53 protein-coding genes (1 of these 53 running past the window's edge) are annotated in these 56,405 nt (G+C 72.9%); 20 read left to right on the forward strand and 33 right to left on the reverse strand.

Features of this window, described 5'->3' with window-relative positions:
• Nucleotides 1–494: 494 nt before the first annotated feature.
• Nucleotides 495–1,493, forward strand: a complete 999-nt coding sequence (trpS, locus tag AMK27_RS16260; RefSeq protein WP_073907743.1) for a tryptophan--tRNA ligase — start codon at nt 495–497, stop codon at nt 1,491–1,493.
• Here trpS and AMK27_RS16265 read toward each other — a convergent pair.
• Nucleotides 1,460–2,482, reverse strand: coding sequence for a GlxA family transcriptional regulator (locus tag AMK27_RS16265; protein WP_073907747.1), 1,023 nt, complete (start codon nt 2,480–2,482; stop codon nt 1,460–1,462). The two genes, trpS and AMK27_RS16265, sit on opposite strands and share 34 nt — an antisense overlap.
• Before the next feature lie 75 nt (nt 2,483–2,557).
• On the opposite strand from AMK27_RS16265, the gene AMK27_RS16270 reads away from it, so the two are divergent.
• Entirely contained in the window at nt 2,558–3,154 is a 597-nt protein-coding gene (locus AMK27_RS16270) for a cysteine hydrolase family protein (RefSeq protein ID WP_073907750.1), read from the forward strand.
• A gap of 9 nt (nt 3,155–3,163) precedes the next feature.
• Here the strand turns inward: AMK27_RS16270 and proC are convergent, their stop codons facing one another.
• The 5 genes from proC to AMK27_RS16295 all read right to left on the reverse strand — a co-directional run bounded on the left by proC (nt 3,164) and on the right by AMK27_RS16295 (nt 6,700).
• A complete protein-coding gene (gene proC / locus AMK27_RS16275; protein WP_073907753.1) occupies nt 3,164–3,973 on the reverse strand; it encodes a pyrroline-5-carboxylate reductase in 810 nt (269 codons plus the stop codon).
• Nucleotides 3,974–4,058: 85 nt separating this feature from the next.
• Nucleotides 4,059–4,796, reverse strand: a complete 738-nt coding sequence (locus tag AMK27_RS16280; RefSeq protein WP_073907756.1) for an ABC transporter permease — start codon at nt 4,794–4,796, stop codon at nt 4,059–4,061.
• On the reverse strand, nt 4,793–5,644 hold the full coding sequence (locus AMK27_RS16285) for an ABC transporter ATP-binding protein (protein ID WP_073907759.1): 852 nt from the start codon (nt 5,642–5,644) through the stop codon (nt 4,793–4,795). The genes AMK27_RS16280 and AMK27_RS16285 overlap by 4 nt, the downstream gene beginning before the upstream one ends.
• Nucleotides 5,645–5,831: 187 nt before the next feature.
• The gene (locus tag AMK27_RS16290) at nt 5,832–6,374 is read right to left on the reverse strand and encodes a hypothetical protein (protein WP_073907763.1); all 543 of its coding nucleotides are present in this window, start codon (nt 6,372–6,374) and stop codon (nt 5,832–5,834) included.
• A 35-nt stretch (nt 6,375–6,409) separates the two neighbouring features.
• A complete protein-coding gene (locus tag AMK27_RS16295; RefSeq protein WP_073907766.1) occupies nt 6,410–6,700 on the reverse strand; it encodes an SH3 domain-containing protein in 291 nt (96 codons plus the stop codon).
• Between the two features lie 157 nt (nt 6,701–6,857).
• Here AMK27_RS16295 and AMK27_RS16300 point away from each other — a divergent pair, with 157 nt between their 5' ends.
• Nucleotides 6,858–9,065, forward strand: coding sequence for a protein kinase domain-containing protein (locus tag AMK27_RS16300; protein WP_073907769.1), 2,208 nt, complete (start codon nt 6,858–6,860; stop codon nt 9,063–9,065).
• 163 nt (nt 9,066–9,228) lie between these two features.
• On the opposite strand, the gene ilvD is transcribed toward AMK27_RS16300, so the two are convergent.
• The 4 genes from ilvD to AMK27_RS16320 form a co-directional block, all read right to left on the reverse strand.
• Nucleotides 9,229–11,082: a dihydroxy-acid dehydratase gene (ilvD, locus tag AMK27_RS16305; protein ID WP_073907772.1), complete on the reverse strand. Its 1,854-nt coding sequence runs from the start codon at nt 11,080–11,082 to the stop codon at nt 9,229–9,231.
• A 288-nt stretch (nt 11,083–11,370) separates the two neighbouring features.
• Entirely contained in the window at nt 11,371–11,982 is a 612-nt protein-coding gene (locus tag AMK27_RS16310; RefSeq protein ID WP_073907775.1) for a TetR/AcrR family transcriptional regulator, read from the reverse strand.
• Nucleotides 11,979–12,815, reverse strand: a complete 837-nt coding sequence (locus AMK27_RS16315) for a sugar phosphate isomerase/epimerase family protein (protein ID WP_073907778.1) — start codon at nt 12,813–12,815, stop codon at nt 11,979–11,981. The genes AMK27_RS16310 and AMK27_RS16315 overlap by 4 nt, the downstream gene beginning before the upstream one ends.
• 235 nt (nt 12,816–13,050) lie before the next feature.
• On the reverse strand, nt 13,051–13,983 hold the full coding sequence (locus tag AMK27_RS16320; RefSeq protein WP_073907781.1) for a Ppx/GppA phosphatase family protein: 933 nt from the start codon (nt 13,981–13,983) through the stop codon (nt 13,051–13,053).
• A 41-nt stretch (nt 13,984–14,024) separates the two neighbouring features.
• On the opposite strand from AMK27_RS16320, the gene AMK27_RS16325 reads away from it, so the two are divergent.
• On the forward strand, nt 14,025–14,852 hold the full coding sequence (locus AMK27_RS16325) for a hypothetical protein (RefSeq protein WP_073907784.1): 828 nt from the start codon (nt 14,025–14,027) through the stop codon (nt 14,850–14,852).
• A gap of 165 nt (nt 14,853–15,017) precedes the next feature.
• Here the strand turns inward: AMK27_RS16325 and AMK27_RS16330 are convergent, their stop codons facing one another.
• Nucleotides 15,018–16,820 carry a BACON domain-containing protein gene (locus tag AMK27_RS16330; protein WP_073907787.1) on the reverse strand — a complete coding sequence of 601 codons (1,803 nt, stop codon included), beginning with the start codon at nt 16,818–16,820 and terminating at the stop codon, nt 15,018–15,020.
• A gap of 160 nt (nt 16,821–16,980) precedes the next feature.
• Between AMK27_RS16330 and radA the strand changes: the two genes are divergently transcribed.
• Nucleotides 16,981–18,384: a DNA repair protein RadA gene (radA, locus tag AMK27_RS16335; RefSeq protein WP_073907790.1), complete on the forward strand. Its 1,404-nt coding sequence runs from the start codon at nt 16,981–16,983 to the stop codon at nt 18,382–18,384.
• Nucleotides 18,385–18,662: 278 nt separating this feature from the next.
• A complete protein-coding gene (gene disA, locus AMK27_RS16340) occupies nt 18,663–19,787 on the forward strand; it encodes a DNA integrity scanning diadenylate cyclase DisA (protein ID WP_073907793.1) in 1,125 nt (374 codons plus the stop codon).
• 242 nt (nt 19,788–20,029) lie between these two features.
• On the opposite strand, the gene AMK27_RS16345 is transcribed toward disA, so the two are convergent.
• Entirely contained in the window at nt 20,030–20,905 is an 876-nt protein-coding gene (locus AMK27_RS16345; protein WP_073907796.1) for a hypothetical protein, read from the reverse strand.
• Nucleotides 20,906–21,152: 247 nt separating this feature from the next.
• On the opposite strand from AMK27_RS16345, the gene AMK27_RS16350 reads away from it, so the two are divergent.
• The 6 genes from AMK27_RS16350 (at nt 21,153) to cseC (ending at nt 26,504) form a co-directional block, all read left to right on the forward strand.
• Nucleotides 21,153–21,824: a phosphatase PAP2 family protein gene (locus AMK27_RS16350; RefSeq protein ID WP_073907801.1), complete on the forward strand. Its 672-nt coding sequence runs from the start codon at nt 21,153–21,155 to the stop codon at nt 21,822–21,824.
• Nucleotides 21,825–21,857: 33 nt separating this feature from the next.
• The gene (locus AMK27_RS16355) at nt 21,858–22,856 is read left to right on the forward strand and encodes an A/G-specific adenine glycosylase (RefSeq protein WP_241847521.1); all 999 of its coding nucleotides are present in this window, start codon (nt 21,858–21,860) and stop codon (nt 22,854–22,856) included.
• Between the two features lie 156 nt (nt 22,857–23,012).
• Entirely contained in the window at nt 23,013–23,585 is a 573-nt protein-coding gene (locus AMK27_RS16360; protein WP_073907804.1) for a SigE family RNA polymerase sigma factor, read from the forward strand.
• Nucleotides 23,573–24,355: a hypothetical protein gene (locus AMK27_RS16365; RefSeq protein WP_073907807.1), complete on the forward strand. Its 783-nt coding sequence runs from the start codon at nt 23,573–23,575 to the stop codon at nt 24,353–24,355. The genes AMK27_RS16360 and AMK27_RS16365 overlap by 13 nt, the downstream gene beginning before the upstream one ends.
• 83 nt (nt 24,356–24,438) lie before the next feature.
• Nucleotides 24,439–25,143, forward strand: a complete 705-nt coding sequence (cseB, locus tag AMK27_RS16370) for a two-component system response regulator CseB (protein WP_073907810.1) — start codon at nt 24,439–24,441, stop codon at nt 25,141–25,143.
• Between the two features lie 44 nt (nt 25,144–25,187).
• Entirely contained in the window at nt 25,188–26,504 is a 1,317-nt protein-coding gene (cseC, locus tag AMK27_RS16375; protein WP_073907813.1) for a two-component system sensor histidine kinase CseC, read from the forward strand.
• 209 nt (nt 26,505–26,713) lie between these two features.
• Here cseC and AMK27_RS16380 read toward each other — a convergent pair whose 3' ends face one another.
• A complete protein-coding gene (locus AMK27_RS16380; protein ID WP_073907816.1) occupies nt 26,714–28,297 on the reverse strand; it encodes an MDR family MFS transporter in 1,584 nt (527 codons plus the stop codon).
• A 101-nt stretch (nt 28,298–28,398) separates the two neighbouring features.
• Between AMK27_RS16380 and AMK27_RS16385 the strand changes: the two genes are divergently transcribed.
• Nucleotides 28,399–28,956, forward strand: coding sequence for a TetR/AcrR family transcriptional regulator (locus AMK27_RS16385; RefSeq protein ID WP_073907819.1), 558 nt, complete (start codon nt 28,399–28,401; stop codon nt 28,954–28,956).
• A 37-nt stretch (nt 28,957–28,993) separates the two neighbouring features.
• Here the strand turns inward: AMK27_RS16385 and AMK27_RS16390 are convergent, their stop codons facing one another.
• Nucleotides 28,994–29,698, reverse strand: a complete 705-nt coding sequence (locus tag AMK27_RS16390) for a M23 family metallopeptidase (RefSeq protein WP_073907822.1) — start codon at nt 29,696–29,698, stop codon at nt 28,994–28,996.
• A 630-nt stretch (nt 29,699–30,328) separates the two neighbouring features.
• Between AMK27_RS16390 and AMK27_RS16395 the strand changes: the two genes are divergently transcribed.
• Complete coding sequence (locus tag AMK27_RS16395) at nt 30,329–30,730, forward strand: trypco2 family protein (RefSeq protein WP_073907825.1); 402 nt, start codon at nt 30,329–30,331, stop codon at nt 30,728–30,730.
• A 2-nt stretch (nt 30,731–30,732) separates the two neighbouring features.
• Nucleotides 30,733–33,582, forward strand: coding sequence for an NACHT domain-containing protein (locus AMK27_RS16400; RefSeq protein ID WP_073907828.1), 2,850 nt, complete (start codon nt 30,733–30,735; stop codon nt 33,580–33,582).
• 76 nt (nt 33,583–33,658) lie between these two features.
• Here the strand turns inward: AMK27_RS16400 and AMK27_RS16405 are convergent, their stop codons facing one another.
• A complete protein-coding gene (locus AMK27_RS16405; protein ID WP_030324202.1) occupies nt 33,659–36,181 on the reverse strand; it encodes an ATP-dependent Clp protease ATP-binding subunit in 2,523 nt (840 codons plus the stop codon).
• A gap of 494 nt (nt 36,182–36,675) precedes the next feature.
• On the opposite strand from AMK27_RS16405, the gene AMK27_RS16415 reads away from it, so the two are divergent.
• Complete coding sequence (locus AMK27_RS16415; RefSeq protein ID WP_073907831.1) at nt 36,676–37,266, forward strand: SCO3374 family protein; 591 nt, start codon at nt 36,676–36,678, stop codon at nt 37,264–37,266.
• On the opposite strand, the gene AMK27_RS16420 is transcribed toward AMK27_RS16415, so the two are convergent.
• The 10 genes from AMK27_RS16420 to AMK27_RS16465 form a co-directional block, all read right to left on the reverse strand.
• A complete protein-coding gene (locus AMK27_RS16420) occupies nt 37,245–37,580 on the reverse strand; it encodes a histone-like nucleoid-structuring protein Lsr2 (protein ID WP_030324199.1) in 336 nt (111 codons plus the stop codon). The genes AMK27_RS16415 and AMK27_RS16420 overlap by 22 nt on opposite strands.
• A 177-nt stretch (nt 37,581–37,757) precedes the next feature.
• Nucleotides 37,758–38,303, reverse strand: a complete 546-nt coding sequence (locus tag AMK27_RS16425) for an amino-acid N-acetyltransferase (protein ID WP_073907834.1) — start codon at nt 38,301–38,303, stop codon at nt 37,758–37,760.
• A gap of 29 nt (nt 38,304–38,332) precedes the next feature.
• The gene (locus tag AMK27_RS16430) at nt 38,333–38,782 is read right to left on the reverse strand and encodes a BlaI/MecI/CopY family transcriptional regulator (RefSeq protein ID WP_073907837.1); all 450 of its coding nucleotides are present in this window, start codon (nt 38,780–38,782) and stop codon (nt 38,333–38,335) included.
• Nucleotides 38,783–38,903: 121 nt separating this feature from the next.
• Nucleotides 38,904–39,077: a hypothetical protein gene (locus AMK27_RS43045; RefSeq protein WP_198955885.1), complete on the reverse strand. Its 174-nt coding sequence runs from the start codon at nt 39,075–39,077 to the stop codon at nt 38,904–38,906.
• A gap of 14 nt (nt 39,078–39,091) precedes the next feature.
• The gene (locus tag AMK27_RS16435) at nt 39,092–39,673 is read right to left on the reverse strand and encodes a hypothetical protein (RefSeq protein ID WP_198955901.1); all 582 of its coding nucleotides are present in this window, start codon (nt 39,671–39,673) and stop codon (nt 39,092–39,094) included.
• Between the two features lie 223 nt (nt 39,674–39,896).
• Nucleotides 39,897–40,703: a type III pantothenate kinase gene (locus AMK27_RS16445; protein ID WP_073907843.1), complete on the reverse strand. Its 807-nt coding sequence runs from the start codon at nt 40,701–40,703 to the stop codon at nt 39,897–39,899.
• Nucleotides 40,703–41,728, reverse strand: a complete 1,026-nt coding sequence (nadC, locus tag AMK27_RS16450) for a carboxylating nicotinate-nucleotide diphosphorylase (RefSeq protein WP_073907846.1) — start codon at nt 41,726–41,728, stop codon at nt 40,703–40,705. Before nadC ends, AMK27_RS16445 begins: the two co-directional genes overlap by 1 nt.
• Complete coding sequence (locus AMK27_RS16455) at nt 41,729–43,423, reverse strand: L-aspartate oxidase (RefSeq protein WP_073907849.1); 1,695 nt, start codon at nt 43,421–43,423, stop codon at nt 41,729–41,731.
• Entirely contained in the window at nt 43,420–44,502 is a 1,083-nt protein-coding gene (panC, locus tag AMK27_RS16460) for a pantoate--beta-alanine ligase (protein ID WP_198955886.1), read from the reverse strand. Before panC ends, AMK27_RS16455 begins: the two co-directional genes overlap by 4 nt.
• Nucleotides 44,499–45,464: a Rossmann-like and DUF2520 domain-containing protein gene (locus AMK27_RS16465; RefSeq protein WP_073907852.1), complete on the reverse strand. Its 966-nt coding sequence runs from the start codon at nt 45,462–45,464 to the stop codon at nt 44,499–44,501. The genes panC and AMK27_RS16465 overlap by 4 nt, the downstream gene beginning before the upstream one ends.
• A gap of 125 nt (nt 45,465–45,589) precedes the next feature.
• Here AMK27_RS16465 and AMK27_RS16470 point away from each other — a divergent pair, with 125 nt between their 5' ends.
• Nucleotides 45,590–46,756, forward strand: a complete 1,167-nt coding sequence (locus tag AMK27_RS16470) for a threonine aldolase family protein (protein WP_073907855.1) — start codon at nt 45,590–45,592, stop codon at nt 46,754–46,756.
• 97 nt (nt 46,757–46,853) lie between these two features.
• Here the strand turns inward: AMK27_RS16470 and AMK27_RS16475 are convergent, their stop codons facing one another.
• The gene (locus tag AMK27_RS16475) at nt 46,854–47,060 is read right to left on the reverse strand and encodes a hypothetical protein (RefSeq protein ID WP_073907858.1); all 207 of its coding nucleotides are present in this window, start codon (nt 47,058–47,060) and stop codon (nt 46,854–46,856) included.
• Nucleotides 47,061–47,207: 147 nt separating this feature from the next.
• Here AMK27_RS16475 and AMK27_RS16480 point away from each other — a divergent pair, with 147 nt between their 5' ends.
• The gene (locus AMK27_RS16480) at nt 47,208–48,296 is read left to right on the forward strand and encodes a DUF5937 family protein (protein WP_073907861.1); all 1,089 of its coding nucleotides are present in this window, start codon (nt 47,208–47,210) and stop codon (nt 48,294–48,296) included.
• Nucleotides 48,297–48,410: 114 nt separating this feature from the next.
• Here AMK27_RS16480 and AMK27_RS16485 read toward each other — a convergent pair whose 3' ends face one another.
• Genes AMK27_RS16485 through AMK27_RS16495 form a run of 3 tightly spaced genes read right to left on the reverse strand, consistent with a single transcriptional unit; the run spans nt 48,411 to nt 50,945 of the window.
• The gene (locus tag AMK27_RS16485) at nt 48,411–49,022 is read right to left on the reverse strand and encodes an AAA family ATPase (protein WP_073907864.1); all 612 of its coding nucleotides are present in this window, start codon (nt 49,020–49,022) and stop codon (nt 48,411–48,413) included.
• Nucleotides 49,023–49,040: 18 nt separating this feature from the next.
• Nucleotides 49,041–49,718, reverse strand: a complete 678-nt coding sequence (locus AMK27_RS16490) for a response regulator transcription factor (RefSeq protein ID WP_073907867.1) — start codon at nt 49,716–49,718, stop codon at nt 49,041–49,043.
• An 18-nt stretch (nt 49,719–49,736) separates the two neighbouring features.
• Nucleotides 49,737–50,945, reverse strand: a complete 1,209-nt coding sequence (locus tag AMK27_RS16495; protein ID WP_073907870.1) for a sensor histidine kinase — start codon at nt 50,943–50,945, stop codon at nt 49,737–49,739.
• Nucleotides 50,946–51,041: 96 nt separating this feature from the next.
• Here AMK27_RS16495 and AMK27_RS41230 point away from each other — a divergent pair, with 96 nt between their 5' ends.
• Together AMK27_RS41230 and AMK27_RS16510 are read left to right on the forward strand one after the other, a co-directional pair.
• Nucleotides 51,042–52,298, forward strand: coding sequence for an SAM-dependent methyltransferase (locus tag AMK27_RS41230; protein ID WP_107425595.1), 1,257 nt, complete (start codon nt 51,042–51,044; stop codon nt 52,296–52,298).
• Nucleotides 52,299–52,302: 4 nt separating this feature from the next.
• Nucleotides 52,303–53,445 carry an NADH-quinone oxidoreductase subunit D gene (locus tag AMK27_RS16510; RefSeq protein WP_073907874.1) on the forward strand — a complete coding sequence of 381 codons (1,143 nt, stop codon included), beginning with the start codon at nt 52,303–52,305 and terminating at the stop codon, nt 53,443–53,445.
• Between the two features lie 31 nt (nt 53,446–53,476).
• Here AMK27_RS16510 and AMK27_RS16515 read toward each other — a convergent pair whose 3' ends face one another.
• From AMK27_RS16515 to AMK27_RS16530, 4 genes are all read right to left on the reverse strand, one after another.
• The gene (locus AMK27_RS16515; protein ID WP_073907877.1) at nt 53,477–53,965 is read right to left on the reverse strand and encodes a GNAT family N-acetyltransferase; all 489 of its coding nucleotides are present in this window, start codon (nt 53,963–53,965) and stop codon (nt 53,477–53,479) included.
• Nucleotides 53,962–55,068, reverse strand: a complete 1,107-nt coding sequence (locus tag AMK27_RS16520; RefSeq protein WP_073907880.1) for a hypothetical protein — start codon at nt 55,066–55,068, stop codon at nt 53,962–53,964. Before AMK27_RS16520 ends, AMK27_RS16515 begins: the two co-directional genes overlap by 4 nt.
• 130 nt (nt 55,069–55,198) lie before the next feature.
• Nucleotides 55,199–56,206, reverse strand: coding sequence for an ABC transporter substrate-binding protein (locus AMK27_RS16525; RefSeq protein ID WP_073907883.1), 1,008 nt, complete (start codon nt 56,204–56,206; stop codon nt 55,199–55,201).
• A 6-nt stretch (nt 56,207–56,212) separates the two neighbouring features.
• Nucleotides 56,213–56,405: the 3' end of an ABC transporter permease gene (locus AMK27_RS16530; RefSeq protein WP_073907886.1), read on the reverse strand. 509 nt of this gene lie beyond the right edge of the window; the window shows 193 of its 702 coding nt (coding positions 510–702); its start codon lies off the right edge, out of view — the gene reads right to left on this strand; it ends in the stop codon at nt 56,213–56,215.

A 56,405-nucleotide genomic window follows, 5' to 3' on the forward strand; every position in this document is an offset into this window, starting at 1 on the left:
GTTTCCGACTCTATCAGATCCTTTCGGCGTCTGATTCCCAGTCAGCGGGATTTGTCTTTCCGGCTGTTGGGCCGTTCCGACGAGTGAGACTTTAGCGGATTCCCTGCCTCCGACGCTAATCGGGGGCTGCGTTCGGGTTTCGAACGCGGATTCCTCATTTCGCAAAAGCGCACGGAAAGCAGAACGGCACGGCAAAGCACCATCAGCTTCTGTGGATCTTGCGGGATGGCTGTCCGGGGCCGACCGGGGTCGGTGCTCACGTCGGACAACTCGGAGAACCTTACGGATCCGTCAATCCCGTGTCAACCCCGGTCCTCGGGCGTACGCTCTGCGCATGACTACGCGTGCGCACACCACCCAGTGGTGGGCCGCCTGACGGCGGCCCACCACTCGCGCATGCAGCAAGCGGCCGCCGATCCGGCGGCCGTTCGCGTATCCCCCTCCGGGAGCCGGCCGTCGGGTCGGCGCTCAGGAGAAGAGGGAGAACGAACGCGATGACGAGGATCTTCAGCGGGGTCAAGCCGACCGGGCATCTGACGCTGGGCAACTACCTCGGGGCCGTACGGCAGTGGGTCGAGGTCGACCAGTACAAGGCGGAGGCGCTGTTCAGCGTCGTCGATCTGCACGCGCTGACCGTGGAGCACGATCCGGCGCGGGTGCGGAGGCTCAGCCGTCAGGCGGCCACGCTCCTGCTCGCGGCGGGGCTCGATCCGAAGCGGTGCACCTTGTTCGTACAGAGTCATGTGGACGAGCACGCGCTGCTGTCGTACCTGCTCGAGTGCACCGCCACGGACGGCGAGCTGCGGCGGATGATCCAGTACAAGGAGAAGAGCGTCCAGGCGCGGGCCGCCGGTGAGGGCGTGCGGCTGTCGCTGCTGACGTATCCGGTGCTGATGGCGGCGGACATCCTGGCCTACGGGACCGACGAGGTGCCGGTGGGTGAGGACCAGACGCAGCACGTGGAGCTCACCCGGGACCTGGCGGTGCGGTTCAACCAGCGGTACGGCCACACGTTCACGGTGCCGCGGGCGACGCGGCCGGCGGTGGCGGCGCGGGTCATGGACCTTCAGGACCCCACGTCGAAGATGGGGAAGTCGCACGCGAACGGGGCCGGGATCGTCTATCTGCTCGACGACGCGGAGACCGTGCGGCGGAAGATCATGCGGGCCGTGACCGACAGCGGGCGGGACGTGGAGTACGACCGGGAGGGCAGGCCGGGGGTCGCGAACCTCCTCGATCTGCTGGCCGCCTCGACGGGTGGGAACCCCGAGGCGCTGGCCGGTGTATATGAAACGTACGGATCGTTGAAGAAGGACACGGCGGACGCGGTCGTCGAGCTGCTGAGGCCCCTGCGGGAGCGGCATGCCGAGCTCGCGGCGGACCCCGGCCATGTGGATCAGGTGCTACGGGACGGGGCCGTGCGGGCCCGGGAGACGGCGCGGCCCGTGGTGGATCGGGCCTATCGGGCGATCGGGTTGTTGCCCGCCGGGTGACGGAACGCGTTGCGATAGTCGCGCGGGCTGGTGGCGAGGTGCGAGGCGAAGTGCTGGCGCATCGTGACCTCGCTGCCGAAGCCCGCGCGGCGGGCCACCTCGGGGAGGGGATGGTCGGTGAGTTCGAGGAGTTTCTGGGCGGCGGCGACGCGCTGGGTGATGAGCCAGTGCAGGGGGGTGGTTCCGGTGGTGGCCTGGAAGTGGCGGGCGAAGGAGCGGGGTGACATGCCGGCGCGGGCGGCCAGGCTCGCGACGGTGTGGGGCTCGTCGAGGTGGGCGAGGGCGTGGGCGCGGATGTCGGCGAGGGCGTCGGCGTCGCGGTCCGCGCGGGGGGTGGGGTGCTCGATGAACTGGGCCTGGGTGCCGGTGCGGAAGGGGGCGGTGACCATCGCGCGGGCGATGGCGGCGGCTGCCTCGGCTCCGTGGGCGGTGCGGACGAGATGGAGGCAGAGGTCGATGCCGGCGGCGGTGCCGGCGGAGGTCCAGACGCCGGTGTCCTCGACGAAGAGGGCGTCGGGTTCGACCTGGATCGCGGGGTGGCGTTCGGCGAGCGTCGTGGCCAGGTGCCAGTGGGTGACGGCGCGGCGGCCGTCGAGGAGTCCGGCGCGGGCGAGGACGAACGCGCCGGCGCAGAGCGAAGCGACCGGGGTGCCCGCGGTGTGGGCGCGGCGGAGGGCGTCGAGCACCGGGGTCGGGACGTCGGTGTCGGGGTCCTCGATGCCGGGGACCAGGACGAGGTCGGTAGGGGTGAGGTCGTCGAGCCAGTCGAGCGGGCGGTCGGGGGTGAGGGAGAGACCGCCGCGCAGGGGGATGGGGGTGGCCGGGTCGGTGGCCGGCCTGCGGAGTTCGAAGGGCGGGACGCCGCGGAGGGTGCGGTCGCTGCCCCAGACCTCGGTGATGACGGAGACGTCGAAGGCGCGGATGCCCGGGAAGGAGAGGAGGGCGATGCGCTGGGGGCGGGGCGCGGAGGGCTGCGGCACGGACGGCATGGGTGGCAGTAAATCATCGATCGCTGTCATTCAACCCTCTGGGAGAGGGGTGCGGGCGACGGCAGGATCGTGGGCATGGAGATCGCGGAGAACGCAGCGCTGGTTGTCATCGACGTACAGAAGGGCTTCGAGGAGGAGTTCTGGGGGAAGCGGAACAACCCGGCCGCCGAGGGGAACATCGCGGCACTGATCGACCTGTGGCAGGAGACGGGGCGGCCGGTCGCGTTCGTGCGGCACGACTCGGTGGAGGGTTCGCGGTCGCCGCTGCGGGTGGGGTACGAGGGGAACGCGTTCAAGGACTTCGTCGAGGAGCGGCGCGGGAAGGGCGGTGGCCCTGAGCTGCTGGTGACGAAGACCGTGAACTCGGCCTTCTACGGGCAGCCGTCGCTGGACGGGTGGCTCACCGGGCTCGACGTGGTGCAGATCGTGATCGTCGGGATCCAGACGAACATGTGCAACGAGACCACCGCGCGGATGGGCGGGAACCTCGGGTACGAGGTGGTGTTCCCGCTGGACGCGATGCACACGTTCGATCTGGAGGGGCCGTTCGGCTGGTCGCGGAGCGCGGACGAGCTGTCGCAGGCGACGGCCGTGTCCCTGCACGGGGGGCGGTTCGCCACGGTGGTGACGACGGAGGAGGTCGTGAAGGGGGCGTCCGTCGGGGTCCGGTGACCCCGGGGGTCAGCTGTTGCCGGAGGCGAGTTCGCGGCTGCGGTCGCGGGCGGCTTCGAGGGCGGCGATGAGGGCCGCGCGGACGCCGTGGTTCTCCAGCTCGCGGATGGCGCTGATGGTGGTGCCGGCCGGGGAGGTGACGGCCTCGCGGAGCTTGACGGGGTGTTCGCCGCTGTCGCGGAGCATCACGGCGGCGCCGATGGCGGCCTGGACGATCAGGTCGTGGGCCTGGGCGCGGGGCAGGCCGAGGAGGATGCCGGCGTCGGTCATGGCCTCGACGAGGAAGTAGAAGTAGGCCGGGCCGGAACCGGAGAGGGCGGTGGCCGCGTCCTGCTGGGACTCGGGGACGCGGAGGGTCTTGCCGACGCCGCCGAAGATCTCCTCGGTGTGGGCGAGGTGCGCGGGGGTGGCGTGGCTGCCGGCGGAGATGACGGACATGCCTTCGTCGACCAGGACGGGGGTGTTGGGCATGACGCGGACGACCGGGGTGCCGGTGGTGAGGCGCTCCTCGATGAAGGAGGTGGGGATGCCGGCGGCGGCGCTGATGACGAGGCGGTCGGCGGTGACGTGGGGGGCCAGCTCGTCGAGCAGCCGGCCCATGTCCTGGGGCTTGACGGCCAGGATGAGGGTGTCGGCGCGCTTGGCGGCCTCGGCGTTGGTGACGGTCTCGACGCCGTAGCGGGCGCGGAGTTCCTCGGCGCGTTCGGAGCGGCGGGCGGTGACCAGGAGGTTCGCGGGGCGCCAGCCGGCGCGGATCATGCCGCTGAGGAGCGCTTCACCGATCTTGCCGGTGCCGAGGACTGCGACGGTCTGGGTCATGGCTCTGTTCACCTCGCCGGAGGGGGGTACGTGTGGTCATCCTTTCACCGGCGGGCCGGGTGGTGTGCGGGTGTCCGAGGGGCGGTCACGCGGTGCGACGGCGGAGGGTGGCGGCGCCGAGGCCGAGGACGAGGACGGCGCAGCCCGCGACGACGAGGGCGTCGCGGACGAAGTCGCCGGTGACGTCGGGGTGCCGGAGGACCTGGTTCATGCCGTCGACGGCGTACGACATGGGCAGGACGTCGGAGATCGCTTCTAGGGCGGGGGCCATGCGGTCGCGTGGAGTGAAGAGTCCGCAGAGGAGCAGCTGGGGGAAGATCACGGCCGGCATGAACTGGACGGCCTGGAACTCGGAGGCGGCGAAGGCGGAGACGAAGAGGCCGAGGGCGGTGCCGAGGAGGGCGTCGAGGAGGGCGACCAGGAGGAGGAGCCAGGGGGAGCCGATGACGTCGAGGCCGAGGAACCGGACGGCGAGGCCGGTGGCGAGGGCCGACTGGACGACGGCGAGGAGGCCGAAGGCGAGGGCGTAGCCGGCGATGAGGTCGGCCTTGCCGAGGGGCATGGCGAGGAGGCGTTCGAGGGTGCCGGAGGTGCGTTCGCGGAGGGTCGCGATGGAGGTCACCAGGAACATCGTGATGAGCGGGAAGATGCCGAGGAGTGAGGCGCCGATGTTGTCGAAGGTGCCCGGGCTTCCGTCGAAGACGAACCGCAGCAGGAAGAGCATCACGCAGGGGACGAGGAGCATCAGGGCGATCGAGCGCGGGTCGTGGCGGAGCTGACGCAGGACGCGGGCGGCGGTGGCGAGGGTGCGGGCGGGGCTCATGACCGGGGCTCCTCGTGGGCGGCTCGGGCGGCTGCGGCGTCGACGAGGCGGAGGAAGGCCTCTTCGACGGTGGCGGTGTCGTTGCGGTGGCGGAGGGCCTCGGGGGTGTCGTCGGCGAGGATCTCGCCCTCGCGCATGAGGAGGAGGCGGTGGCAGCGTTCGGCCTCGTCCATCACGTGGGAGGAGACGAGGAGGGTGGTGCCGCGGTCGGCGGCGATCTGGTGGAAGAGGTTCCACAGGTCGCGGCGGAGGACGGGGTCGAGGCCGACGGTGGGTTCGTCGAGGACGAGGAGTTCCGGGGTGCCGAGGAGGGCGACCGCGAGGGAGACGCGGCTGCGCTGGCCGCCGGAGAGGCGGCCGGCGAGGGAGTCGGCGTGCGAGGAGAGGTCGACGTCGTCGATGGCCCGGTCGACGGTGGCGCGGCGTTCCTGGCGGTGGGCGCGGCCGGGGAAGAGGACGGCGGCGAAGTAGTCGAGGTTCTGCCGGACGGTGAGGTCGTCGTAGACGGAGGGGGCCTGGGTGACGTAGCCGATGCGGGAGCGGAGGGTGGGGTCGCCGGCGGGGTGGCCGAGGACCCGCAGGGTGCCGCCGACGTGGGCCTGGGTGCCGACGATCGCGCGCATCAGGGTGGTCTTGCCGCAGCCCGAGGGGCCGAGGAGGCCGGTGATGCGGCCGGCGTGGACGGTGAAGTCGAGGCCGTGCAGGACGGTGCGGTCGCCTCGGACGGTGGTGAGTCCCTGTGCGGCGATGGCCGCGGCGGGCGGTTCGGCCGGGGGTGGCACGGGGGTGGTGGTGTCGGGCCTGGCCGCGGCCTGGTCGGCGGCCTCACCCACCGGGTAATTCATCATGCGATGAATAGTCCTCCCGGTGGTCCCGGCCGTCAAGCACCCGAAGGCGGGCTCCGGCGGTCGGTCGCGACCGGCCGGGAGGGCAGGACGAAGCCCCCGCGCCCGGCCCCCGGCAGGCATGACGAAGCCCCCGCGAGAAGGGATCTCGCGGGGGCTGTCGCCGACCGGCTGCGCCTGAGTGGGCCGCCTACTTGCGCTTGGGCTTCTTGCGGGCGGCCGGGTTGCCCGTACGGGTGCCGCGGCGCTTCTCGTACTGGGCAAGGGCCGTGTCGTACTCGGCGCGGCGGAGCCGCTCGCCCGGCGCCTCGACGAAGCAGCGGACGCAGTAGGCGAGGAGGGAGCCGATGAAGCCGATCGCCTTGAGGCTGCGCAGCGACTCCTCGCGGGCCGGGTCGGTGGGCCTGCGGCCGAAGCCCTCCCAGGTCTTGCGGAAGGCGATGGCGCTGCAGACCGCGAACATGAGGACGACCAGCATGTTGACGATGCCGCCGACAGCCGCGATCTCCAGGCCCTCGTAGGCGAAGCGCAGCACGAAGCAGGCCGCGACGGCGGCGGCCAGCGAGCCGACGGCCAGACCGACGCGGCGCAGCGTGTAGGCGCCGCTGTGGTCGACCCAGGTCGTGCCGAAGAAACGGATCTCTTCGGGCTGGGGCCCGGCAGGAGTCCTCCCGCCGGTCGGGCCGCCGGCCGGGCCGCCGGTGGTGCTGGGGGTCTGCTCTTCGTCGCTCACACTGTCGATTATCACCGGGGCGACGGAGGAGGGCCTCAGGCGCAGCGCGGTGCGACGAACCCGTCGCTGCCCGTGCGGACGTAGGCGTCGGAGATGTACTCGCCGGGCGCGATGTTGTCCCAGATCTTCGTGGTGCCGTACGGGCCGCTGATCCACTCGCCGTACTTCTGGCAGGAGATCGCCACAGTGGCGCCGAGCGGCAGTGCCCGGACGATCGGGTACTGGGTGCTCGGGCCCGAGCGCACGTTCACCCGGTAGCCGGGCGCGACCGTGTAGCGGGCGGCCGTGGCCGCCGTCGTCATCGTCTTGTTCTCGTCCGTGTCCATGGTGTTCTCCCCCTTGGCGCAAAAGCGCTCCGCCGAGTTTCACTCTCCGCGACGCGCAGGCTAGCAAGCCCCGCCGACTTCGTGGGGGCCATGGACTAGGCTCCGTCGGGTTCGCGCGGGTGCGCGCGAGTGACGGGGAACCACACGGGGGTGGGCGATGCCGCCGTTGCGCAATACCGGTGCCGACCGGAATGCGGAGCAGCCCGAGTACGCGGGCGACTACCGCCTCCAGGCATGTCTGGGCGCCGGCGGCATGGGCGTCGTGCACCTCGCCGCCTCCGCCTCCGGGCTGCGGCTCGCGGTCAAGGTCGTGCACGCACGGTATGCGGAGGACCCCGAGTTCAGGGCGCGTTTCCGCCAGGAGGTCGCGGCCGCCCGCCGGGTCAGCGGGGCCTTCACCGCGCCGGTCGTCGACGCCGACCCCGATGCCGTACGCCCCTGGATGGCCACCCTCTACGTCCCCGGGCCCACCCTCGCCGACCAGGTGAAGCGGAACGGCCCGCTGGCCCCGGCCGAGCTGCGCCGGCTCACCGCCGGGCTCGCCGAGGCCCTGCGCGACATCCACCGCGCGGGTGTCGTCCACCGCGACCTCAAGCCCAGCAACGTCCTGCTCACCGACACCGGCCCCAAGGTCATCGACTTCGGCATCTCGCGGCCGGTCGACAGCGATCTGCACACCGAGACGGGCAAGCTCATCGGCTCGCCGCCGTTCATGGCGCCCGAGCAGTTCCAGCGGCCGCGCGAGGTCGGCGCCGCAGCGGACGTCTTCGCGCTCGGCTCGGTCCTCGTCCACGCGGCCACCGGGCACGGCCCGTTCGACTCCGACAGCCCGTACATCGTGGCGTACCAGGTCGTCCACGACGAGCCCGATCTGTCGGGAGTACCGGCGGAGCTGGCGCCGCTCGTCGCGCGCTGCCTCGCCAAGGAGCCCGGCGAGCGCCCGACCCCGGACCAGATCATGTCGGCGCTGCTGCCTCCCTCGTACGCGGCGGAGGCCTTCATACCGGCGCAGCGGCGCCGGCCCGCGCTGCCGCACGGCGGGGAGCGTGCCCACGGCGAGCCCGGCCCCGCGCCCGCGTGGGACGCGGACACGCCCGTACGGGCGCCCGCGCCGGTCCCGCCCCGCCGCGGGCCGCGCCTCGGCCGGGTGCGGCTCAGGCCGCGCCTCACGCTCGCCGTGGCCGCCGCGCTCGCGCTCACCGGGGCCGGTGTGTACGCGGCCATGAGCTCCCCGGCCGGCGGCGGATCCGAGCCCCCCTCCCGCCCCGACGAGGTGGCCACCGCCTTCACCGGCTGGCACACCACCCTCCAGATGCACGGCCCCACCGCCGCGCCCGCGTGCACCCACGGCGGCGGCGCGCTGTACTGCGCGGCCCGCGGTGTCGGCCTCGCCCGGCTCGACCCCGTCACGGGGAAGGTCGTCTGGTCGCGCACCGGGCCCGTCGAGGCGGAGTCGCCGGTCGCCCCCTTCCTCCTCGGGGACGGCCTGGTCGGCGCGGCCGCCCCCGCCGACCCGCTGCGGGCCCACGCGGCCGCCGACGGCACCCCGGGCTGGACCGCCGGACCGTCGAAGCCCCCCGAGCTGTACGCGCCGGCCGGCTCCGCCGTCGTCCTGACCGACGGCCGGGGCGGGGTGCGGGCCGTCGGCAGCGTCGACGGGAAGGAGCTGTGGAGGCACGGACTGAAGGGCTTCACGACCCCGCGCCCGGGACCGTACGACGCCCCGTCCGGTCTGCTCACCGTCTCCGAGACCTCGGCCGACGGGACGCACACGCGCGTGGCCGCGATCGACCCCAGGACCGGCGAGCAGGCCTGGCAGCGGAACATGGCGGGCGACCTCGACCCGCTCGGTCGCACCGGCGACGGCGCGCTGATCCTCGCCGGCCGGTACCAGGCGTCGCTGTTCGACCGGCTGGTCGTCCTCGACCCCGGCGGCGGCCACGGAAGCGGCTCCGGCGGCTCGGTGCGCGAGCTGCCCCTGCCCCACCGGCTCGACGTCCGGGGTGTCGCCGTGCGGGGCACGGTCGTCCACCTCCTCGAAGCGGACGGGCACCTCACCGCCTTCGACACCGCGGCCCCCAAGGGGCGGGTGCTGTGGGAGCTGGAGACGGGCGCGGGGAACGTGTCCACGCCGGTCATGGGCCCCGGCGACCGGCTCTACTTCTCCGCCCAGGACGGGCGGCTGCTCGCCGTCGACACCGTGCGCGGGGCGCTGGTCGGCCAGACCAGGCCGCGGCTGCTCAACGGTCGGCTCGAGTACGCGCCCCTGGTGCCGCCGCCGGTGGTCGCGGGTGACCGGGTGTTCGGGACGGCTCCGGACGGATCGGTGTTCGCGGTGGACGCGCGCGACCCCGCCGCCTGGTGAACCCGGACCGACGCGGAACGGCGGGGAACGGGCGTCTCCGCCCGCTCCCCGCCGTCCCGGGTGCTGCCGTGCAGGCCGCCCGGTCCTGAGTGCAGGTCCTGAGTGCCGGTCCTGCCGTCCGGTCCCGCCGTCTCAGGTCCTAGAGCGTCCCGCCACGCCGGTGTCAGCCCAGCTTCGAGACGTCCCTGACCGCGCCCTTGTCGGCGCTCGTCGCCATCGCCGCGTACGCGCGCAGCGCCGCCGACACCTTGCGCTGCCGGTTCTTCGGCTCGTACACGCCGTTCAGCGCCTCGCGGCGGGCGGCCAGCGTGTCCTCGTCGACGAGGAGCTCGATGGAGCGGTTCGGGATGTCGATGCGGATCCGGTCGCCGTCCTCGACGAGGGCGATCGTGCCGCCCGAGGCCGCCTCCGGCGACGCGTGGCCGATGGACAGGCCGGACGTGCCGCCCGAGAAGCGTCCGTCGGTGACCAGCGCACAGGTCTTGCCCAGGCCGCGCCCCTTGAGGAAGGAGGTCGGGTAGAGCATCTCCTGCATGCCGGGGCCGCCGCGCGGGCCCTCGTAGCGGATGACGACCACGTCGCCGTCCGTGACCTGCTTGTTGAGGATCTTCTCGACGGCCTCGTCCTGCGACTCGCAGACCACGGCCGGGCCCTCGAAGGTCCAGATCGACTCGTCGACGCCGGCCGTCTTCACGACGCACCCGTCGGCGGCGAGGTTGCCGTGCAGCACGGCGAGGCCGCCGTCCTTGGAGTACGCGTGGGCCGCGTCGCGGATGCAGCCGCCGGCCGCGTCCACGTCGAGCGCCTCCCAGCGCTCGGACTGCGAGAAGGCGGTCGCCGAGCGCACGCAGCCGGGGGCCGCGTGCCACATCTCGACGGACTCGTCGGTCGGGGAGCCGCCGCGCACGTCCCAGGCGTCCAGCCACTCCTTGATGGAGCGGGAGTGGACGGAGTGGACGTCCTCGTTGAGGAGACCGGCGCGGTAGAGCTCGCCGAGGATGGCCGGGATGCCGCCCGCCCGGTGCACGTCCTCCATGTAGTACGTGCGGTCCTTGGCGACGTTCGGGGCGACCTTGGCCAGGCAGGGCACCCGGCGCGAGACCTCGTCCATGTCCGTCAGGCCGTAGTCGAGCTCGGCCTCCTGGGCGGCGGCGAGCAGGTGCAGGATCGTGTTGGTCGAGCCGCCCATGGCGATGTCGAGGGCCATGGCGTTCTCGAAGGCCGCGCGGGTCGCGATCGAGCGCGGCAGGACGGAGGCGTCGTCCTCGTCGTAGTAGCGACGGGTGATGTCGACGACCGTGCGGGCCGCGTTCTCGTACAGCGCCTTGCGGCCGGTGTGGGTGGCGAGCAGCGAGCCGTTGCCCGGCAGGGAGAGGCCGATGGCCTCGGTCAGGCAGTTCATCGAGTTGGCGGTGAACATGCCGGAACAGGAGCCGCAGGTCGGGCAGGCGTTCTCCTCGATGCGGGCGATGTCCTCGTCCGAGATCTTCGGGTTCACCGCGTCGGAGATCGCGTCGACCAGGTCGAGCGTGCGGACCGTGCCGTCGACCAGGGTCGCCCGGCCGGACTCCATCGGGCCGCCGGAGACGAAGACCGTCGGGATGTTGAGGCGCAGGGCGGCCATCAGCATGCCGGGGGTGATCTTGTCGCAGTTGGAGATGCAGATCAGGGCGTCGGCGCAGTGGGCCTCGACCATGTACTCCACGCTGTCCGCGATCAGGTCGCGGGAGGGCAGCGAGTAGAGCATGCCGCCGTGGCCCATGGCGATGCCGTCGTCGACGGCGATCGTGTTGAACTCGCGCGGGATGGCGCCGGCGGCCGTGATGGCCTCCGAGACGATCCGGCCGACGGGCTGCAGATGGGTGTGGCCCGGGACGAACTCCGTGAAGGAGTTGGCGACCGCGATGATCGGCTTCCGGCCGATGTCCGCGCCGGGTACACCGGAGGCGCGCATAAGGGCGCGTGCGCCCGCCATGTTGCGGCCGTGGGTGACTGTGCGGGACCTCAGCTCGGGCATCGTCGCTCGCTCCTCAGTGATGGGGGTGCTTGCTTTCGAGCGTACGCCGACGGACCAAGATCTGGACAGCGCGTCCGTATGGCGGACATGCTGTTCAGCTTTCGGTCATCGGCCGCCCGGTGGGGCTCAGGGGGTGTCTTGTCGATCAGGCCGGATCAGGGAGCGGGGTCTGGTGCGTGCGATCGCAAGGCGGAGGAGGGAGTCAACGCGGAGCGTTGGTGACCGACGACAACGCGGCGAGCGTGCGTGCCAGACCCCGCGAGCCCGGCCTGATCGACAAGACACCCCCTAGGCCTCCGTCAGGTAGCGCTGGAGGGTCGGGGCGACCATGGCCACGATCTCCTCCGGGTCCACCGAGGCCATCGGCTCGACCTGGATCACATACCGCAGGATCGCGATCCCGATCATGTGGGAGGCGGCGAGTTCCGCGCGGAACCTGGGGTCCGGTACGTCGAGCTCGTCCGCGATCCGCTCCAGGAGCCGCCGCAGGACGAAGGTCCTGAGCACCTTGGCCGCCGCCTCGTGGGTGAGCGCGGAGCGGACGATCGCGAGGAGCGGGGCGCGGCTGACCGGGTTCTCCCAGACGCCGATGAAGAAGCGGGCGAGGCGTTCGCCGATGGTCTCGCGGGGGCCGCCGACGATGGCCGGGACGACCGTGGCGGGCTCGAAGGAGACCTCGATCGCCGCGGCGAAGACCTCGTCCTTCGTGCCGAAGTAGTGGTGGACGAGGGCCGCGTCGACGCCTGCCGCCTTGGCGATGCCGCGGACCGAGGTCTTGTCGTAGCCGCGCTCCGCGAACTGGGCGCGGGCCGCCTCCAGGATCCGCTCCCGCGCGCCCGGCCCGCTCTCCTCCTCGGTACGGGACGGGCGGCCGCGCCTGCGGGGGGCCGGTTCGGTCACGGGCGGGGCACCCGGGAGGGACGGGTGGCCGCGGAGGCGAGGTGGAGCCGGGTGAAGGCCAGGGCCTCGGCGAGGTCGGCCTCGCGTTCGGCGGCTGACATCGCGCGGCGGGTGTTGACCTCGATGACGACGTGGCCGTCGAAGCCGGTGCGCGCGAGGCGCTCCAGGAGCTCGGCGCAGGGCTGCGTGCCGCGCCCCGGGACCAGGTGCTCGTCCTTGGCGGAGCCCTTGCCGTCGGCGAGGTGGACGTGGCCGAGCCGGTCGCCCATGCGGTCGATCATCGCGAGGGCGTCGGTGCGGGCGGTCGCGGTGTGCGAGAGGTCGACGGTGAAGTGCCGGTAGTCGTCCTTGGTGACGTCCCACTCGGGGGCGTACGCGAGCATCTCGCGGTCCTTGTACCGCCACGGGTACATGTTCTCGACGGCGAACCGCACGTCGGTCTCGTCCGCCATCCGCCAGATGCCGGTGACGAAGTCCTTGGCGTACTGGCGCTGCCAGCGGAACGGCGGGTGCACGACGACCGTCGACGCGCCGAGGCTCTCGGCCGCGGCCCGGGCGCGCTGGAGCTTGACCCACGGGTCGGTGGACCAGACGCGCTGGGTGATGAGGAGGCAGGGGGCGTGCACGGCCAGGATCGGGACCTGGTGGTAGTCGGAGAGCCGGCGCAGTGCCTCGACGTCCTGGCTGACCGGATCGGTCCACACCATGACCTCGACACCGTCGTAACCGAGGCGCGCGGCGATCTCGAAGGCCGTCGCCGTCGACTCCGGATAGACCGAGGCCGTCGACAGGGCGACCTTCGCATCCGGGATGCGCACCACTGGTTCTGCCACGGAGACAGGGTACGGGGCCCGTCGGGGGGCCGGGGGGTGGTTCCGGTCACGCCCGGCCGGGGCACGCGGGCGTGCGCGGGGGTGCGGACGGCGCGCGTGACGGGGGCTTTGGTGGAGGGCTGTGAGCGGGGGGCCATGACGGGGGCTTTCCTGCCTGTGCGGACCGAGGGGGCTTCGCGTACGCCCCGCCTGTCGGCCCCGGCCCTCGTGCGCCCTACGCCCCCCGTGTGCGCGTCTACGCCTCCGGCAGGTGGTCCAGGCGGCGCAGGATGACGCCCTCGCGCAGGGCCCAGGGGCAGATCTCCAGCTCCTCCACGCCGAGGAGGTCCATCGCGCCCTCCGCCACCATGGCGCCCGCGAGGAGCTGTCCGGCGCGGCCCTCCGAGACGCCCGGCAGGGCGGAGCGCTCGGGAACGGTCATGCCGGCGAGGCGCGGCACCCACTCCTCCAGGGACGCGCGGGTCAGGATCCGCTCGACGTACAGGCCCTCCCCCGAGCCGGGGGCGCCGGCGATCCTCGCCAGCTGCTTGAAGGTCTTGGAGGTCGCCACGACGTGGTCGGGCCGGCCGGCGCGGCTGAACTCGCCGACCGTACGGGCGATCTGCGCGCGCACATGGCGGCGGAGCGCCTTGACGTCGGCCGCGTCGGCCGGGTCGCCCGGCAGCCAGCCGGCGGTCAGCCGTCCCGCGCCGAGCGGCAGGGAGACCGCCGTGTCGGGGTCCTCGTCGATGCCGTACGCGACTTCGAGGGAGCCGCCCCCGATGTCGAGGAGGAGCAGCTTGCCCGCGGACCAGCCGAACCAGCGGCGGGCCGCGAGGAAGGTGAGCCGGGCCTCCTCCTCGCCGGTGAGGACCTGGAGGTCGACGCCCGTCTCGTCCTTCACGCGCGCGAGGACGGCGTCCGCGTTGGTCGCCTCGCGGACGGCGGAGGTCGCGAACGGGAGCACCTCCTCGCAGCCCTTGTCCTCGGCGGCGAGCAGCGCGTCCCGGACGGTCGCGATGAGCCGCTCGACGCCGAAGGGCGCGATCGCGCCCTTCTCGTCGAGAAGTTCGGCGAGCCGCAGCTCCGCCTTGTGGGAATGGGCGGGCAGCGGCCGGGCGCCGGGGTGGGCGTCCACCACCAGGAAGTGCACCGTGTTCGAACCGACGTCGAGGACTCCGAGTCTCATGGGCGGAACGCTACTGCGCCGACCCGCATACGCTTGGACTTGTGCCAAAGACGAAAAAGGCGAAACCGGGCAAAGACAGTGCGGTCAAGAGCGCCAAGAAGCGGGGCAGGGACGTGGAGCCGGACGAGAAGGGCCTGGACTTCGCGCGCGCGTGGGTCGAGTTTCCCGACCCGGCCGACGAGGAGCAGATCTTCCGCTGCGACCTGACCTGGCTGACCTCGCGCTGGTCGTGCGTCTTCGGCAGCGGCTGCCAGGGCATCCAGGCGGGGCGGGCCGACGACGGCTGCTGCACGCTGGGCGCGCACTTCTCCGACGAGGACGACGAGAAGCGGGTCGCGACGCACGTGGCGCGCCTCACGCCGGAGCTGTGGCAGTTCCACGACGTCGGTACGGAGTCGGGCTGGACCCAGCTCGACGAGGACGGCGACCGGCAGACCCGGCGCTGGGAGGGCTCCTGCATCTTCCAGAACCGTCCGGGGTTCGCGGGCGGCGCGGGCTGCTCGCTGCACATCCTGGCCCTGAAGGAGGGCAAGGAGCCGCTGGAGACGAAGCCGGACGTCTGCTGGCAGCTGCCGGTGCGGCGCACGTACGACTGGATCGAGCGGCCCGACGACACGAAGGTCCTCCAGGTGTCGATCGGTGAGTACGACCGGCGGGGCTGGGGTCCGGGCGGTCACGACCTGCACTGGTGGTGCACGTCGGCGACGTCGGCGCACGGGGCCGGGGAGCCGGTCTACGTCACGTATCGGCCCGAGCTCACCGAGATGATGGGCCAGGAGGCGTACGAGGTCCTGGTCGGGCTGTGCGAGGCGCGTCTCTCCTCGCAGCTGCCGCTGGTGGCACCGCACCCGGCCGACCCGAAGGGCTAGCTCACCGAAGGGCCGGTGCTTCGAAGGGCCGGTGTCGCGAAGGGCCGGTGCCTCGCTCGAAGCGCCGGTGCCGGCCCGGGTTCCCGTCTGGTGCCGGCCCGGGGGCCTCTGGCCGTGCCGGGCCCGACTCGCGCCAGGCTCCCCCGCCCCCTCCCTCCGCCCTGTTCAGGACGACGAGGGCGGGGGTGGTTCCTCGGTCGTCGGGGGCGGGGTGGTCGGTTCCGTCGGGCCCGGGTCGGTCGTCGGAGGCGGCTCCTCCGTGGTCGGCGGCGGGGTCGTCGGCTCCGTGGTCGGCGGGCTCGTCGGCGGGTCGGTCGGCTCGGTCGTCGGAGGCGGCTCCTCCGTGGTCGGCGGCGGGGTCGTCGGCTCCGTCGTGGGCGGGCTCGTCGGCGGGGTGGTGGGCTCGGTCGTGGTCGGCGGGGGTGTCACCGGGTCGACGACGACCGGCGGCGGCGCGGTCTCCCCGCGTCCGTCGATCCTGACCACCGCACCGGAGGGGTTCACCCCGATCCGGGCGCTCCACGCACCCCCCGGTTCACGGCCGTGGTCGACGCGGACGGTGACGGTGATCGTCTCGCCCGGGCGGAGGGTGCCGGAGGCCCGGCTCACGTACAGCCAGGGCGCGTCCGTCCACAGCGACCAGTCGACGGGGGAACCGCCGGAGGCGGTGAGCGTGAGCAGGGTCAGGTCGCCGTGGCCGCGTGCGGAGACCGTGATCCAGCCGGCACCGGGTTCCCCCGGTGCGCCGGGGCCCGAGGGGCCGGTGGGGCCGCCGGGGCTGAGCACCTCGACGGAGACGTCGGGGGCGCGGCTGCCGCGGGTGAAGCGGGGCTCGGGGGTGGTGCGGGCGTTGCCCGCGTTCTCGTAGTGGTCGTACGGGCGTCCGTCGGGGCCGTCCGGTTCGTCCGCCTCGCGCGCGCTGATCCGGGATCCGTCGCGGGCGCCGGTGTCGGCGACCGGGGTGCCCCGGTAGGAGGTCCACAGGGCGAGGACGGGCGCGGCGACCACGGCCGCGACGACGGTGGTCGTCACCGCGCGGGCCCGCAGCCGGTCGCGGCGGGCCACATGGTCCTTGGGGTCCATCGGGAAGCCGGTGGGCGAGAAGCGCGGGGCGCCGGCACGCGCGCGGGGGACGTGCAGCATCGCCATGTACGCGGCGGCCCTGGGCGCCTCGACGAGCGGCAGCCGGGCCTGCGGCAGCGCGGCGGCGCCGGGCCAGGGGCCGGCGGCGCCCACGCGCTCGGCGGCCTTCCGGCAGCGGGGGCAGTCGTCGACGTGCCGGACGAGTTCCGCGCGCAGGGCGGCCGACAGCAGGACCTGGTGGTCGCCGGTGAGCCGGGCCACGGTGGGGCAGCTGCCCGTCTCGACGACGGCGAGGGCGGCGCGGGTGCGCTCGACCTCGCAGCCGGCGGTGGCGAGGAGCTCGCGGGCGGCGAGCGGGTCGAGGGAGAGCACGGCGGCGACCTGCCGGTGGCTGAGGCCGTGCCGTACGGCCAGCTCCAGGGCCTCGCGCTGCTCGGGTGTGGTGCCGGCGGCCTCGGGCCAGGCGAGCCGGGCGAGTTCGGTGCGGCGCCGCTCGGCGGTCTCCTCCGGGACCCGGGGCGGCTCGGGGGCGGTGACGGCGGGGCGCCCGGTGTGGGCGCCCTGGCGTCGGCGGCGCTGCTCGCCGAGGCTGCGCAGGCACGCCCAGCGGGCGAGGGCGTACAGCCAGGCCGTGCGGCCGTCCTCGTCCGAGGGGCAGCGGCCGTGGTGGCGCTCGGCGACGGCGAGGACGTCGCCGAGGACGGCGGTGGCCGTGTCGTGGTCGCAGAGCACGGAGAGGCAGTACGTGAAGAGGCCGTCGAGGGCGGCCTCGTACCGGGCGGGGGGCCTCCGGCCGAGCGTGCGCGGTCCCTGGTCCGTGGCGCGGTGCGCCGCCCGGTGTGCGCCGGTGGTGCGTGCGGGGGAGTCCAGCCTGCTGCTCGTCACCGGTCGACCGTAGGCAGCGCGGGGGGCGCTTTTCGTACCGGTTGCGTTCTTCTCATTCTTACGGGTGAAGGTATCGCTCGAAAGGGGACAGGAATCTGACATTCCGAGGGCCTGTGGAGACCCGGCGTCGGCTGTCGGTGGGTGCCGCTACGGTGGCGACATGGCTGCCCGTACGAAATCGACCAAGGACCGGCCGTCCTACCGCTGCACCGAGTGCGGCTGGCAGACGGCCAAGTGGCTCGGCCGCTGCCCCGAGTGCCAGGCCTGGGGGACGGTCGAGGAGTACGGCGCGCCCGCCGTCCGGACGACCGCGGCCGGCCGGGTCTCCACCGCCGCGCTCCCCATCGGGCAGGTCGACGGACGGCAGGCGACCGCCCGCTCGACCGGCGTCGACGAGCTGGACCGGGTCCTCGGCGGAGGCCTGGTGCCCGGCGCCGTCGTGCTGCTCGCGGGCGAACCGGGCGTCGGCAAGTCCACGCTCCTGCTCGACGTGGCGGCCAAGGCGGCCAGCGACGAGCACCGCACGCTCTACGTCACCGGCGAGGAGTCCGCGAGCCAGGTGCGGCTGCGCGCCGACCGGATCAACGCCCTCAGCGACCATCTGTACCTCGCCGCCGAGACCGACCTGTCGGCCGTCCTCGGGCACCTCGACGCCGTGAAGCCCTCGCTGCTGATCATGGACTCGGTGCAGACCGTCGCCTCCCCCGAGATCGACGGCGCGCCCGGCGGCATGGCCCAGGTGCGCGAGGTCGCGGGCGCGCTCATCCGCGCCTCCAAGGAGCGCGGCATGTCCACGCTGCTCGTCGGCCACGTCACGAAGGACGGGGCGATCGCCGGTCCCCGGCTCCTGGAGCACCTGGTCGACGTCGTGCTGAGCTTCGAGGGCGACCGGCACGCGCGCCTGCGGCTGGTCCGGGGCGTGAAGAACCGGTACGGGGCGACCGACGAGGTCGGCTGCTTCGAACTCCACGACGAGGGCATCACGGGCCTCGCCGACCCCTCCGGGCTCTTCCTGACCCGGCGTGACGTGGCCGTGCCGGGCACCTGCCTGACGGTCACCCTGGAGGGCCGCCGCCCGCTGGTCGCCGAGGTCCAGTCGCTGACCGTGGACAGCCAGATCCCGTCCCCGCGCCGGACCGTCTCCGGTCTGGAGACCTCCCGGGTCTCGATGATGCTGGCGGTCCTGGAGCAGCGCGGCCGGATCAGCGCGCTGGGCAAGCGGGACATCTACAGCGCGACCGTGGGCGGCGTGAAGCTCACCGAGCCCGCCGCCGACCTGGCGATCGCGCTCGCGCTCGCCTCCGCGGCGAGCGACACCCCGCTGCCGAAGAACCTGGTGGCGATCGGCGAGGTCGGCCTCGCCGGCGAGGTCCGGCGGGTGACCGGCGTCCAGCGCCGGCTCGCCGAGGCGCACCGGCTGGGCTTCACGCACGCGCTGGTCCCCTCGGACCCGGGCAAGGTGCCGGCCGGCATGAAGGTGACGGAGGTCGCGGACATGGGCGACGCGCTGCGGGTGCTCCCGCGCGGCCGCCGCGCGAAGGCGCCGGAGGGTGCGGAGAAGTAGCCGGGGCGGCGAAGCGGTGGACATGGTGGCGGCTCGGGCGGGTGGCTCGGCCCCTCCTCGGAGGGTCCGGCCGGAGGGACCCGGAGCGGTCGACGCCGAATGTTCACACCGAGCGGACGGTTCGCTCCGTACGCTTCGCAAAGACGCGGAGGGTTAGGTCCGTGTCGGGGCGGGGACGCCTTTCGGACCACCGCGATCGGTCGGGGGCGGAGGGCGGCGGGGTGGTGTCGCTAGACTTTGCCCTGGTCTCGCCCATCCGTACGAGCCGGAGGAGTGCAGTGGCAGCCAAGGACGGGGCAGCAGCTCCTGGAAAGTCCGGCGCGGGCTCCGGCAACGAAGCGCTGATGCGCGCCGCGCTGAGCGCCGTCGCGCCCGGCACCGCGCTGCGTGACGGCCTGGAGCGGATCCTCCGCGGCAACACGGGCGGTCTCATCGTGCTGGGCCTCGACAAGACGGTCGACTCGATGTGCACCGGCGGTTTCGTGCTGGACGTCGAGTTCGCCGCCACGCGCCTGCGCGAGCTGTGCAAGCTCGACGGCGCGCTCGTCCTCGACAAGGACATCACCAAGATCCACCGGGCGGGCGTCCAGCTCGTTCCCGACGCCTCGATCCCCACCGACGAGACCGGCACCCGGCACCGCACGGCGGACCGGGTCTCCAAGCAGTGCAACTTCCCGGTCGTCTCCGTCTCCCAGTCGATGCGGCTGATCGCGCTGTACGTGGACGGTGAGCGCCGGGTCCTGGAGGAGTCGGCCGCGATCCTGTCCCGGGCGAACCAGGCGCTCGCGACCCTGGAGCGGTACAAGCTCCGGCTCGACGAGGTGGCCGGCACGCTCTCCGCGCTGGAGATCGAGGACCTGGTCACGGTCAGGGACGTCACCGCCGTCGCGCAGCGGCTCGAGATGGTCCGCCGGATCGCCACCGAGATCGCCGAGTACGTGGTCGAGCTCGGCACGGACGGACGGCTCCTCTCGCTCCAGCTGGACGAGCTGATCGCGGGCGTGGAGCCGGAGCGCGAGCTGGTCATCCGGGACTACGTGCCGGAGCCGACGGCGAAGCGCTCGCGGACGGTCGCGGAGGCGCTCACCGAGCTGGACGCGCTGACCCACACCGAGCTGCTCGAACTTCCGGTCGTGGCGCGGGCCCTGGGCTACAGCGGCTCGCCCGAGACCCTGGACTCCGCCGTCTCGCCGCGCGGCTACCGGCTCCTCGCCAAGGTGCCGCGGCTGCCGGGCGCCATCATCGAGCGGCTCGTGGAGCACTTCGGCGGGCTGCAGAAGCTGCTCGCGGCCAGTGTCGACGACCTCCAGACCGTGGACGGCGTCGGCGAGGCCCGCGCCCGCAGCGTGCGCGAGGGCCTGTCCCGGCTGGCGGAGTCCTCGATCCTGGAGCGGTACGTCTAGGACGTACCGCCGAAGGCCCGGGACGTACCGCCGATCGCCCGGAAACGTACCGGCGATGGCCCGGGACGTACGGCCGTAGGCCCGGAACGTACGGCCGTAGGCCCGGGACGTACGGTCCCGCGAGCCGCGGACGCCTTCCTCCCGGCCCGTCCTCACCGAGGGCCGGACGGGCCCCGAGGCCTTTCCTCCCGGCCGGTTCTCGCCAACGACCGGCCGGCCCGGAGGCCCTCCTCCCGGCCCGTTCAGTCCTTGGCGAGCGTGAACGACGCCGCGAGCACCTTCGCGCCCGGCATCGTCGCCTCCACGAGGTAGGTGCCGGGGGCCGCCTGGCCCGCCGGGGCGGTGGCGCACTGCGGGGCGCTGCGCCCGCGGTCCCACTCCACGGTGTGGGTGACGGTGGCGCCCGCGGGGACGCGCAGCAGGACCGGGTCTCCGGGGCGCGGGCAGTCCGCGGAGGACCAGACCTCGTCGTCCTGCCGGTCGCTGATCGTCAGAACGGCGGCGCGGGGTCCGAAGTCGGCCTTGCAGGCGGCCTTCGAGGTGTTCCTGGCCACGAGGTGGAAGCGGGGCTTCTCCCCCGCCTCATAGCTGACCTTGGCGCTGCGGAGCGTCAACTGCAGTGCTCCGGCAGGGCAGTTCGGGAGCGGGGAGTCGGCCGGGACCTGCTGTCCCGCACCGGTGCCCGCGCCTCCGTCGCCGCCCGCGCCGTCGGTGTCGCCGTTCTTGCCGCCGCCGTCGGTTCCGGCGGCCGTCCCCGCGTCCGCGCCGGCGTCGCCCGATCCCGGGTCCGTGCCGGAGCCGGCCGAGTCGCCCGCTCCCGCGGTGCCGCCGGTGGTGTCACCGCTGTCGCCGGAGCCGCCGGAGTCGCCCGACTCGTCGCGTCCGCCCGGCTGTTGGCTGATCGCGTCCCCGGTGCCCGAGGGGCCCGGAGTGATCGAGGGAGGGGAGGAGGAAGCGCCGTTGGCCCCGTCGTTCGCCTTCTTCCCACCTCCGCCGCCGGAGGTCAGGGCCCAGACGGCGAGGAGCGCGAGAACCGCCACCAGGCACGCCGCCACCGCCCTCCGTCGCCAGTAGATGGTGGAGGGAAGCGGCCCGACCGGATTGCGCAAAGATCCCACGACCGAACCTTACGAGAGATCGGGCCCAACTCCCGCCCCACCCGCCGCCCGAGACATCAAGTTTTGCCGATGATCACATCCGTCGGTTCCGGGAACTTTTCCCGGAACGGTGCTCCGGAGCGCGCTCGGCCCCACCCGAAACCGGCGGGAACCGGAGCGAATCGCGAACACCCCCACTTTCGTCGGGGGTCGCTCTGGCCGTTGGCCCGGGGCGACGCACTCCGGATTCCGGTTAGCGTCTTTCACCATGAACACCCTCCTCGACCTCTCCGACCGGCTCTATCTCGATGTCGCCGACTTCGCCCACGCGACCCCCCACTGGTTCCAGTGGCTCGCCGAGGTCTGGACCGAGGCCGGACTCCTCTTGTTCGGCGCGCTGTTCCTGGCCGGCTGGTGGCGCTCCCGCGAAGGATCGAGCCGGACGATGGCGCTCGCGCTGCTCGCCCCGCTCGCCACGGCGTTCGGGTACGTGCTGAGCGAGTCGCTGAAGTCGCTGGTCGACGAGGACCGTCCGTGCCGTGCCGTCCTCGGAGCGCCCGACTCGCTCATCACGTGCCCGCCGTACGGCGACTGGTCCTTCCCCAGCAACCACTCGGCCATCGCCGGCGCGGCCGCGATCGCGCTGGCCCTCTCCTGGCGCGGGATGGCCTGGCTGACCGTGCCGATGGCGCTCCTCATGGCGTTCTCCCGGGTCTTCGTCGGCGTGCACTACCCGCACGACGTGACCGTCGGTCTGCTCCTCGGCGGTCTGGTCGCCTTCCTCGTCATGCGGGCGGCGGTGCGGCCGGTGGGCGCCCTGGTTGAGACGGCCCGGTCGAGCCGGAGCTCCGCCGTGGTCTGGTGCGCGGGGCGCGGGCCCCGGGCTCACGCCCCCGCGCGCGCCGAGGACACTCCGCGCGCCCGCCACGGCGCGTACTGATCACGTCGGGGACGTGCCAGGATCGGAGGTGCCATGACTTCCATCGACGCTCCTCTCACGCCTGCCGCCCCCGCCGCCGCCGAAGCCCGCGGGGCCCTGGACGACGCCGAGGTCCCCGCGGCCTCCGCGGCCTTCGAGGCCCCCGCCCTTCCCGCGCCCCCCGCCGAGCTGCACGGGCCCGTCCTCGCCTGGTTCGACCGGCACGCCCGCGACCTGCCCTGGCGCCACCCCGAGGCCGGGGCCTGGGGTGTCATGGTCAGCGAGTTCATGCTCCAGCAGACGCCCGTCGTCCGGGTGCTCCCGGTGTACGAGCAGTGGCTCGCGCGCTGGCCGCGCCCCGCCGACCTGGCCGCCGACGCCCCCGGTGAGGCGGTCCGCGCCTGGGGCCGGCTCGGCTATCCCCGCCGGGCCCTGCGGCTGCACGCGGCGGCCGTGGCCATAAAGGAACGGCACGGCGGCGACGTACCGCGCGATCACGGGCAGCTGCTCGCGCTGCCCGGCATCGGCGAGTACACGGCGGCCGCGGTGGCCTCCTTCGCGTACGGGCAGCGGCACGCCGTCCTGGACACCAATGTGCGCCGGGTCTTCGCCCGGGCGGCGACGGGCGTCCAGTACCCGCCGAACGCGACGACGGCCGCGGAGCGCCGGCTCGCCCGCGCGCTGCTGCCGGCGGACGAGGCGACGGCCTCGCGCTGGGCCGCCGCCTCGATGGAGCTGGGCGCGCTCGTGTGCACGGCGAAGAACGAGGACTGCGGGCGCTGCCCGATCTCCGGGCAGTGCGCCTGGCGGCTCGCGGGGAAGCCCGCGCACGACGGCCCGCCGCGCCGCGGCCAGACGTACGCCGGGACCGACCGGCAGGTCCGGGGCCGGCTCCTGGCGGTGCTGCGGGAGTCGACCGAACCGGTGGCGCAGGCGGTCCTGGACCAGGTCTGGGACGAGCCGGTGCAGCGGGCCAGGGCCCTGGACAGCCTGGTCGCCGACGGCCTGGTCGAACCCCTGGACGACGGGCTCTACCGGCTGCCCGTGGCCTGAGCCGGACGCCTCCCGCCCCTCGCCCCGCTGTTACACAACCGATGGGTAGCCGTGCGTCCACCGACGGCTGCCCCGCACAGCCCCGTGACAACCGCTCCGTAGCGTCATCGACGACACGAGGAACGAAGCAGGTCACGGGGTTCGGAGGCGGTTCGGATGAGGCATGGCGAGGTGCTCGATTTCGAGGAGTACGTACGCACGCGGCAGGACGCGCTGCTGCGCAGTGCACGTCGTCTCGTGGCCGACCCCGTCGACGCCCAGGACCTCCTGCAGACGGCGCTCGCCCGGACCTACGGCCGCTGGGACGGCATCGCCGACAAGTCCCTGGCCGACGCCTACCTCCGCCGGGTCATGATCAACACCCGCACCGAGTGGTGGCGCTCCCGCAAGCTCGAAGAGGTGCCCACCGAGCAGCTGCCCGACGCCTGCGTCGACGACCCGACCGAGCAGCACGCCGACCGGGCCCTCCTCATGGACATCCTGAAGGTCCTCGCGCCGAAGCAGCGCAGCGTCGTCGTCCTGCGGCACTGGGAACAGATGAGCACCGAGGAGACGGCGGCGGCGCTCGGCATGTCGACCGGTACGGTGAAGTCGACGCTCCACCGGGCGCTCGCCCGGCTCCGCCAGGAGCTGGAGAGCCGCGATCTCGACGCCCGCGCCCTGGGGCGGACCGGAGAGCGGACGAGCGTACGAGGCGACGAACGGGGGCGGGAGCGGTGCGCGGCCTAGACGGCGAAGCCGACGGCAGAAGACACGACGGCAGAGGACACGACGGCAGAGGACACGACGCCGAAGGCGACAGCGGCGGCGGCCCCGGCGGCGACGACCGGTACGGAACCGGGCGTCGCCGCCGGCGCCGTACCGCCAAGGCGGCGAGCATCACGGCGACGGCCGGGCTCGTCGCCGTCGGGCTGTCCATGGCCGCCTGCTCCACCGGCGGCACCGGCTCCCGGGACGAGGGAGCGGCCGCCACCAGGGACGTGGCCGCGGCGCCCACCCCCTCGCCCTCGGCCGAAGGCGACCTCCGGTCCGCCGAGCGGGTGGACCCGATCGAGCTGCTCAAGGCCGATCCGAAGATCGAGGACCGGTTCAAGACCGATCTGAAGCCCTGTGTCGCGGACGCGTACCCGGTCGACGCCTCGTACGGGAACCTCACGAACTCGCCCGCGCCCGACGTCGTCGTCAACGTGATGACCTGCGGTGACGCCGTCGGCATCGGCACGTACGTCTACCGCAAGCAGAGCGACCGGTACGAGAACGTGTTCATGGCGGAGGACGCCGCCGTCTACGCCACGATCGACCGGGGCGAGCTCGTCGTCACCAAGCAGGTCTACGCGAAGGGCGACCCGGTCGCGTACCCCTCGGGCGAGGACGTGATCACGTACCGCTGGTCGGGGAACAGGTTCACCCAGCACGACTGGGTGCACAACGACTACAGCCGGGCCGTCGGCGACGGCGAGGCCGTCGAGCCCGAGCCGAGCGAGCCCCCCGCCAACTGAGCCGCATCCCCCACCCGCTGGCGGCATCCCCCACCCGCAGGCCGCATCCCCCCACCCGCAGAGAGACCCGAAGGGCACGCACGATGGCCGAGACCCATGTCCTGTTCGTCGAGGACGACGACGTCATCCGTGAAGCCACCCAGCTCGCCCTCGAGCGGGACGGCTTCCGGGTCACGGCCATGCCCGACGGACTCTCCGGCCTCGACGCCTTCCGGGCCCAGCGGCCGGACATCGCCCTGCTCGACGTGATGCTGCCGGGCATGGACGGGGTCAGCCTCTGCCGCCGCATCCGCGACGAGTCGACGGTGCCGGTGATCATGCTGTCGGCGCGCGCCGACTCGATCGACGTCGTCCTCGGTCTGGAGGCCGGGGCCGACGACTACGTCACCAAGCCCTTCGACGGCGCGGTGCTCATGGCCCGGATCCGGGCCGTCCTCCGCCGCTTCGGACACGCGGGCGGTCCCGGCGCCGGTGAGCGCGGGGAGGACGGGCCGGACGACGGCGGCCTCCTCGCCTTCGGCGATCTGGAGGTCGACACCGACGGCATGGAGGTCCGCAAGGGCGGGGCCCCGGTCGCGCTGACGCCGACCGAGATGCGGCTGCTGCTGGAGTTCTCGTCGGCGCCGGGCACCGTGCTGTCCCGCGACAAGCTCCTGGAGCGGGTCTGGGACTACGGCTGGGGCGGCGACACCCGGGTCGTGGACGTCCACGTCCAGCGGCTGCGGGCCAAGATCGGCCAGGACAGGATCGAGACGGTCCGCGGCTTCGGCTACAAGCTCAAGAGCTAGGGCGGCATGATCCACACGACACCCTCCGAGACGGGCACGTACCGGTGAAGCCGTTCCCCCTCCGCACCGGCGTCCGCTGGAAGATCGCCGTGGCCATCGCGGCGGTCGGTGCGCTGATCGCGGTCACCCTGAGCATCGTCGTGCACAACGCCGCCCGGATCTCGATGCTCGACAACGCGCGCGAGGTGCAGATGGAGCGGCTGCTCTTCGCGCAGCGGATGTACGAGACGTCGAAGCCGAAGGAACCGCGCTTCGGCACCAAGATCAACGATCCGTCCCTGCCCGGCCAGCTCGACCAGCTGATGCGGGACAAGCGGCGCGGCACCTTCGTGCAGGAGCACCGGCACGGCGGGCCGCCCGACGTGTGGGCGGCGGTGCCGCTCGCCAACGGCGACGTGCTCTCGCTGCACATCCCGTTCGCCGACCGCAGCGCGACGATCATGAACGATCTGGACCGCGCCCTGGTCATCGGCTCGGTCTCGGTGGTCTTCGGCGGCTGCGCCCTCGGCGTGCTCATCGGCGGCCAGCTCTCGCGGCGGCTGCGGAAGGCCGCCGTCGCAGCCGGCCGGGTCGCCCAGGGGAACACCGACGTCCGGGTCAGGGAGGCCGTCGGCGGGGTCGTACGGGACGAGACCGACGACCTGGCGTGGGCGGTCGACGCCCTCACCGACGCCCTCAACGAGCGGATCGAGGCCGAGCGGCGGGTCACCGCGGACATCGCACACGAACTGCGCACCCCGGTGACCGGGCTGCTCACGGCGGCCGAGCTGCTGCCGCCGGGGCGTCCGACCGAGCTGGTACGGGACCGGGCGCAGGCGATGCGGACGCTGGTCGAGGACGTCCTCGAGGTGGCCAGGCTCGACAGCGCCTCGGAGCGGGCGGAGCTCCAGGAGATCGCGCTCGGGGAGTTCGTGGAGCGGCGGGTGCGGGCGCTCGATCCCGAGGTGCTCGTCCGGGTCGTCCACGACTCCTGGGTGAACACCGACCCGCGGCGCCTGGAGCGCGTCCTCGGCAATCTCCTGGCCAACGCCGCCAAGCACGGCAAGCCGCCGGTGGAGGTCACCGTCGAGGGCCGGGTCGTCCGGGTCCGCGACCACGGTCCCGGTTTCCCCGAGGCGCTGCTCAGGGACGGCCCGAGCCGGTTCCGCACGGGCACGAGCGACCGCGCGGGCCAGGGCCACGGCCTGGGCCTGACGATCGCGTCCGGCCAGGCGCGGGTCCTGGGCGCGCGGCTGACCTTCCGGAACGTGGCCTCCGAGGCGGCGCCGAACGGGGTGGGCGGGGCGATCGCGGTGCTGTGGCTGCCGGACCACGCGCCGACGAGCACGGGCAGCTTCCCGATCCTGCGGCCGTCCGACTGAGCGGCACGCGCGCGGGGCTGCGGTGCGCGTGTGCCGGCGGTGGGCTGCGGCGGGGGTACGACGGCGGGTGCAGGACGACGGCGGGTGTACGACGGCAGGGGTACGACGACGGCGGGCGTACGACGGCGCGCATACGGCGGTGGGGCCGGTCCCGAGTCAGGACCGGCCCCACCGCCGTACGCGCACGCGCACCTCTCACGAGGTGATGATCAGACCGTCTCGGCGACCTTCACCTTGTCGTCGCCCTCGGCGGCCTTCGGGGCCGCCGCAGGGCCGGCGCCGCGGAGCGCCACCTCCTTGACGAAGAAGGCGAGGGCCAGGCCGAGGACGGAGACCGCGGCGGCGACCAGGAAGGCGCCGTGCGTGCCCGTCGAGACCGCGTGCTGGTAGGCCTCGCGGAGCGCCTCCGGCAGCTTGGCCAGGCTGGCCGCGTCGAGCTGGGCCGTCCGCTCGGTGAGGCCGGATCCGCCGCGCGCCGCCATCTCGTCCTGGACGCGGCTCGTGAAGAGCGCGCCCATGATCGCGACGCCGAAGGAGGAGCCGAGCGTCCGGAAGAGGGTCGTGGACGACGAGGCGACGCCCATGTCCTTCATCTCGACGCTGTTCTGGGCGACCAGCATGGTGATCTGCATCAGGAAGCCCATGCCGGCGCCGAGGACCGCCATGTAGACGCCGGAGACCAGCCGCGAGGTGTCCGTGTCCATCGTGGAGAGCAGGAAGAGACCGACGGTCATGAGCGCGCCGCCCACGATCGGGAAGATCTTGTACTTGCCGGTGCTGGTGGTGAAGCGGCCGACGACCAGCGAGATGACCATCATCGACAGCAGCATCGGCAGGAGCAGCAGGCCGGAGTTGGTCGCCGAGGCGCCCTGGACGGACTGCTGGAAGATCGGCAGGTAGAGGACCGCGCCGAACATCACGAAGCCGGTGATGAAGCCGATCAGGGACATCAGCGTGAAGTTGCGGCTGCGGAAGATGTGCAGCGGCATGATCGGGTCGCTCGCGCGGGTCTCCACCCGGAGGAAGGCGGCGAGCGAGAGCGCTCCGCCGACCGCGAGGCCGACGATGGTGGCCGAGCCCCAGGCGTACTCCGTACCGCCCCAGGTGGTGACCAGGACGATGGCGGTGATGCCGACGGTCAGCAGCGCGGCGCCGAGGAAGTCGATCCGGGTGCCGGTGGCGCGCTTCTTCTTCGGCAGGTGCAGAACGGTGGTGACCATGGCCAGGGCGACGGCGCCCAGCGGCAGGTTGATGTAGAAGGACCAGCGCCAGCCCCAGTGGTCGGTGATGGTGCCGCCGACCAGCGGTCCGCCGATCATGGCGAGGGCCATCACGCCGGCCATCATGCCCTGGTACTTCCCGCGCTCGCGGGGCGGGATGAGGTCGCCGATGATCGCCATCACGCCGACCATGAGACCGCCGGCGCCGAGGCCCTGGATCGTCCGGAAGCCGATGAGCTGGCCCATGTCCTGGGCCATGCCGCTGAGCGCCGAACCGATCAGGAAGATCACGATCGAGGTGAGGAAGACGCCCTTGCGGCCGAACATGTCGCCGACCTTGCCCCAGAGGGGGGTCGAGGCGGCGGTGGCCAGGGTGTAGGCGGTGACGACCCAGGAGAGGTGCTCCAGGCCGCCGAGCTCGCCGACGATGGTCGGCATCGCGGTGCCGATGATCATGTTGTCCAGCATCGCGAGGAGCATCGCGATCATCAGGGCGAGCAGGACGACGCGGACGCTGCGTGGCTGCGGTTCCATCTCCCCCTGCGCCGGTGTCGCTGTTGCTTGCGTCGTCATGTTCTTCCCTTACTTGCCGCCCGGCTAGTTACTACACTGGGGACGGTAGACCTGTAACTTGCCGGTCGTCAAGTAAGTTCTTTGGAAAGTGGAGGGCAGTCATGGCCCGAGGCAACACCCGCCAGCGCATCCAGGACGTGGCCCTCGATCTCTTCGCCGAGCAGGGCTACGAGAAGACCTCCCTGCGCGAGATCGCGGAACGCCTCGACGTCACGAAGGCGGCGCTCTACTACCACTTCAAGACCAAGGAAGACATCCTCGTCGGGATCTTCGAGGACCTGACCCGGCCCATGGACGAGCTGATCGCCTGGGCCGAGGAGCAGCCCCGGACCCTGGAGACCCGGCAGGAGGTGCTGCGCCGCTACCAGGTGGCCCTGCGCGCCGCGGCCCCGCTCTTCCGCTTCATGCAGGAGAACCAGGCGACGGTCCGCGAGCTGAGCGTCGGCCTCACCTTCAAGGAGCGGATGCTCGCGCTGACCGCGCTGATCCAGGAGCCGGACTTCGCGACGGTGGACCAGGTGCGCTGCGTCAGCGCGATCTTCACGCTGCACGCCGGCACGTTCTTCATGCAGAACATCGAGGGCGACCCCGAGGAGAAGCACAGGGCCACCCTCGAGGTCGCCCTCGATCTCCTCAATCAGGCCCACCGGGCCTCATGAGGTCTGCTGTTCTCGCTGCTCAGCCTGTCCGTACGGCTCAGATGGAGACGCCGTGGGACCGCAGGAAGGCGGCCGGGTTCACGGCGGAGCCGTAGTTCGGGGTCGTGCGGATCTCGAAGTGCAGGTGGGGGCCGGAGGAGTTGCCGGTGTTGCCCGAGAGGGCGATCTGCTGACCGACGAGGACCTTCTGGCCGATGTGCACCTTGATCTTCGACAGGTGGGCGTACTGCGAGTACGTGCCGTTGGCGTGCTTGACGACGATCGCGTTGCCGTACGCGGGGCCGTCGCCGCCGCCGTTCGGGCCGGCCTTCACGACGGTGCCGGAGCCGGCGACCTTGACCGGGGTGCCGACCGGAACGGCGAAGTCCTGGCCGGAGTGCTTGTGGGCCCACATGGCGCCGCCCTGGTTGTAGCTGGCGCTCAGCGTGTATCCGGCGACCGGCTTGACCCAGGACGCGGCCTTCTTGGCGGCGACGGGCTTCACGGTGACGGCCTTCTTGACCGCGGCCTGCTTGACGGCCGTGGCCTTCGCGGCGGCGGCCTTCACCTGGGCGGCCACGTGCGCCTGGGCGTCGGCCTGGGCGGCGACGGCGGCGGACGCGGTGAGCGCGACCGGGGCGGTGACGGCCTTGCCCTCGGCGGCGAAGGCGGACCCAGCTCCGGTCACCATCGTCGCTCCCAGGCCGGCGGCGGCAAGAGCGACGACGGTGACACGGGCGGCGGGGTTCATGCGCTTCGACATACGGGGGAAACCTCCGGGAAGTACGGGACCCGACGCGAACGGTGCGCTGCGTCGGGCTTGCTCATCCTTGGTAACCCGGACCCCCATCCAGCCCAAAACACCCCATCTACGACATCAGGTCGTAGCGATCTCCGGGGAAGTTCAGCTCTTGACGGCCCGCCGAGCCGCCTTCGAAATCGGACATACCGGCACAAGAGAACCGGTTTATCTGCATGTCACGGGGCACCGGAACCGCGCAAAACGCCGTCCGGCGTCCGGTTCGGGACCCTCGGGGACCAAGGTCCCGACGGTTCAGCCCTGAACGTCCCGAATCGGCACCAAAGGTCGCCACTATTCCGGTTAGTACCCCTCGAAACCCCTGTGCGCCTTGTCACCAGGCACCGGCCGCCAATGGGACCTGGGTCACGCGACCGAGCCGTCCGGAAGGCCGTCCCGCACTACGCCGACGGCTTCGGGGACCCACGGGGGGACACACAGGGAACCGGCACTCATCGACACACGCCCAGCCTCGGCCGCGATCGACCCGATCCTGAAGAAACTGCTGGTCAGCGAGGGTCCGGGGGCGGGCCTCACCGAGGAAAACCGCATATGAGCTGACCGCCCCGCCCCTCCCCCGCTACGTTCACCGTCATGACCGACATCGAGCTCGCCGACGCCATCGAGTCCGTACGCGATCAACTCGTCGAGGCGGCCGGCCGCGCCACCGGCAAGCCCGTCGCCTTCGAGGTGGGCGACATCGAAATGGAGTTCACGATCGAGCTCCGCAAGGAGGTGAAGGGCGGGGCCAAGGTCAAGGCCTGGGTCGTCGAGGCCGGGGCCGACGCCTCCCGCGCCCGGGGCGACACCCATCGCGTCTCCTTCACCCTCAAGCCGCGGAACGCCACGACGAACGGGCCCTGGCTCGTCGGCGACGACGAAGCGGGCGACACCTCCGCGTTCGGCGACACCTCCGCGTCGGCCGACACCTCCGCGTTCCCCGACGCCTCCGGCCAGGGATCCGGGCCCGGCTCCGCCGGCGGGCCCGCGCGTTGACCATGCCCCTGCCGAGCCCCTCCGTACGCCTCCCCGTCGTCGTCCACTCCGAGCAGCACGGACAGCAGGGCAGCGGTGTCCTGCTCACCGCCGACACCGTCCTCACCTGCGCGCACGTGCTGGGCAACGCCTATACGGCCTGGGTGGCCGTACCCGGCCGCGCCGAGCGCGTCCTCTGCCAGGTGATCTGGTCGGACCAGCGGCTCGACGCCGCGCTCCTCGAGGCTCCGGAGAGCCTGGTCCTGCCTCGCGGCAACCAGTACCGGGCCAGGATCAGCCTCCTCGCCACCGACCGGCCCGTGCCCGACTGCGAGATCCTCGGCTACCCGCGGGTGCAGCGGTACGGCAACGGGCGCGTCGAGAGCGACCAGTACCGGGGCACGCTCCTCCCCCTCGCCGGACTCGTCCGGCGCACGATGGTCGTCGAGCTCGACGCGCCCCCGGCCACCGAACCCACCGACGGGAGCTCGCCCCTCGCCGGCCTCTCGGGCGGCCCCGTCGTCGCGGGCGACGGGCTGCTCGGCATCGTCCGCGAGATCCCGCGCGGCCGGGGCCACCGACGGGTCGAGTGCGTGCCCCTGCGCGCCATCGCCGCCGACGCCGACTTCCTCGTCGCCTTCACCCAGGCCACCGGCCGGGGCTTCCCCTCACTCACCGCCCTCACCCGGCACAGCTCGGCCGACTCCCCGTACGAGCAGGAGTACGGGGAGGCCGTCGGCGCCGCCTACCGCCGCACGCGGGTCTTCGGCCTCGACGAGCTCGGCAGGCGCGCGGCCGAGTGGGACCTGCACACCGCGTACCTGTCCCTGGAGGCCGCGTCGAAGGACCTGGACACGGCGCCCGTCCCCCGCCGCGTCGACGAGCTCCTGGCCTCCCGTCCCCGCGTCCTCCTCCGCGGTGACGCGGGCGCCGGCAAGACCACCCTGGTCTGGTGGCTCGCCGCCCATGCCGCCGCCGGCACGCTCGGTCCGCAGCTCGCCGAGCTGAACGGCCTCGTCCCCCTGGTCGTCCCGCTCCGGGCGCTCCGGGGCCGGGGTTCCCGGTTCCCCTCGCCGGCCGAGCTCTCCGGAGCGGCGGGCCTGATGGTCGACTCCCCGCCCGAAGGCTGGGCCGGCCGGGTCCTGTCCGGCGGACGGGCACTGCTGCTGGTCGACGGCCTCGACGAGGTACCCCACGAGGACCGGGAGGCGGCACACGCCTGGCTCTCGGGGCTCCTCGCCCGCTTCCCCCGGACACGCTGCGTGGCGACCGTACGGCCGCTCGCCGTGGAGCCCGAGTGGCTGGCCGGCGACGGCTTCGAGGAGCTGACCCTGCTGCCCATGCGCGACCAGGACATCCAGGCCTTCGTCACCGCCTGGCACGACGCCGCACGCCTCGACGGCGAGGACTCCGAGTCGCTGACCGGACTCGAACAGGATCTGCTCCAGCAGTTCCGGCACAACCCGACGCTCTCCGACCTGGCCCGCACCCCGCTCCTCTGCGCGGTCATCTGCGCGCTCCACCGATTACGGGACGGCTTCCTGCCGGAGACCCGCTGGGCGCTGTACGACTCGGCCCTGCAGATGCTCCTCGGCGCCCGCGACGACCGGCGCCGTATCGACGCTCCCGACGGCATCCGGATGTCGGTGGAGGAGCACCGGCAGCTCCTGCAGCGGCTGGCGGCCTGGCTGGTCCGGGGCGGCCAGACCGAGTTCACCCGGGAGCAGGCGCTGCACCGGCTGAACCGCGCTCTGCCGGGGATGCCGCAGGTCGCCGCACAGGGGACCCCCGAAGAGATCCTCACGCATCTGCTCAACCGCAGCGGCTTGCTCCAGGAGCGGACGGACGACGTCTTCCAGTTCGCACACCGCACGTTCCAGGACTTCCTCGCCGCGAAGGAGTTCGTGGAGGACGACCTCGTGGTGGAGCTCCTGGGCCATGCGCGGGAAGAGCAGTGGCACGACGTCCTGCTGCTCGCGGCCGGCCACTGCTCGCGCCGCGAGCTTCCCGCCCTCGTCGAGGGTCTGCTCACGGCGGCGGGCTCGACCACGTCGGACCGGGACCTGCGCACCACGCTGTACGTCCTCGCGGCGCTGTGCGCCCAGCACGCGGCGTGGCTGTCCGAACCCGTTCGCGACCGCGTCAGGGACGGGGTGGCATCGGTGCTGCCGCCCCGGAGCCCGGAACAGGTGTCCGAGCTGGCCCGGCTCGGCCCCTACGTCCTGCCGCTGCTGCCCGGCCCCCACCCCGACGGCCGGTTCGACGAGCACGTGATCGAGGTGATCTGCGCGGTCGGAGGTGCGGAGGCCGTCCCGTACGCCCGCGGTTTCGTCGCTTCGCAGTTCGCCTACCGGCTGGCCTTCCGCTGGCGCTCCTTCCCTCTCGCGGACTACGCCCGCGAGGTCCTGGCCCGCCTCGATTTCGCCACGACCCCTCTGCCCGTCTCGACCCGGGCCGAACTCGCCCACCTGGAGCTGCTCGGCCGCGTCGCGCACGTGGGCTTCTTCGGGGACTTCACCGGCGAGGAACTCGCCCGGGCCGTCGACTGTGTGCGTCCCGACCGGGTCGAGATCTTCAGCAGCACCGTCCTGGACGGGGTGGAGTGGCTCCGGGACTGCGCCGTGAGGCCACGGAGCCTCACCGTCAAGGACTGCCCCGGCGTGACCAGTCTGCTCCCGCTCACCGAGCTGGAGGGCCTCGAGGTCATCCAGCTCCAGGAACTGGTCCTGAGGCCCGCCGACGTGCACGCCCTCGTCGCCATGCCGGGGCTGCGGATCCTCAGCCTCCCCGCCGTCCCGAACGGCCGGCCCGACGCGCTCGACCTGGTGACCCTGCGGGCGTCGCGGCCCGACCTCGACCTGCGGACCCTCTGAGGAACGCATGAAAGGGGCGGCCCCGGAACCGTTCAGGTTCCGGGGCCGCCCCCTACCGCTCAGTCGCGCGGAACGCCTACGCGTCCTTCGACAGGTTCGGGCCCGTGCCGCCCGTCGCCTCGATCGGCGGGGCGTCCGGCAGAGCCGTCTTCTCCTCGCCGCGGAAGGTGAAGGTGCGCTCGTCGCCCTCGCCCTCCGTGTCCACGACCACGATGTGACCGGGGCGCAGCTCGCCGAAGAGGATCTTCTCCGAGAGCGAGTCCTCGATCTCGCGCTGGATCGTCCGGCGCAGCGGCCGGGCGCCCATCACGGGGTCGTAGCCCTTCTTGGCGAGCAGCTCCTTCGCGGACTGGGAGAGCTCGATGCCCATGTCCCGGTCCTTGAGGCGCTCGTCGACGCGGCCGATCATCAGGTCGACGATCTGGAGGATGTCCTCCTGCGTCAGCTGCGGGAAGACGATGATGTCGTCCACACGGTTGAGGAACTCCGGGCGGAAGTGCTGCTTCAGCTCGTCGCTGACCTTGGCCTTCATCCGCTCGTAGTTGGACTTCGTGTCGCCCTGGGCGGCGAAGCCCAGGTTGAAGCCCTTCGAGATGTCCCTGGTCCCGAGGTTGGTCGTCATGATGATGACCGTGTTCTTGAAGTCCACGACCCGGCCCTGGGAGTCGGTCAGGCGACCGTCCTCCAGGATCTGGAGAAGGGAATTGAAGATATCGGGGTGGGCCTTCTCGACCTCGTCGAAGAGGACGACGGAGAACGGCTTGCGGCGCACCTTCTCGGTGAGCTGGCCGCCCTCTTCGTAGCCGACGTATCCGGGCGGCGAACCGAAGAGACGGGAAACCGTGTGCTTCTCGCTGAACTCCGACATGTCGAGGGAGATCATCGCGTCCTCGTCGCCGAAGAGGAATTCGGCGAGCGCCTTCGAAAGCTCGGTCTTACCGACACCGGACGGACCGGCGAAGATGAACGAGCCACCGGGGCGCTTCGGGTCCTTCAGACCGGCACGCGTACGGCGGATGGCCCGCGAGAGGCCGATGACGGCGTCCTTCTGCCCGATGACGCGCTTGTGGAGCTCGTCCTCCATGCGGAGCAGGCGGCTGGACTCCTCCTCGGTCAGCTTGAAGACCGGGATGCCCGTGGCGGTCGCGAGGACCTCGGCGATCAGATCGCCGTCGACCTCGGCCACGACGTCCATGTCGCCGGCCTTCCACTCCTTCTCGCGCTTGGCCTTCGCGGCGAGGAGCTGCTTCTCCTTGTCGCGGAGCGAGGCGGCCTTCTCGAAGTCCTGCGAGTCGATCGCGGACTCCTTGTCGCGGCGGACGCCGGCGATCTTCTCGTCGAACTCGCGGAGGTCCGGCGGCGCGGTCATCCGGCGGATGCGCATCCGGGAGCCGGCCTCGTCGATCAGGTCGATCGCCTTGTCCGGGAGGAAGCGGTCCGAGATGTACCGGTCGGCCAGGGTCGCGGCCTGGACGAGGGCCTCGTCGGTGATGGAGACCCGGTGGTGGGCCTCGTACCGGTCGCGCAGACCCTTGAGGATCTCGATGGTGTGCGGCAGCGACGGCTCGGCGACCTGGATGGGCTGGAAGCGGCGCTCGAGGGCCGCGTCCTTCTCCAGGTACTTCCGGTACTCGTCCAGGGTGGTCGCACCGATGGTCTGGAGCTCACCGCGGGCCAGCATCGGCTTGAGGATGCTGGCGGCGTCGATCGCGCCCTCGGCGGCACCCGCACCCACGAGGGTGTGGAGCTCGTCGATGAACAGGATGATGTCGCCGCGGGTGCGGATCTCCTTGAGGACCTTCTTCAGGCGCTCCTCGAAGTCACCGCGGTAGCGGGAGCCGGCGACCAGCGCGCCGAGGTCGAGGGTGTAGAGGTGCTTGTCCTTGAGGGTCTCGGGCACCTCGCCCTTGACGATGGCCTGCGCCAGGCCCTCGACGACGGCGGTCTTGCCGACGCCGGGCTCGCCGATGAGGACCGGGTTGTTCTTGGTGCGGCGGGACAGCACCTGCATGACCCGCTCGATCTCCTTCTCGCGCCCGATGACCGGGTCGAGCTTGGATTCGCGGGCCGCCTGGGTGAGGTTGCGGCCGAACTGGTCGAGGACCAGGGACGTCGAGGGGGTGCCCTCGGCAGGACCGCCGGCCGTGGCGGCTTCCTTGCCCTGGTAGCCGGAGAGCAGCTGGATGACCTGCTGCCGCACCCGGTTGAGGTCGGCGCCCAGCTTCACGAGGACCTGGGCGGCGACGCCCTCGCCCTCGCGGATCAGGCCGAGCAGGATGTGCTCGGTGCCGATGTAGTTGTGGCCGAGCTGGAGGGCCTCACGGAGCGAGAGCTCCAGGACCTTCTTGGCGCGAGGGGTGAAGGGGATGTGCCCGGACGGGGCCTGCTGGCCCTGGCCGATGATCTCCTCCACCTGCTGGCGGACCGCCTCGAGCGAAATCCCGAGGCTCTCCAGGGCCTTAGCGGCGACACCCTCACCCTCGTGGATAAGGCCCAGAAGGATGTGCTCGGTGCCGATGTAGTTGTGGTTGAGCATCCGGGCTTCTTCCTGAGCCAGGACGACAACCCGCCGCGCGCGGTCGGTGAACCTCTCGAACATCGTTAATCGCTCCTCAGAGCGGTCAGTCAGTTAGGGGTCGATCCCCTCCCTGTCCTTCCGCAGCTTAGTCCCGCAAGCGGGGACCGCTCATTCCAACTGCCGACATCCGTCCGGATCACCCCCTCTTCCGCGGGGAGACCTGCTGCCGAACAGCCGACAAATGCTCCAACCCGATGGTGCGAGACGATGTTCCCGCAGGCCAAGTAGTTACCCGCGCCATCAGTACGCCGATGGCGAACGTGAGACGCCGAAGCCAGCGAGTCGCCCCTCTCCACTAGGAATGTCTTACCCGTAAGGACGGACAGTCCATGCGGCGCACCCCGGTTCCCTCCGCTACCAGCGAACACCCTTGCGCTGCCGAATGCACTCGTACGCCCCATCCCGGACACCTTGCGCGTTCGGAGGGGGACCGTGCGTCACCGGGAAGGGGGGTTCGGGCCGCCGCCGCACCCTCTCGGGCGTAACCGACGCACCCCTCCGGGAGTTCCCCGGGCATGCCCTTCACCGTCCCGCTTCCCCGCACGCCCGCCGACGGCGGTCTCGCACGGTGGTACGAGCACGAGCTCGGCTGGGCGACCGTGGCGGGGCCGCCGGTGCAGCTGGTCACCGGAGTGCGCTTCGACGTCCTGGAGCTGCCCGCGACGGCCGGCCGCGTCGTCCTGCGCAGGATGGGCCCGGCGACGGGACCGGTGGCCCTGCTGGGGCGCCGCATGCGGCTGCTCGTGGCCGCGGGGAGCGCGGAGGAGCTTCCGGGACTGCTCGACTGGCTCGAATGGGGCGGGATCTCGCTGGACCTCGCCGCGCTGGGCACCGACGGCCGGATGACCGCGCCCCTCCCCCCGGGGCGGAGCGGATCCGGCGCGCCGGGCGCCGCCGTGTGGCTGCGGGCCCCGGCACCGGGCCGCGAGGTCGAGTCCTCGCTGCCGGCGCTGCGGTCCGCGCCCTGGGGTGAGGGGACCGCCCCGTGCTTGGTGCGTCTCGTGGCCGCCGCCGCAGCGGAGTGCCACCGGGTGCGGCTGCTGAGTGCCCGGGCCCGGGGGCCGGTGGCTCAGCAGCTGCCGCCTCAGCGGTTCGCGTCCTCGTAGGCAGCCTTGATGTCGGCGGGAACGCGACCGCGGTCGTTCACGTTCATGCCGTTCTCCTTGGCCCACGCGCGGATCTTCGCGGTGTCCTGGCTGCCCGTCGCCACGGCGCGGCCCTTGCCGCGTCCACCGGTGGTACGGCCACCGGTACGACGGCCACTCGTGGTGTACGGCTCGAGCAGGCCACGGAGCTTTTCCGCGTTGGCGGTGGTGAGGTCGATCTCGTAGGTCTTGCCGTCCAGCGCGAACGTCACGGTCTCGTCCGCCTCGACGCCGTCGAGGTCGTCGACAAGAAGGACCTGAACCTTCTGTGCCACCGGATTTCCTTTCATCGAAAATGCAGTACGCGGAAAGGAAACCGCTTTTCCCGGAAAAACACAAACCCCTGGCAGAGGTTCAGAACCTCGGCAACGCGGGAAACGTGCGCGATTCGGACATAGGGTTCCGCCGGGGTTCCCCGCGGGGTTCCCTCCGGCGTTCCGCGGCGTTCCTCGTCACAGGTGCAGAAGCATCCGGCTGTTGCCCAAGGTGTTCGGCTTCACTCGTTCGAGACCGAGGAACTCGGCGACTCCCTCGTCATAGGAACGGAGGAGCTCGCTGTAGACATCTCCGTCGACCGGGGTCTCACCGATCTCGACGAAGCCGTGCTTCGCGAAGAAGTCGACTTCGAAGGTCAGGCAGAATACCCGCCGCACCCCGAGCCATCGGGCGGTGTGCAACAACTTGTCCAGCACCTGATGTCCTACGCCGGCGCCCTTGAAGTCGGCATCGACGGCGAGAGTGCGGACTTCCGCGAGGTCTTCCCACATCACATGGAGAGCGCCGCAGCCGACGACGGTGGCGTCCTCGTCGCGTTCCGCCACCCAGAACTCCTGGATGGACTCGTAAAGGGTGACGGTCGCCTTGTCGAGCAGGATCCCGCGCTGGACGAAGGGATCGACGAGACGGCGGACCGCGGCGACATCTCCGGTACGCGCCCTGCGTACGGTGACGGCTTTGGCGGAGGCCGCGGAGGCGGCCGGGGAAGCGGACGGCGACATGGGGGGACGCTATCGCCCCCGGGGCGCGGTTATCGCTCCTGGTCCCCGGTTCCCGCGGTTCCTCCGCCCGTCCCGGTTCCCTCTTCGGGCGCGGCGGGGGCGGGAGCGGGAAGCGGGTTGTCGCGCTGGACGATACGGATGGCGTCGTTCAGGGCCTCTCGCTGGTCCTGCGACATCATCCCGAAGAAGGCGACGAGGGCGGCGGCCGGGTTGTCGCTCTGGGCCCATCCCTCGTTCATCAGCGCGGCCGCGTATGCGGCGCGGGTGGAGACCGCCGTATATCGATAGGCGCGGCCTTCGACTTCTCTGCGGACCCAGCCCTTCTGATGGAGATTGTCCATGACGGTCATGACGGTGGTGTAGGCGATGGACCGTTCCTGCTGAAGGTCCTCGAGAACTTCCCGGACGGTCACCGGGCGGTTCCATTGCCAGACGCGCGTCATGACGGCGTCTTCGAGCTCTCCCAAAGGACGGGGCACAACGTCACTTTAGTGCGCAAAGAGTCGATAACAGGCGATTGAAGGAAGGAAACGCAACAAAAAGGACGTACGACCTCGAAGGGTCGTACGTCCCGGGTGCCGCGGCGGTCCGTGCGGGCGGTCAGTCCTTGTCGGACGACTGGCGCACGGCCTCGGCGCGGGCGATCGCGGCGTCCACGATCGCGTCCTCCTTGGCCTTGTTCGGCCCGCCCTGGCTCTTGATGATGATGGCCACGATGCCGAAGAAGAACACGGCCATCACGACGGGGGGCACGAGCGCGGATACGTAGTCCATGGCGACCAGACTAGCTATCCGGCGACCCGCTCCTCCGGCGGGGGCGGCGGTACGGGCCTCCGGCGCGGCGGGAAGACCTCGGACGGCTTGGGCACCGGGCGCTCGGCCGGGGGCGGCGTCGGCGTCGGCTTGGGCTTGTCGGCCGCGGCGCGCCCGCCGGGGAGCGCGAGCAGCCGGGCCCGGGAGACCGAGGTGGCGGCCGCGGGGGTGGCGGTGGCCTGGGAGACCCGGGCCAGGCGCGCGCGCACCGAGCGCTCGGCGAGGATCTGGCAGCGGGCGAGCAGCGCGGCGGCCGCGGGGTTGCGGCGCAGCGCGCGCAGGGCGGCGAGGTCGTCGGCCGCGGGGTCGTACCCGGCGGCGAGGGCGTCCTGGAGGAGCTCCAGATAGCCGCTGAGCGACCCGGGCAGCGCCTCGCGGTAGCGGGCCAGGTCGTCGAGGAGGAAGGCGCGCAGTCGGCCGGCCTCACGTACGGCCTCGTCCACGGATTCGGCCAGGAGCAGCGCGTCCTGGACGTCCTCGTCCTGGAGGGGGGCGGGGTGGAGGGCGACGGCGAGGGCACGGCGGAGCACACGCAGCTCGTCCGCGCTGAACGCCATGCCGCCGCGGGATCCGTATGGCGTGGGCATGGGCCGACGATACGCGCTAATCGGACAATTTCCCCTTAGCGATCATCCCGGCGCGCCGATGTCGCCCGGGCGCGCCAGGGGCCGGCGGCCAGGGCCAGGGCCGGGGGCCAAGCCCTGGCCGGGGCCGGGACCGGGCGCCGGTCAGAGCCGGGACCCGGGGCCCGGGCCGGGGTGGGCCCTGGCGGCCCCGGGGTCACATGCGGGAGACGTTGCGCTCGTAGACCAGGCGCAGGCCGATCAGGGTCAGCCAGGGCTCGTGCTCGTCGATCTCCTTCGAGTCGGCGAGGACCATCGGCGCCAGGCCTCCGGTCGCGATCACGGTCACGTCCGACGGGTCGCCCGCGGGGCCGACGAGCTCCCGCTTCATGCGGGCGACGACGCCGTCGACCTGGCCCGCGTACCCGTAGACGATGCCGGACTGCATCGCCTCGACCGTGTTCTTGCCGATGACGCTCCGCGGCCGGGCCAGCTCGATCTTGCGGAGCATGGCGCCCTTGACCCCGAGCGCCTCGACCGAGATCTCGATGCCCGGCGCGATCGCCCCGCCCGCGTACTCGCCGCGCGCGGTGATCGCGTCGTACGTCGTCGCCGTGCCGAAGTCGACGACGATCGCCGGGCCGCCGTAGAGCTCGACGGCGGCGACCGCGTTGATCACGCGGTCCGCGCCGACCTCCTTGGGGTTGTCCGTGAGGACCGGGACGCCCGTCTTGACGCCGGGCTCCACCAGGACCGCCGGAACGTCCCCGTAGTACCGCCGGGTGACCTCGCGCAGCTCGTGCAGCACCGAGGGGACCGTCGCGCAGATGGCGATCCCCTCGATGCCGTCGCTCAGCTCGACGCCGAGCAGCGGGTGCATGCCCATGAGGCCCTGGAGCAGGACCGCCATCTCGTCGGCGGTGCGGCTCGGATCGGTGGAGATCCGCCAGTGCTCGACGATCTCGTCACCGTCGAAGAGACCGAGGACCGTGTGCGTGTTGCCGACGTCGATGGTGAGCAGCATCAGGCCCGCACCTCGCGCAGGTCGAGGCCGATGTCGAGGATCGGGGAGGAGTGGGTGAGGCCGCCGACCGCCAGGTAGTCCACGCCGGTCGCGGCGTACGCGCCCGCGTTGTCCAGGGTGAGCCGGCCCGAGGACTCCAGGACGGCGCGGCCCGCGACGAGGGCGACGGCCTCCTCGGTCTCCGCCGGGGTGAAGTTGTCGAGCAGGATCAGGTCGGCGCCCGCGTCCAGGACCTCGCGGACCTGGTGCATCGTGTCGACCTCGACCTCGATGGGCAGCTCGGGGAACAGCTCGCGGACGGCCTTGAAGGCCTCGGCGACGCCGCCGGCCGCCACCACGTGGTTGTCCTTCACCAGGGCCGCGTCGGAGAGCGACATGCGGTGGTTGACGCCGCCGCCGCAGCGGACCGCGTACTTCTCCAGGGCGCGCAGCCCCGGCGTCGTCTTGCGGGTGTCGCGGACCTTGGCCTTCGTGCCCTCCAGGGCGTCCGCCCACGCGCGCGTGGCGGTGGCGATGCCGGAGAGGCGGCACAGGATGTTGAGCGCGCTGCGCTCGCCGGTGAGCAGGTCGCGGGTACGGGCGGTGGCGCTGAGGAGCACCTGACCGGCCTCGACGCGCTCGCCGTCCTCGACGTGCCGCTCGACCTCGAACTCGTCGTCGCAGACGATCGACAGCACGGCCTCGGCCACGCGCAGACCGGCCACGACACCGGCCTCGCGGGCGGTGAAGTCGGCGGTGGCGACGGCGTCCTCGGGGACGGTCGCCACGGTCGTCACGTCGACGCCGCCGTCGAGGTCCTCGGCGATCGCGAGGTGGGCGATGTCCTCGACCTGCACGGGGTCGAGGCCGGCGTCCGCGAGGAGCTCGGCGAGCGCGGGGTCGAGCCCGCACTCGAACTCCTCGCCGCCGCCACCGCAGCCGCAGCCGTCGCCGCAGCCACCGGCCTCCTCGTCGGACGAGACCGAGTTGATCTGGATGAGAGGGACGTCCACGGGCTTCGGACGGGCTTCCTCGGGCGTGGTCACTTACGGCTCCCTGGGGGCTTCGGAGGTGGGGGGGAAGTCATGCGTGCCGGTCGTCCGGACGTCGAGGGTCCGCTCCGGGGTGAGGCGTACGACGAGGTGCCGGCGCCATTCCGTGTCCTCGCGGTCCGGGTGGTCCTCACGCCAGTGGCAGCCGCGGGTCTCCTCGCGGCGGCGGGCGGCGGCGACCAGGACCCGGGAGACGCAGAGCAGGTTCGTGGTCTCCCAGGAGTCCACGCCCGGCTCGCCCGCCTTGGTGTCGTCGGTGCCGCCGGCGACGGCATCGCTGTGCAGTGCGTCGAGGGCCTCCGCGGCCTCCCGCAGGCTGGCCTCGGAGCGCAGCACGCCGGCGCCGGCCGTCATGATCCGCTGGATACGGGTCCGGGCGCCGGCCACGGGCAGCGGCAGGGTCACCGGGGTCGCGGGCGGCACCGGGGCGCCCGCCGCGCGGGGGGCGGCGGCGATGACGTCGTCGGCGATCCGCTCGGCGAAGACGAGCCCTTCGAGGAGCGAGTTCGAGGCGAGCCGGTTGGCGCCGTGGACACCCGTGCAGGCCACCTCGCCGCAGGCGTACAGGCCCGGGACGGTCGTCCGGCCCCGCAGGTCGGTGCGGACGCCGCCGGAGGCGTAGTGGGCGGCCGGGGCGACCGGGATCGGCTCCGTGACGGGGTCGATGCCGTGCGAGCGGCAGGCCGCGAGGATCGTGGGGAAGCGCTCCTCCCACATCTCGGCGCCGAAGTGGCGGGCGTCGAGGTACATGTTCTCGGTGCCGTGCTCCTGCATGCGGCGGGTGATCGCCTTGGCGACGATGTCCCGGGGCGCCAGCTCGGCCAGCTCGTGCTGCCCGACCATGAAACGGACCCCGTCGGCGTCGACCAGGTGGGCGCCCTCGCCCCGTACCGCCTCGGAGACCAGCGGCTGCTGGCCCTCGGAACCGGCGCCGAGGAAGAGCACCGTGGGGTGGAACTGGACGAACTCCAGGTCGGAGACCTCGGCCCCGGCGCGGAGCGCGAGCGCGACGCCGTCGCCGGTGGAGACCGCCGGGTTGGTGGTGGCGGAGAAGACCTGGCCCATGCCGCCGGTGGCGAGGACCACCGCGGGCGCGTGGACGGCGCCGACGCCGTCGTGCTGGCCCTCGCCCATCACGTGCAGGGTCACGCCCGCCGTACGGCCCTCGGCGTCCGTCAGCAGGTCCAGGACGAGGGCGTGCTCGATGGTGCGCACGCCCCGGTCCCGTATCGCCTCGACGAGCGCGCGGGAGATCTCGGCGCCGGTCGCGTCCCCGCCCGCGTGCGCGATGCGACGGCGGTGGTGGCCGCCCTCGCGGGTCAGCGCGATCTCGCCGTCGGCGGTCTTGTCGAAGTCGGCGCCGGTCGCGATCAGCCGGCGGACGGCGTCGGGGCCCTCGGTGACGAGGACGCGGACGGCCCGCTCGTCGCAGAGCCCGGCGCCGGCGACCAGGGTGTCGTCGAGGTGCTGCTCGGGGGTGTCGCCCTCGCCGAGGGCGGCGGCGATGCCGCCCTGGGCCCAGCGGGTGGAGCCGTCGTCGAGGCGGGCCTTGGTGACGACGACCGTACGGAGCCCGGCGGCGGTGCAGCGCAGGGCGGCGGTGAGGCCGGCGACTCCGGAGCCGACCACGACGACGTCGGCGTCGATGTCCCAGCCGGGGGCGGGGGCGTGCAGCCGTATTCCGGTCACTGGGTGGCTCCGAACGTGGTGGACATGGTGGCTCCGAGAAGGAGGGGGGTGTTGTCGATCAGCCGGGTGGCGCCCACGCGCGCGGCGACGGCGAGGATCGCCTCCCCGTCGTGGTCGTCGGCGACCTCGGTGAAGTCGGCCGGGTCGACGAGGGCCAGGTAGTCGAGGACGAGCGGCGGCTCGGCCCTCGACGCGTCGTCGAGCACCGTCCGGGCCGCGGCCCGGACGGCACCGGCGCCGCAGCCCTCGGCGGCCTGCGCGACGGCGTGGGCGTCGGCGGCGGCCCGTGCCTCGCCGAGCCTGGAGAGGGCCTCGGCCCGGTCCTGGGTGCCGGGCAGGGCCGCGGCACGCGCGCGCAGCGCCTCCTGGGCGGCGAGCCGGTCACGCGCGGCGAACAGCGCGCCCGACAGCGCGAGGGCCGTCCGGCGCTCGTCGGCCGACAGGTAGCGGTTGCGGCTGGAGAGGGCGAGGCCGTCCGGCTCGCGGACCGTCGGCACGCCGACGATCTCGACCGGGAAGTTCAGGTCGCGGGCCATCCGGCGGATCAGGGCCAGCTGCTGGGCGTCCTTCTGGCCGAAGAAGGCCAGGTCGGGCGCGGTGAGGTGGAGCAGCTTGGCGACGACGGTGAGCATCCCGTCGAAATGGCCGGGCCGGGAGGCGCCTTCGAGGAGCTCGCCCATGGGGCCGGCGGTGATCCGGACCTGGGGCTCCCCGCCCGGGTAGACCTCGTCGACGGAGGGCGCGAAGACGGCGCTCGCGCCCGCCCCGAAGGCCACCTCCAGGTCGGCTTCGAGGGTGCGGGGGTAGCGGTCGAGGTCCTCGCCCGCGCCGAACTGGAGCGGGTTGACGAAGACGGTGACGACGACGAAGCCCTGGTCGCCGACGCGCTCGCGCGCGGCCCTGACCAGGGAGGCGTGGCCTTCGTGGAGGGCGCCCATGGTCATGACGACGGCGTTGCGCCCGGGGGTCCCGAAGCGGGCCGCGGCGTCGCTGAGGTCCTCGGCCGTGCGCAGGAGTCCGGCCGGCTGGTGGCGGACGGGCCGGGCGCTCGCGGCGCGGTCACGGGCGGACAGGCTCATCGGTCGTCTCCTTGCGGCCCGTCGGCGGCTCCGGTGGTGCCGGTCGCGCCCGCCGAGGGGTCGGCGAGCACGCCCAGCAGGTCCTCGGCCAGCTCGGGCTTGAGCAGGCCGTGCGCGAGCGCGCGGTCGGCGGTCGTGCGGGCCATCGCCAGGTAGCCGGAGACCGTGCCGGGAGCGTGCTTGCGCAGCTCGGCGACGTGGGCGGCGACCGTGCCGGCGTCCCCGCGCGCGACGGGGCCGGTGAGGGCCGCGTCGCCGGACCGCAGCGCGTTGTCCAGGGCGGCGCCGAGGAGCGGGCCCAGCATCCGGTCGGGGGCGGCGACCCCGGCCTTGTGGAGCAGCTCCATCGACTGGGCCACCAGGGTGACCAGGTGGTTCGCGCCGAGCGCCAGGGCCGCGTGGTAGAGCGGGCGGGCGTCCTCGGCGATCCACTCGGGCTCGCCGCCCATCTCGATCACCAGGGCCTCGGCCGCCAGCCTCAGCTCCTCCGGCGCGGTGACCCCGAAGGAGCAGCCGGCCAGGCGCTGGACGTCGACGGGGGTGCCGGTGAAGGTCATCGCGGGGTGCAGGGCGAGCGGCAGGGCGCCCGCCCGCCGGACGGGGTCGAGGACCCGGGCCCCGTACCGCCCGGAGGTGTGCACGATCAGCTGACCCGGCCGTACGGCTCCGGTGTCGGCGAGGCCCTCGACCAGACCGGGCAGCGCGTCGTCCGGCACGGTGAGGAGGACCAGGTCGGCGAGGGCGAGGACGCGCGCGGGCTCCACGACGGGGACGTCGGGCAGGAACTCCGCGGCGCGGCGCCGGGAGGCGTCGGAGACCGCGGAGACGGCGACGGGGCGGTGTCCGGCGAGCCGGAGGGCGGCGGCGAGGGCGGGGCCCACGCGGCCGGCGCCGACGACTCCGACGGTGAGCCGGGCGGGTCGGTCCTCGGCTCGGGGCTCTGGCGCTGCTGGTGCGTTCACGGTGGGGACGGCCTTCCGTTCCAGTCCTCGGCGGGTACCGGACGATTTCTGGTCATGCTACGCCAGCGTTTCGCGCTGCTCCGTGGCTGTCCACAGGGTGTGGGCGGTGGTGTGATGATCGGTCCATGAATCCTGTGGAACCTGTGGACCCTGTGGACGAGGAAGCGGCCCGGCTCCACCGGGCGAAGGTCTGGGGCGGCGCCGAGCGCACCCTGTGGCGCACCCAGGTGGACGGCACGGTGGGCGCGCGGCTGCGTGAACTCGCCGACTGGACCGAGTCCTCCGGCCACGGCGAGGGGCCGCTCGACATCTACGGGGACGGGCTCGTCGAGGAGCTGGAGCGGCGCGTCGCCGAGGAGCTCGGCCTCCCCGCCGCGGTGTTCTTCCCCACCGGCACGATGGCGCAGCAGGTGGCCCTGCGCTGCTGGGCCGGGCGGACCGGCAGCCCCGTCGTCGCCCTCCACCCGCTTGCCCACCCCGAGGTCCACGAGAGTGGCGCGTTCGGCGCCGTCTCCGGGCTCCGTACCGTCCACCCGACCGACGCGCCCCGGCTGCCGACGGCCGAGGAGGTACGGGACCACCCGGAGCCGTTCGGGACGCTGATGCTGGAGCTTCCGCTGCGGGACGCCGGCTTCGTGCTGCCCTCCTGGGAGGAGCTGACCGCGGTGGTGGAGGCGGCCCGCGAGCGGGACGCCGTGGTCCACTTCGACGGGGCGCGGCTCTGGGAGTGCACGACGCATTTCGGCCGGACGCTCGCGGAGATCGCGGGGCTCGCCGACAGCGTCTACCTCTCGTTCTACAAGTCGCTCGGCGGGCATTCCGGCGCCGTGCTCGCCGGGCCTGAGGACGTCATGGCCGAGGCGAGGGTGTGGCGGCACCGCTACGGGGGCCAGGTCTTCCAGCAGTACCCGGCAGCCCTGTCCGCGCTCCGGGGGCTGGCCGGGGAGCTGCCGCGGCTGCCCTCGTACGTGGCCCACGCGCGCGTGGTGGCCGCCGCGGTGCGGGAGGCGCTCACGGAGGCGGGCACCGGGTGGTTCCGGGTCCACCCCGAGACCCCGCACACCCACCAGTTCCAGGTCTGGCTGCCGTACGACGCCGAGAGGCTGACGGCGGCGTCCCTCGCCCAGACCGAGGCCACCGGCACGCTCCTCTTCCGCCGCTGGTCCGCTCCGGGCGCGGGCGGCCCGCCCGGGGTCGCCGTGACGGAGCTGACGGTGGCGGGACCGGGTCTGGAGTGGACGGCGGAGGACGTGAAGGCGGCGGTACGGGAGTTCCTGACCCGGCTGGACTGAGGGCCGGGTCCCGGGTCCGTGCGGGTGCACGGGGTTGAGGGGGCGCGGGGCCCGGGGTCCGGGGCGTGCGGGCTTCAGGGTGCGCGGGCGTGCGGGCTCACGGCGTGCGCGGGCGCAGGCGGCGGCGCAGGGCGGACCGCAGACCGCCCCGCGCCGGGCGTCCCGCCAGGACCCGCTCGAAGCGGCGCCGGTCGCGGACCGACCGCAGGACGGCGACGTCGTGGGTGCCGGGCGCCGGCGGCATCGGCTCCCCGAGCCGGGCGGCGCGGTACGTGTCGAAGAGGTACTGATGCAGCGCGTTCATATCCTCACCGTGGGCCCGGCCCCGGGCACCTGGCGCGCCGTTTGACGGCTCCCGTCAAACGGCGGTCCCGGGCCCGCCGTCACGTCGATTGACGGCCCTCGTCAAACGTCGCGACACCTCCCCCGCCCCACCCCGCACCATGGTGGGGTGAGTGTGACCATCGACATCACCGGACTGCCGCGCGAGCGGATCGTGTTCTGCCCCTCGCCGCTGGCGGAGCTGGGCGCCGCCCTGCACGCCCTCGCCGAGCCCGCCCACCACGCCAGACTCCACGCCTGGACCGCCACGACGGCCGCCGCGCTCAAGCCCGAGCTCGCGGACCGGCTGCACGAGGCCGACTTCATGTGGCGGTCCACCCGCTCCGACTTCCTGCTGCCCGCCCAGCCCCGCGCGACCCTCGCCGAGGAGCTGGACGACCTCGACCGCATGGACGACGAGAAGTTCGTGGGCTCGGCCCTGGAGATCTCCTGCGCCAGCCGCTACTCGTACGGCGCCCGCTCGCCGCTCGTCGACGAGCGGATGCGGCGGCGCGCGCTCGAACTGGCCACCGCGCGCGGACCGCGCCAGTCCGCGTTCGTGGAGCGGATGCTCGCCGACCCGCCCGGTACGCGCGCGTGGATCCGGCGGCTCATGGAGGACTGCGACGAGGCCTTCTTCGCCGACACCTGGCGCCGCGTCCGGGTCCAGCTCTCCGCCGACGCCCGCCACAAGACGGAGCTGATGCGCCGCAAGGGCCTGGCCGAGGCCGTCGCCGACGCGTCCTCCGCGATGGTCCTGGAGGAGGACGAGGCGGGCTCCCGGATCGTCGTCGACAAGCTGGTCCAGGGCCGCACCCACGCCGAGGGCACGGGCGTGACGTTCCTGCCGACCGCCTTCGGCTGGCCGCACCTCTTCGCGCTGCACGCCCCCGGCTGGCAGCCGGTGATCCAGTACCCGGTGCCCGCCCGCGACCTCGGCGGCGGCGCCCCCGTCGACACGGTCAAGCTGCGCATGGAGGCGGTCGCCCACCCGATGCGGATGCGGCTGAGCCGCAGTCTCGCCCGGGGGGCGTACTCGACGAGCGAGCTGGCCGACACGTACGGCATCAGCGCCCCCGAGGTCTCCCGGCACCTCGCGGTCATGAAGAAGGCCGGTCTGATCACCACCCAGCGGCGCGGCCGCTACGTGCTGCACCAGCTGGACGTCGCGGTCGTCGCCCGCCTGGGCAGCGACTTCCTGGAGAGCGTGCTCCGCTAGGGAGCGGCCCGGCCTGACTTCAGCGGCCCTGCCGGACCTCGGCGGCTCCGCCCGTCTGCAGCGGCTCTGGCCGTCCTCAGCGACTCCGCCCGTCCGCGGCGGCTCCGCCGGGCCTCAGTCGAAGCGGAGGTGGGAGAGGCCCACCCGGATCCGCCGCAGCCGGTGCCGCAGCGGCCCGTCCGTGTTCGGCTCGGGCCGCAGGCCGGCCAGTTCCGCGACCCGGTCGGCCGCCGCCGGGACCGTCAGCCGGTCCGTACGGAGGTGGTGGGCGAACTCGGGGGCCGCCAGGCGGTCCAGGCACTCGTCCAGCTTGGCCACGGCGAAGCTCTCCCGCTTCAGCCCCCGCCCGAGGCCCCGCTCCGCCAGCCGCCGCAGGACCGTCTCCCGCTCGGCGAGCAGCGCGACGTGGCAGACCCGGTCCGCACCGTGGTCCGCGCGCAGCCGGCCGACGATCTCGGCGAAGTACCCCGGGTCGGTGAGCGTCATCGGCACGATCACGGGCCCGTGCCCGTGCTCCCGCAGGGCCAGGTCGAGGACCTCGTGCACACCCCGCCGCCAGGCCCGCAGGTCCTGGAAGTCACCTCTGAGCGCGGGCGGCAGCGTCCGGTGCAGCCCGAAGCCGATGTGCTCGGGGTCGCACACCACGCTGCCCGGCAGCCGGCGCCGGAGCTCGTACGCGGTCTGCGTCTTGCCCCCGCCGAAGGGACCGTTGATCCACAGCAGCATCGAGGCGCCCTCCCCCGCTCAGTTCGCCGCGCCGCCGCCCGCCCGGACCAGGCCCGTCTCGTACGCGAGGACGACGACCTGGACCCGGTCGCGCAGGCCCAGCTTGGTCAGGATGCGGCCCACGTGGGTCTTCACCGTCGCCTCGGAGAGGACGAGCCGGGCGGCGATCTCGCCGTTCGACAGTCCCTGCGCGACCAGCATCATCACCTCGCGCTCCCGGTCGGTGAGCCGCCCCAGCTCCTTGTGCTCGGGCTCCTTGCCCGACGACGGCAGCATCGGCGAGAAGCGGTCGAGGAGCCGCCGGGTGGTCGAGGGCGCCACCACCGCGTCACCGCTGTGCACCGAGCGGATCGCACCGAGCAGCTCCGCCGGCGGCACGTCCTTCAGCATGAAGCCGCTCGCCCCCGCCTTCAGCCCCGAGAAGGCGTACTCGTCGAGGTCGAACGTGGTCAGGATCAGCACCTTCGGCGCGTCCGGCTGGGAGCAGATCCGCCGGGTCGTCTCCACCCCGTCGAGCTTGGGCATGCGCACGTCCATCAGCACGACGTCGACCGCCGTCGAGCGCAGCACCTCCAGCGCCTCGACCCCGTCGCCGGCCTCCGCCACGACCTCCATGTCGGGCTGGGCGGCCAGCACCATGCGGAAGCCGGTGCGCAGCAGCACCTGGTCGTCGACAAGCATCACGCGGATGGACATCAGATTCCTTCGGGGTCGTCAGTGAGCGGGCTTGAGAGGGAGCAGGGCGCTGATCCGGAAGCCTCCACCGGGACGCGGGCCCGCGTCCAGCGTGCCGCCGACCATGCCGACCCGCTCCCGCATGCCGATCAGACCGTGGCCCCGGCCGTCGGCGCCCCCGTCCTCGTACATCTCCTGCGGCGCTCCCCGCCCGTCGTCCTCGACGAGCAGTCCGAGGCCGTCGTCGAAGTACACCAGCCGGACGCTGGCACCGACGTCAGGACCGCCGTGCTTGCGCGAGTTGGTGAGCGCCTCCTGCACGATCCGGTACGCGGTGAGCTCGACGCCGCTGGGCAGCGGGCGCGGGCTCCCCTCGATCGCGAAGTCCACGGTCAGACCGGCCCCCCGCACCTGCTCGACCAGGTCCTCGATCTGCTTCACGTCGGGCTGCGGCACGTACTCCCCGGCCTCCTGGTGCTCACCGGTCCGCAGGATGCCGAGCAGCCTGCGCATCTCGGCGAGCGCCTGCCGGCCGGTCGTGGAGATGGTGTCCAGGGCCTGCTTGGCGGTCTCCGGGGAGGAGTCCATGACGTACGCGGCGCCGTCGGCCTGCACCACCATCACCGACACGTTGTGCGCGACGACGTCGTGCAGCTCGCGGGCGATCCGGGCCCGCTCGGCGGCGACCGCGACCTTGGCCTGGGCCTCGCGCTCCTGCTCCAGGCGGGAGGCCCGCTCCTCCAGCTGCGCGAAGTAGGCGCGGCGGGTGCGGAGCGAGTCGCCGAGCACCCAGGCGAGCGCGAACGGCACGGTCATGATGATCGTGAAGAAGATCTGGGCCGCGCCCGACTGCGGGCCTTCCACCGGCCATCTCAGCTGCGAGAGCGTCGCGGCGGAGAGTCCGCCGGCCAGTGCGAGCCGCGACGCCCAGCGGGGTCCGTCGTGCACGGCGACCGTGTAGATGATCACGAGCATGGCGAAGTCGGCCACGAACGGTGTGATGCCGAAGGCGAGCTGCGCCAGGCCGAGGCCGACCGAGAGGACCAGCATCTTCTCCGGGGCGCGCCGCCGCAGGGCCACGACCAGGGCGAAGAGCAGACCGACGAGGGCGTACCCGACGGGGTGGCCCTCCACCGAGCCGGTGCCCGCCGACACCACCCACAGCATGGAGAACCCCAGGAGGACGACCGCCCAGAAGGTGTCGACGCCCGTCGGGTGTCTGCGGATGAAGTCGTAGAGGCGCTGCACGTCACCCAGAGTAGGGAAGGGAGATAGGTGAGGGATCAACCGTGGGGTCGATCCTTGGCGAGGAGCCCGTACTCCCCGAGGTGGAGACTGGGGCGCGTGACGGATGAGACGTGTCAGTGGCAGGGGTGGCGGCAGGCCACGGAACGGGCGCTGTACGGCCCCGGGGGCTTCTATCTGCGGCCCGAGGGACCGGCGGGGCACTTCCGCACCTCGGTGCACGCCTCCCCGCTCTTCGCCGCCGCCGTGGCACGGCTGCTCGCCGAGGTCGCGGAGGAGCTGGGGACGTCCGAGATCGACTTCGTCGACGTGGGCGCGGGGCGGGGGGAACTGCTCACGGGCGTACTCACGGCGATCGGGGGCGGCGCCGGGGCCCCCGGCGGGCACCCGGGCGGCGGGACGGGGAGGCACTCGGGCGGTGGCGCGGGCGGTCGGACGGGCGGTGGCACGGGCGGCGTCCCGGGCGGCCTGACGGTACGGGCGTACGCCGTCGAGCGCGCGGCCCGGCCCGCCGGGCTCGATCCCCGGATCGAGTGGACCGACCGGCTGCCCCGGGGCGTGCGGGGGCTGGTCTTCGCGAACGAGTGGCTCGACAACGTGCCCGTGGACGTCGCCGAGGCGGACGCCGGGGGCACGGCCCGGTACGTGGAGGTCCGCGCGGACGGCACGGAGCGGCTCGGCGAGGCCGTCTCCGGCGCGGACGCGGAGTGGCTGGCCCGCTGGTGGCCGCTGCGGGAGCCGGGCGCGCGGGCCGAGATCGGCCGGCCGCGCGACGAGGCCTGGGCGTCGGCGGTGGCCTCGCTGTCGGCGGGCCGCGCGGTGGCCGTGGACTACGGGCACGTACGCGGGGCCCGACCGCCCTTCGGCTCGCTGACCGGCTTCCGGGCGGGCCGCGAGGTCCCGCCGGTGCCGGACGGCAGCTGCGACCTGACGGCGCACGTGGCGCTGGACGCGTGCGCCGCGGCGACCGGCGACGCCGACGGTGGTGCTGGTGGTGCCGGGGGCGCCGCTGGTGCCGCTGGTGCCGCTGGTGCCGGGGGCGCCGCTGGTGCCGCTGGTGCCGGTGGTGCCGCTGGTGCCGACCTGACCGGCAGCAGCGGCAGCAGCAACGGTGAGGACGGACCGCGTCGGGTCGAGCTGGTCACGCAGCGGGAGGCGCTCGGGCGGCTCGGGGTGTCCGGCGGGCGCCCGCCGCTCTCGCTCGCCTCGACCGATCCCGTCGCGTACGTCCGTGCCCTCTCCTCCGCCGGGGAGGCCGCCGAGCTCACCGCCCGCGGCGGTCTCGGCGACTTCCTCTGGCTGACCCGGCGGGTCCCGGGCGGGGCGACGAGGCCTCCGGGGCAGGGGGGATACTGACCGCATGACGGAGACGACGGTCGGCATCGGCGGCGCGGCGGAGAGCACCGACATGGTGCTGAACATCGGGCCGCAGCACCCCTCGACCCACGGTGTGCTCCGGCTCCGGCTCGTGCTCGACGGCGAGGTCGTGCGGCAGGCCGAGCCGGTGATCGGCTACATGCACCGCGGTGCCGAGAAGCTCTTCGAGGCGCGGGACTACCGGCAGATCATCATGCTGGCCAACCGCCACGACTGGCTCTCCGCCTTCTCGAACGAGCTCGGCGTGGTCATGGCCGTCGAGCGGATGCTGGGCATGGAGGTCCCGGAGCGCGCGGTGTGGACCCGTACGCTCCTCGCCGAGCTGAACCGGGTCCTCAACCATCTGATGTTTCTCGGCTCGTACCCCCTCGAACTGGGCGGTATCACCCCGGTCTTCCACGCCTTCCGGGAGCGGGAGGAGCTCCAGGCCGTGATGGAGGAGGTCTCCGGCGGCCGGATGCACTACATGTTCAACCGGGTCGGGGGCCTCAAGGAGGACCTGCCCGCCGGCTGGCTGGGCCGGGCCCGCCAGGCGGTCGCCGACGTCCGCTCGCGGATGGACGTGTACGACCGGCTCGTCCTCGGCAACGAGATCTTCCGCGGCCGTACGCGGGGGGTCGGCGTGCTGTCCCCGGCGGCGGTGCACGCGTACGGCGTGTCGGGGCCCATCGCCCGCGCCTCGGGCGTCGACTTCGACCTGCGTCGCGACGAGCCGTACCTGGCCTACGGGGAGCTCCAGGACACCCTGCGGGTCGCGGTGCGCGAGGAGGGCGACTGCCTGGCCCGGTTCGAGTGCCTGCTGGAGCAGACGCACAACTCCCTGGACCTCGCGGACGCCTGCCTGGACCGGATGGCGGAGCTGCCGCCGGGGCCGATCAACCAGCGGCTGCCGAAGGTGCTCAAGGCGCCGGAGGGCCACACGTACGCGTGGACCGAGAACCCGCTCGGTGTGAACGGCTACTACCTGGTGTCGAAGGGCGAGAAGACCCCGTACCGGCTGAAGCTGCGCTCGGCGTCGTTCAACAACATCCAGGCGCTGGTGGAACTGCTGCCGGGGACGCTGGTCGCGGACATGGTGGCGATCCTGGGCTCGCTGTTCTTCGTCGTCGGCGACATCGACAAGTAGCGGGGAGCCGGCCCGGACTCCTGCCCCGGGGTCAGCGCTCCCGGCGCATCACGACGTACTCCCGCTCCTCCTTGCCGGGACGGCGCCGGTCGGCCACCGCCCAGCCCCAGCGGGCGTACCGGTCCGTCAGTTCCGGTACGTCGAGGGTCATGAGGAGGGCGGGACCGGGCTTCGCGGCGGCGAGCAGGGCGTCGTGGAGACCGCGGCCGATGCCGCGTCCCTGGTGACCGGGGGCGACGACGAGTTCGGCGAGTTCGAAGGCGGTCTCGGCGCCGGTCAGGACGGTGTCGGTCCAGCCGGCCGCGAATCCGAGCAGGGCGCCGTCGGCGTCGAGCGCGACCACCGCGGTGAAGTCGTCCCTCCGCGCGGCCGAGTCGAGCAGCCGGTCCACGGTGCGCACGGCGCCGAGCGGCGGCTCGTGCCAGGGAGCGCCGCAGAAGGCCTGGGCGCTCAGGGCGAGCAGTTCGTCGCGGTGCCCGGCGGCCTCGCCGGCCGGGAGCCCGGCGAGGCGGTACGTCACGAGTTGACCGCTCCGCGCAGTTCGGCCACGTCGAGCTGCTCGGTCTCGTCGTGCGCCGTCAGGTCGATGACCTGGCCCACCGCCTGCCCCTGCGCCGTCGTCCGCCCGGGCACGAGCGGGCTCCCCTGCGTCCCCGTGGGGCCGACCGGCGTGAGCAGCGGGGCGCCGAGCGCCGCCTGCGTCGCCAGGGCCTCTTCGAGGACTTCCTCGCCCACGACGTCGGCGAGGTCCGTGTGCTGCACCGCCTCGATCGCGGCCGCCGCCTTCTGCGTACCGAAGAAGTCGAAGCCGCCCTCGGGCCGCGGGACGGGCCTGCGGGCCGCGTACGGGACGATCGCGGACGCCGTCGGCACCGCCGGGACCTTCGTGGCCGCGGACGGGAGGGCGAGGGCGGAGGCGGCCGGTCGGCTGTGCTCGGTTCCGGCGGCCGCCGCGTGCTTCCCCTGCGGCTCCTCCGTCTCACGGGCCCGCTCGGCGAGGTCGCGCGCGCGGGCGGCCTCGGTGGTGCGGCGGGCCTGCTGGGCCGCGGCGTTGCGCGGGAGGTCGCGCAGCGCCTGGGCGGCGCGGCGGTAGGCCTCGGGCGTGGGCGCGGAGCCCCCGGCGGGCAGCGCTTTGACGTCGCCGGCCGCACCGGAGGCCGGGCCGGTCGCCGACTCCAGCGCCAGGACGCGGGCGCCCTCCAGGGCGCTGGCGCGCTCGGTCTCGGCCGTGGCGTACCGGCGGAGCAGGTCGGCGTGCTCGCCGCGGAGCCCGGCCAGCTCCACCCGCTTGGCGCGGAGCTTGGTGTCGAGCCGGGAGCGGAGCGCGCGGGCCTCTTCGAGGTCGGCCTCGAGCTCGGCGACCCGCTCCTCGGACTTCCACTGGTCGGCGGTGCGGGCCCGGTCGAGCTCGGCGACCCGCAGTCCGGCGCTCCGGTCCCAACTGCGCATGAGGACGGCACCGGTGACGGCGGCGGCCGCCGCGGCGGCCGCGAGCAGCCGTACGGCGATCAGGTCACCGGGCAGCCAGGCGGCCGCGGCGCACACGACCGCGGCGCCGGCGACCGCGGAGGGCGGCAGCAGCTTGTGCAGAGGCGGGGAATGGCGGTGGCGTCCACGTGGCATGGCCTGAAATTTACCGTGCGTAGGCGCCGTGTGGGGCGTCGGCCCGGCAATCTCTTGGCCACTTCTCGCCACCAGAAGTGGATATCCACCGTTCCGGTTCCGTTTCGGGCCGACGACCCCCGCCCGATGCCTACTTGTTGAGCAGCCCCTTCGTCTCCAGATACTCCTTGGCCACGTCCTCCGGCTTCGCCCGCTCGGCATCGACCTTGCGGTTGAGTTCGGCGAGATCCGCTGTGGTCAGCACCTTGGTGATCTTGTCCAGGGCGGCGGCTATCTCGGGAGAACCGGCATCCTTGGCGTTGACCACGGGCAGCACGTTGTCGGCGTTCTGCAGCTTCTTGTCGTCGTCCAGGAAGACCAGGCCGTAACTGTCGACCGTGGCGTCCGTGGTGGTCGTCAGGACCAGCTGGTCCACCCCGTCCTTCACCGCCTGCTTGGCCTGCGGGGTGCCGACGCCCTTGGGGTCGATCCCGGTCACGTCGATCCCGTACGTCTTCTTCAGACCGGGCGCGCAGAACGGCCGCACCGCGCATTCGTCACCGGCGGCGATCTTCACCTTCAGCTTCGAAGCACCGAGATCGGAAAGCGTCTTCAGCTTGTTCTTCTCGGCGAATTCCTTCGTCACCGCGAACGCGTTCTGATCGACCGCCTCACCGACCGCGAGCACCTTCAGACCGCGCGGTTCGGCGAGCTTCCGCAGCGCCTCGACCGTGGCCGCCGCGTCACCCGAGGCGACCGGCTTGTCCTCGGGCGCCTTCGGCCCGTTCACCTTCGCGTTGAGGAATTCCGCGATGGTCGCCGCGTATTCGGGGACGACGTCGATCTCGCCGTTCTCCAGCGAGGGCTCGTACAGCTCGCGATTCTTCACCGTGGTGATGGATACGGAGTATCCGGCGTCCCGCAGCGACTGGGCGTACAGCTCGGCGAGCACCTTGGCCTCGGTGAAGGCCGCCGCGCCGACGACCAGCGAGCCCTTCTCCGCGCCGCCGGACTTCCCGGCGTCCCCGGAGCCTCCCGAGCCCTTCTTCTTGCCCTCCTCCAGGCTGTCGCCGCCGCACGCGGCCAGCGCGACGGTCAGTGCCGCCGTCCCCAGCAGCGCGCCCGCGATACGCGAGACCCTGTTCACGAGATCACCCATCCCCACTCAGCTCTTGCCCAGTTGATCGAATCGTTGGTCGAGCCGTCGCCCGAAGCGTGGAAAGAGGAGCCGGTCCACGCCCACCAGGACGCCCTCCACCAGGAGGGCGAGGAGGGCCACGAGGACCGCGCCCGCGACGACCTGCGCCGTGTCGTACGTGGCGAAGCCGGCCGTGATGATCCGGCCCAGGCCGCCCTGG

Source organism: Streptomyces sp. CB02009 (genome assembly GCF_001905825.1).
Classification (GTDB): domain Bacteria; phylum Actinomycetota; class Actinomycetes; order Streptomycetales; family Streptomycetaceae; genus Streptomyces.

Coding starts and splice junctions, on each gene's coding strand:
- AMK27_RS16435 (WP_198955901.1), bottom strand. CDS start 39,673: ATGGCGTTCAGCGCGGACGAGCTGCGTGTGCTCCGCCGTGCCCTCGCC.
- AMK27_RS16525 (WP_073907883.1), bottom strand. CDS start 56,206: ATGGGTGATCTCGTGAACAGGGTCTCGCGTATCGCGGGCGCGCTGCTG.
- AMK27_RS16425 (WP_073907834.1), bottom strand. CDS start 38,303: ATGTCGCCGTCCGCTTCCCCGGCCGCCTCCGCGGCCTCCGCCAAAGCC.
- AMK27_RS16265 (WP_073907747.1), bottom strand. CDS start 2,482: ATGCCGTCCGTGCCGCAGCCCTCCGCGCCCCGCCCCCAGCGCATCGCC.
- AMK27_RS16270 (WP_073907750.1), top strand. CDS start 2,558: ATGGAGATCGCGGAGAACGCAGCGCTGGTTGTCATCGACGTACAGAAG.
- AMK27_RS43045 (WP_198955885.1), bottom strand. CDS start 39,077: ATGGACTACGTATCCGCGCTCGTGCCCCCCGTCGTGATGGCCGTGTTC.
- AMK27_RS16415 (WP_073907831.1), top strand. CDS start 36,676: ATGCCCTTCACCGTCCCGCTTCCCCGCACGCCCGCCGACGGCGGTCTC.
- AMK27_RS16475 (WP_073907858.1), bottom strand. CDS start 47,060: ATGAACGCGCTGCATCAGTACCTCTTCGACACGTACCGCGCCGCCCGG.
- AMK27_RS16360 (WP_073907804.1), top strand. CDS start 23,013: ATGAGGCATGGCGAGGTGCTCGATTTCGAGGAGTACGTACGCACGCGG.
- AMK27_RS16400 (WP_073907828.1), top strand. CDS start 30,733: ATGCCCCTGCCGAGCCCCTCCGTACGCCTCCCCGTCGTCGTCCACTCC.
- AMK27_RS16510 (WP_073907874.1), top strand. CDS start 52,303: ATGACGGAGACGACGGTCGGCATCGGCGGCGCGGCGGAGAGCACCGAC.
- AMK27_RS16485 (WP_073907864.1), bottom strand. CDS start 49,022: ATGCTGCTGTGGATCAACGGTCCCTTCGGCGGGGGCAAGACGCAGACC.
- AMK27_RS16395 (WP_073907825.1), top strand. CDS start 30,329: ATGACCGACATCGAGCTCGCCGACGCCATCGAGTCCGTACGCGATCAA.
- AMK27_RS16405 (WP_030324202.1), bottom strand. CDS start 36,181: ATGTTCGAGAGGTTCACCGACCGCGCGCGGCGGGTTGTCGTCCTGGCT.
- AMK27_RS16280 (WP_073907756.1), bottom strand. CDS start 4,796: ATGAGCCCCGCCCGCACCCTCGCCACCGCCGCCCGCGTCCTGCGTCAG.
- ilvD (WP_073907772.1), bottom strand. CDS start 11,082: ATGCCCGAGCTGAGGTCCCGCACAGTCACCCACGGCCGCAACATGGCG.
- AMK27_RS16470 (WP_073907855.1), top strand. CDS start 45,590: ATGAATCCTGTGGAACCTGTGGACCCTGTGGACGAGGAAGCGGCCCGG.
- AMK27_RS16490 (WP_073907867.1), bottom strand. CDS start 49,718: ATGTCCATCCGCGTGATGCTTGTCGACGACCAGGTGCTGCTGCGCACC.
- panC (WP_198955886.1), bottom strand. CDS start 44,502: ATGAGCCTGTCCGCCCGTGACCGCGCCGCGAGCGCCCGGCCCGTCCGC.
- AMK27_RS16355 (WP_241847521.1), top strand. CDS start 21,858: ATGACTTCCATCGACGCTCCTCTCACGCCTGCCGCCCCCGCCGCCGCC.
- trpS (WP_073907743.1), top strand. CDS start 495: ATGACGAGGATCTTCAGCGGGGTCAAGCCGACCGGGCATCTGACGCTG.
- AMK27_RS16285 (WP_073907759.1), bottom strand. CDS start 5,644: ATGATGAATTACCCGGTGGGTGAGGCCGCCGACCAGGCCGCGGCCAGG.
- AMK27_RS16295 (WP_073907766.1), bottom strand. CDS start 6,700: ATGGACACGGACGAGAACAAGACGATGACGACGGCGGCCACGGCCGCC.
- AMK27_RS16320 (WP_073907781.1), bottom strand. CDS start 13,983: ATGAGACTCGGAGTCCTCGACGTCGGTTCGAACACGGTGCACTTCCTG.
- cseB (WP_073907810.1), top strand. CDS start 24,439: ATGGCCGAGACCCATGTCCTGTTCGTCGAGGACGACGACGTCATCCGT.
- AMK27_RS16520 (WP_073907880.1), bottom strand. CDS start 55,068: ATGCCACGTGGACGCCACCGCCATTCCCCGCCTCTGCACAAGCTGCTG.
- AMK27_RS16300 (WP_073907769.1), top strand. CDS start 6,858: ATGCCGCCGTTGCGCAATACCGGTGCCGACCGGAATGCGGAGCAGCCC.
- AMK27_RS16380 (WP_073907816.1), bottom strand. CDS start 28,297: ATGACGACGCAAGCAACAGCGACACCGGCGCAGGGGGAGATGGAACCG.
- proC (WP_073907753.1), bottom strand. CDS start 3,973: ATGACCCAGACCGTCGCAGTCCTCGGCACCGGCAAGATCGGTGAAGCG.
- AMK27_RS16385 (WP_073907819.1), top strand. CDS start 28,399: ATGGCCCGAGGCAACACCCGCCAGCGCATCCAGGACGTGGCCCTCGAT.
- AMK27_RS16390 (WP_073907822.1), bottom strand. CDS start 29,698: ATGTCGAAGCGCATGAACCCCGCCGCCCGTGTCACCGTCGTCGCTCTT.
- AMK27_RS16445 (WP_073907843.1), bottom strand. CDS start 40,703: ATGCTGCTCACCATCGACGTCGGCAACACGCACACGGTCCTCGGTCTC.
- radA (WP_073907790.1), top strand. CDS start 16,981: ATGGCTGCCCGTACGAAATCGACCAAGGACCGGCCGTCCTACCGCTGC.
- AMK27_RS16350 (WP_073907801.1), top strand. CDS start 21,153: ATGAACACCCTCCTCGACCTCTCCGACCGGCTCTATCTCGATGTCGCC.